Annotated in this window: 51 protein-coding genes (2 of these 51 cut by a window edge); 24 read left to right on the top strand and 27 right to left on the bottom strand. The window is 58.8% G+C overall.

Annotation, left to right across the window (positions count from 1 at the left end):
- The 7 genes from AC0L8G_RS13895 to AC0L8G_RS13865 form a co-directional block, all read right to left on the bottom strand.
- On the bottom strand, positions 1-1,358 hold the 5' portion of the coding sequence (locus AC0L8G_RS13895) for a hypothetical protein (protein WP_473384778.1). It extends 520 nt beyond the left edge of the window; only the first 1,358 of its 1,878 coding nucleotides appear in the window; the start codon lies at positions 1,356-1,358; the stop codon falls past the left edge of the window.
- Entirely contained in the window at positions 1,359-3,353 is a 1,995-nt protein-coding gene (locus AC0L8G_RS13890; RefSeq protein WP_473384777.1) for a heme-binding protein, read from the bottom strand.
- A gap of 169 nt (positions 3,354-3,522) precedes the next feature.
- The gene (gdhA, locus tag AC0L8G_RS13885; RefSeq protein WP_473388870.1) at positions 3,523-4,845 is read right to left on the bottom strand and encodes an NADP-specific glutamate dehydrogenase; all 1,323 of its coding nucleotides are present in this window, start codon (positions 4,843-4,845) and stop codon (positions 3,523-3,525) included.
- A gap of 277 nt (positions 4,846-5,122) precedes the next feature.
- On the bottom strand, positions 5,123-6,448 hold the full coding sequence (locus tag AC0L8G_RS13880) for a multiheme c-type cytochrome (protein WP_473384776.1): 1,326 nt from the start codon (positions 6,446-6,448) through the stop codon (positions 5,123-5,125).
- Positions 6,445-8,289, bottom strand: a complete 1,845-nt coding sequence (locus AC0L8G_RS13875) for a cytochrome c3 family protein (RefSeq protein WP_473384775.1) — start codon at positions 8,287-8,289, stop codon at positions 6,445-6,447. Before AC0L8G_RS13875 ends, AC0L8G_RS13880 begins: the two co-directional genes overlap by 4 nt.
- 7 nt (positions 8,290-8,296) lie before the next feature.
- Positions 8,297-9,169: a hypothetical protein gene (locus tag AC0L8G_RS13870; protein ID WP_473384774.1), complete on the bottom strand. Its 873-nt coding sequence runs from the start codon at positions 9,167-9,169 to the stop codon at positions 8,297-8,299.
- A 3-nt stretch (positions 9,170-9,172) separates the two neighbouring features.
- Complete coding sequence (locus AC0L8G_RS13865; protein WP_473384773.1) at positions 9,173-11,635, bottom strand: cyclic nucleotide-binding domain-containing protein; 2,463 nt, start codon at positions 11,633-11,635, stop codon at positions 9,173-9,175.
- 437 nt (positions 11,636-12,072) lie between these two features.
- Here AC0L8G_RS13865 and AC0L8G_RS13860 point away from each other — a divergent pair, with 437 nt between their 5' ends.
- From AC0L8G_RS13860 to AC0L8G_RS13830, 7 genes are all read left to right on the top strand, one after another.
- On the top strand, positions 12,073-12,465 hold the full coding sequence (locus tag AC0L8G_RS13860; protein ID WP_473384772.1) for a DUF3307 domain-containing protein: 393 nt from the start codon (positions 12,073-12,075) through the stop codon (positions 12,463-12,465).
- 214 nt (positions 12,466-12,679) lie between these two features.
- The gene (locus tag AC0L8G_RS13855; protein WP_473384771.1) at positions 12,680-14,071 is read left to right on the top strand and encodes a DUF2860 family protein; all 1,392 of its coding nucleotides are present in this window, start codon (positions 12,680-12,682) and stop codon (positions 14,069-14,071) included.
- A 9-nt stretch (positions 14,072-14,080) separates the two neighbouring features.
- Positions 14,081-14,752 (top strand): FecR domain-containing protein, encoded by a 672-nt coding sequence (locus tag AC0L8G_RS13850; RefSeq protein ID WP_473384770.1) that lies wholly within the window; start codon positions 14,081-14,083, stop codon positions 14,750-14,752.
- Complete coding sequence (locus AC0L8G_RS13845; RefSeq protein ID WP_473384769.1) at positions 14,706-16,511, top strand: hypothetical protein; 1,806 nt, start codon at positions 14,706-14,708, stop codon at positions 16,509-16,511. Before AC0L8G_RS13850 ends, AC0L8G_RS13845 begins: the two co-directional genes overlap by 47 nt.
- Positions 16,512-16,523: 12 nt before the next feature.
- A complete protein-coding gene (locus AC0L8G_RS13840; protein WP_473384768.1) occupies positions 16,524-18,767 on the top strand; it encodes a CHASE2 domain-containing protein in 2,244 nt (747 codons plus the stop codon).
- 740 nt (positions 18,768-19,507) lie between these two features.
- Positions 19,508-20,209 carry a Crp/Fnr family transcriptional regulator gene (locus AC0L8G_RS13835; protein WP_473384767.1) on the top strand — a complete coding sequence of 234 codons (702 nt, stop codon included), beginning with the start codon at positions 19,508-19,510 and terminating at the stop codon, positions 20,207-20,209.
- 16 nt (positions 20,210-20,225) lie between these two features.
- The gene (locus tag AC0L8G_RS13830) at positions 20,226-20,636 is read left to right on the top strand and encodes a SpoIIAA family protein (RefSeq protein ID WP_473384766.1); all 411 of its coding nucleotides are present in this window, start codon (positions 20,226-20,228) and stop codon (positions 20,634-20,636) included.
- Here the strand turns inward: AC0L8G_RS13830 and AC0L8G_RS13825 are convergent.
- A complete protein-coding gene (locus AC0L8G_RS13825) occupies positions 20,609-21,643 on the bottom strand; it encodes an ACP S-malonyltransferase (protein ID WP_473384765.1) in 1,035 nt (344 codons plus the stop codon). The genes AC0L8G_RS13830 and AC0L8G_RS13825 overlap by 28 nt on opposite strands.
- Before the next feature lie 150 nt (positions 21,644-21,793).
- Positions 21,794-24,007, bottom strand: coding sequence for a thiamine pyrophosphate-dependent enzyme (locus AC0L8G_RS13820; protein ID WP_473384764.1), 2,214 nt, complete (start codon positions 24,005-24,007; stop codon positions 21,794-21,796).
- Positions 24,008-24,126: 119 nt separating this feature from the next.
- Between AC0L8G_RS13820 and AC0L8G_RS13815 the strand changes: the two genes are divergently transcribed.
- From AC0L8G_RS13815 to AC0L8G_RS13805, 3 genes are all read left to right on the top strand, one after another.
- Complete coding sequence (locus AC0L8G_RS13815; RefSeq protein ID WP_473384763.1) at positions 24,127-24,747, top strand: nitroreductase family protein; 621 nt, start codon at positions 24,127-24,129, stop codon at positions 24,745-24,747.
- An 87-nt stretch (positions 24,748-24,834) separates the two neighbouring features.
- Positions 24,835-25,518, top strand: a complete 684-nt coding sequence (locus AC0L8G_RS13810; protein WP_473384762.1) for a YceI family protein — start codon at positions 24,835-24,837, stop codon at positions 25,516-25,518.
- A gap of 5 nt (positions 25,519-25,523) precedes the next feature.
- Positions 25,524-26,714 carry a cytochrome b/b6 domain-containing protein gene (locus AC0L8G_RS13805; RefSeq protein WP_473384761.1) on the top strand — a complete coding sequence of 397 codons (1,191 nt, stop codon included), beginning with the start codon at positions 25,524-25,526 and terminating at the stop codon, positions 26,712-26,714.
- Between the two features lie 6 nt (positions 26,715-26,720).
- Here AC0L8G_RS13805 and AC0L8G_RS13800 read toward each other — a convergent pair whose 3' ends face one another.
- From AC0L8G_RS13800 to AC0L8G_RS13775, 6 genes are all read right to left on the bottom strand, one after another.
- Positions 26,721-27,746 (bottom strand): alpha/beta hydrolase, encoded by a 1,026-nt coding sequence (locus AC0L8G_RS13800; RefSeq protein ID WP_473384760.1) that lies wholly within the window; start codon positions 27,744-27,746, stop codon positions 26,721-26,723.
- 3 nt (positions 27,747-27,749) lie between these two features.
- On the bottom strand, positions 27,750-28,535 hold the full coding sequence (locus tag AC0L8G_RS13795; protein WP_473384759.1) for a hypothetical protein: 786 nt from the start codon (positions 28,533-28,535) through the stop codon (positions 27,750-27,752).
- A gap of 207 nt (positions 28,536-28,742) precedes the next feature.
- Positions 28,743-30,596 (bottom strand): cobaltochelatase subunit CobT, encoded by a 1,854-nt coding sequence (cobT, locus tag AC0L8G_RS13790; RefSeq protein WP_473384758.1) that lies wholly within the window; start codon positions 30,594-30,596, stop codon positions 28,743-28,745.
- A complete protein-coding gene (locus tag AC0L8G_RS13785) occupies positions 30,593-32,182 on the bottom strand; it encodes a sensor histidine kinase (RefSeq protein WP_473384757.1) in 1,590 nt (529 codons plus the stop codon). Before AC0L8G_RS13785 ends, cobT begins: the two co-directional genes overlap by 4 nt.
- 463 nt (positions 32,183-32,645) lie before the next feature.
- On the bottom strand, positions 32,646-34,715 hold the full coding sequence (locus AC0L8G_RS13780; protein ID WP_473384756.1) for a M13 family metallopeptidase: 2,070 nt from the start codon (positions 34,713-34,715) through the stop codon (positions 32,646-32,648).
- 54 nt (positions 34,716-34,769) lie between these two features.
- Positions 34,770-34,961 carry a hypothetical protein gene (locus AC0L8G_RS13775; RefSeq protein ID WP_473384755.1) on the bottom strand — a complete coding sequence of 64 codons (192 nt, stop codon included), beginning with the start codon at positions 34,959-34,961 and terminating at the stop codon, positions 34,770-34,772.
- A 12-nt stretch (positions 34,962-34,973) separates the two neighbouring features.
- Here AC0L8G_RS13775 and AC0L8G_RS13770 point away from each other — a divergent pair, with 12 nt between their 5' ends.
- From AC0L8G_RS13770 to AC0L8G_RS13750, 5 genes are all read left to right on the top strand, one after another.
- Positions 34,974-35,501, top strand: a complete 528-nt coding sequence (locus tag AC0L8G_RS13770) for an adenine phosphoribosyltransferase (RefSeq protein WP_473384754.1) — start codon at positions 34,974-34,976, stop codon at positions 35,499-35,501.
- A gap of 35 nt (positions 35,502-35,536) precedes the next feature.
- Positions 35,537-36,097, top strand: a complete 561-nt coding sequence (locus AC0L8G_RS13765) for an NnrU family protein (protein ID WP_473384753.1) — start codon at positions 35,537-35,539, stop codon at positions 36,095-36,097.
- 17 nt (positions 36,098-36,114) lie between these two features.
- Positions 36,115-36,936 (top strand): substrate-binding periplasmic protein, encoded by an 822-nt coding sequence (locus tag AC0L8G_RS13760; RefSeq protein WP_473384752.1) that lies wholly within the window; start codon positions 36,115-36,117, stop codon positions 36,934-36,936.
- Positions 36,937-36,983: 47 nt separating this feature from the next.
- A complete protein-coding gene (locus AC0L8G_RS13755; RefSeq protein WP_473384751.1) occupies positions 36,984-37,769 on the top strand; it encodes a hypothetical protein in 786 nt (261 codons plus the stop codon).
- A 107-nt stretch (positions 37,770-37,876) separates the two neighbouring features.
- Entirely contained in the window at positions 37,877-38,668 is a 792-nt protein-coding gene (locus tag AC0L8G_RS13750; RefSeq protein WP_473384750.1) for a PRC-barrel domain-containing protein, read from the top strand.
- 75 nt (positions 38,669-38,743) lie between these two features.
- Here the strand turns inward: AC0L8G_RS13750 and AC0L8G_RS13745 are convergent, their stop codons facing one another.
- On the bottom strand, positions 38,744-39,673 hold the full coding sequence (locus AC0L8G_RS13745; protein WP_473384749.1) for a TauD/TfdA dioxygenase family protein: 930 nt from the start codon (positions 39,671-39,673) through the stop codon (positions 38,744-38,746).
- Between the two features lie 298 nt (positions 39,674-39,971).
- On the opposite strand from AC0L8G_RS13745, the gene AC0L8G_RS13740 reads away from it, so the two are divergent.
- The 3 genes from AC0L8G_RS13740 (at position 39,972) to AC0L8G_RS13730 (ending at position 41,848) form a co-directional block, all read left to right on the top strand.
- Positions 39,972-40,388, top strand: a complete 417-nt coding sequence (locus AC0L8G_RS13740; protein ID WP_473384748.1) for a disulfide bond formation protein B — start codon at positions 39,972-39,974, stop codon at positions 40,386-40,388.
- A gap of 115 nt (positions 40,389-40,503) precedes the next feature.
- Positions 40,504-40,848 carry a hypothetical protein gene (locus AC0L8G_RS13735; protein ID WP_473384747.1) on the top strand — a complete coding sequence of 115 codons (345 nt, stop codon included), beginning with the start codon at positions 40,504-40,506 and terminating at the stop codon, positions 40,846-40,848.
- Between the two features lie 343 nt (positions 40,849-41,191).
- Positions 41,192-41,848: a VPLPA-CTERM sorting domain-containing protein gene (locus AC0L8G_RS13730; protein ID WP_473384746.1), complete on the top strand. Its 657-nt coding sequence runs from the start codon at positions 41,192-41,194 to the stop codon at positions 41,846-41,848.
- Positions 41,849-41,917: 69 nt separating this feature from the next.
- Here the strand turns inward: AC0L8G_RS13730 and AC0L8G_RS13725 are convergent, their stop codons facing one another.
- The 5 genes from AC0L8G_RS13725 to uvrA all read right to left on the bottom strand — a co-directional run bounded on the left by AC0L8G_RS13725 (position 41,918) and on the right by uvrA (position 47,709).
- Positions 41,918-42,463: a flavodoxin domain-containing protein gene (locus AC0L8G_RS13725; protein ID WP_473384745.1), complete on the bottom strand. Its 546-nt coding sequence runs from the start codon at positions 42,461-42,463 to the stop codon at positions 41,918-41,920.
- Positions 42,464-42,550: 87 nt separating this feature from the next.
- Complete coding sequence (locus tag AC0L8G_RS13720) at positions 42,551-42,904, bottom strand: DUF2200 domain-containing protein (protein WP_473384744.1); 354 nt, start codon at positions 42,902-42,904, stop codon at positions 42,551-42,553.
- A 44-nt stretch (positions 42,905-42,948) separates the two neighbouring features.
- On the bottom strand, positions 42,949-43,239 hold the full coding sequence (locus AC0L8G_RS13715; RefSeq protein ID WP_473384743.1) for a GIY-YIG nuclease family protein: 291 nt from the start codon (positions 43,237-43,239) through the stop codon (positions 42,949-42,951).
- 642 nt (positions 43,240-43,881) lie between these two features.
- Positions 43,882-44,769: a hypothetical protein gene (locus AC0L8G_RS13710; RefSeq protein WP_473384742.1), complete on the bottom strand. Its 888-nt coding sequence runs from the start codon at positions 44,767-44,769 to the stop codon at positions 43,882-43,884.
- A gap of 9 nt (positions 44,770-44,778) precedes the next feature.
- Positions 44,779-47,709 (bottom strand): excinuclease ABC subunit UvrA, encoded by a 2,931-nt coding sequence (gene uvrA, locus AC0L8G_RS13705; RefSeq protein ID WP_473384741.1) that lies wholly within the window; start codon positions 47,707-47,709, stop codon positions 44,779-44,781.
- 235 nt (positions 47,710-47,944) lie between these two features.
- On the opposite strand from uvrA, the gene ssb reads away from it, so the two are divergent.
- The 3 genes from ssb (at position 47,945) to AC0L8G_RS13690 (ending at position 49,674) form a co-directional block, all read left to right on the top strand.
- Positions 47,945-48,409: a single-stranded DNA-binding protein gene (gene ssb, locus AC0L8G_RS13700; protein WP_473384740.1), complete on the top strand. Its 465-nt coding sequence runs from the start codon at positions 47,945-47,947 to the stop codon at positions 48,407-48,409.
- A 125-nt stretch (positions 48,410-48,534) separates the two neighbouring features.
- Positions 48,535-48,918, top strand: a complete 384-nt coding sequence (locus tag AC0L8G_RS13695) for a hypothetical protein (protein WP_473384739.1) — start codon at positions 48,535-48,537, stop codon at positions 48,916-48,918.
- A gap of 483 nt (positions 48,919-49,401) precedes the next feature.
- Positions 49,402-49,674 carry a hypothetical protein gene (locus AC0L8G_RS13690; RefSeq protein WP_473384738.1) on the top strand — a complete coding sequence of 91 codons (273 nt, stop codon included), beginning with the start codon at positions 49,402-49,404 and terminating at the stop codon, positions 49,672-49,674.
- On the opposite strand, the gene AC0L8G_RS13685 is transcribed toward AC0L8G_RS13690, so the two are convergent.
- Positions 49,675-50,658 (bottom strand): NAD-dependent epimerase/dehydratase family protein, encoded by a 984-nt coding sequence (locus AC0L8G_RS13685; RefSeq protein WP_473388869.1) that lies wholly within the window; start codon positions 50,656-50,658, stop codon positions 49,675-49,677.
- Positions 50,659-50,818: 160 nt separating this feature from the next.
- Between AC0L8G_RS13685 and AC0L8G_RS13680 the strand changes: the two genes are divergently transcribed.
- Positions 50,819-51,730, top strand: a complete 912-nt coding sequence (locus AC0L8G_RS13680) for a hypothetical protein (RefSeq protein ID WP_473384737.1) — start codon at positions 50,819-50,821, stop codon at positions 51,728-51,730.
- A 12-nt stretch (positions 51,731-51,742) separates the two neighbouring features.
- Here AC0L8G_RS13680 and AC0L8G_RS13675 read toward each other — a convergent pair whose 3' ends face one another.
- Both AC0L8G_RS13675 and AC0L8G_RS13670 read right to left on the bottom strand, forming a co-directional pair.
- Entirely contained in the window at positions 51,743-52,195 is a 453-nt protein-coding gene (locus AC0L8G_RS13675) for a group III truncated hemoglobin (protein ID WP_473384736.1), read from the bottom strand.
- Positions 52,195-52,635, bottom strand: a complete 441-nt coding sequence (locus AC0L8G_RS13670; RefSeq protein WP_473384735.1) for an RrF2 family transcriptional regulator — start codon at positions 52,633-52,635, stop codon at positions 52,195-52,197. Before AC0L8G_RS13670 ends, AC0L8G_RS13675 begins: the two co-directional genes overlap by 1 nt.
- A 92-nt stretch (positions 52,636-52,727) precedes the next feature.
- Here AC0L8G_RS13670 and AC0L8G_RS13665 point away from each other — a divergent pair, with 92 nt between their 5' ends.
- The gene (locus AC0L8G_RS13665; RefSeq protein ID WP_473384734.1) at positions 52,728-53,195 is read left to right on the top strand and encodes a hypothetical protein; all 468 of its coding nucleotides are present in this window, start codon (positions 52,728-52,730) and stop codon (positions 53,193-53,195) included.
- A 46-nt stretch (positions 53,196-53,241) separates the two neighbouring features.
- Here AC0L8G_RS13665 and AC0L8G_RS13660 read toward each other — a convergent pair whose 3' ends face one another.
- From AC0L8G_RS13660 to AC0L8G_RS13650, 3 genes are all read right to left on the bottom strand, one after another.
- Positions 53,242-54,312 carry a Kelch repeat-containing protein gene (locus tag AC0L8G_RS13660; protein WP_473384733.1) on the bottom strand — a complete coding sequence of 357 codons (1,071 nt, stop codon included), beginning with the start codon at positions 54,310-54,312 and terminating at the stop codon, positions 53,242-53,244.
- A 30-nt stretch (positions 54,313-54,342) separates the two neighbouring features.
- On the bottom strand, positions 54,343-54,918 hold the full coding sequence (locus AC0L8G_RS13655) for a superoxide dismutase family protein (protein WP_473384732.1): 576 nt from the start codon (positions 54,916-54,918) through the stop codon (positions 54,343-54,345).
- A gap of 82 nt (positions 54,919-55,000) precedes the next feature.
- Positions 55,001-56,428, bottom strand: a complete 1,428-nt coding sequence (locus AC0L8G_RS13650) for a VPLPA-CTERM sorting domain-containing protein (RefSeq protein ID WP_473384731.1) — start codon at positions 56,426-56,428, stop codon at positions 55,001-55,003.
- A 250-nt stretch (positions 56,429-56,678) separates the two neighbouring features.
- Here AC0L8G_RS13650 and gyrA point away from each other — a divergent pair, with 250 nt between their 5' ends.
- Positions 56,679-57,671, top strand: partial view of a DNA gyrase subunit A gene (gyrA, locus tag AC0L8G_RS13645; RefSeq protein WP_473384730.1) — the start only. The gene runs 1,704 nt beyond the window's last position; only the first 993 of its 2,697 coding nucleotides appear in the window; the start codon lies at positions 56,679-56,681; its stop codon lies beyond the right edge, outside the window.

The following is a 57,671-nucleotide window of genomic DNA, read 5'->3' as shown; positions in this document are numbered from 1 at the left end:
TCGCCGCTGGCGATCAGGCCGGAAAGCCGGAACCGCGCCCAGTCGCGATCATAGGAAGGTTCAATCGCTGCAAAGTAAGAACGGATTTTCGCCTTTTCGTCGGTGAAGATCGAATTGCGGTCTTCGCCGAGCGCGTAATAGGCGGATGCGGTCAGGTTGATGCGGCCAATACGGCCATCGGCGTTATAGCCGAGATAGACCACATCATAATCGCGGCCGCGCAAATTACCCAGTAGCGCCGGGCGCACGGGAAAGCCGTTTTTATCGATCTCAACTTCGTCGCCTTCGCGGTTCATATTGTACACCGCCGTCACCTGACTGGTCAGGCCGGGAAAGGGCAGGTCCTGGCGGTAGAGATTGGCGAGAAACACGAAGTCCTGTCGCGGCGCGCGCGTCACATCGTTAAGGCCGGAATTGGTGTCCTTCTCGATGCGCATGAAGGCGGCGAGATTGTATTGGAAGCGGTTATTGTCGCGATTGCCGAAGAAACGAATGCCGAGCTGGTTGTCCTGAAACAGGAAGCCGCGAAAGTCCGATGAAAAAGGTTGAATGCCGACACGCACGGAATCGAAATCATACCGGTCCGAGACATTGCGAATGTGATAGTCAACAAAAGCTTCCTGAAGGCCGATGAAACCGTCCTTGCGGTCGAGTTTTTCTGACGGCTCCACATAGAGGATGCGCTTTTCCTCGACGCGGGCGTAGTTGAAGTTGAAGACCGGCGTCAGGCGGAATTCCAGATCCTGCGGCTTGTATGCGGTTGATCCCTGGATCAGCGAGAAGCTGGCGATGAGGTTCTGGTTGAAGGCGAAGCTGTCGCTGTCGCCGAACACGTCAATATCGCCGGGGTCGGTTGTGGTCTGCACGCCGACCGGGATCGGAAATGATCGCGGTTCGATCACCGTGTCTGAAACAATGGCGGCGACGAAAAACCAGTCATCGCCGAAGATCGGCCGGTCGCCCTTGAGCGTGTTCTGATTATAGGGGTCCCATAGCCGCGTTTTAACGAGGCCGAGACTCTCCGCGAGGCGCCAGCGATCCGGCACAGCCGGGCCGCATTCGGTGAATTCGCGGCCCTCATCGCGGCAGTCCGGATAGTCGCCGAGCCGGGGCGGCGCGACCGCGCCGGGGTTCAGCGGCTCATCCTGCGCGAACAGGGGTGTGCTGATGAAAAGAGCAGCCACAAGAATTGCGAGTTTTTTGAAGAACCCCTCACCCAAATTTGTGTGGCAAATTTGACCTCTCCCAAGGGAGAGGTACGCATGCGGCATGCGCTGCGCCTCTACCTCTCCCTTGGGAGAGGTCGAAATCATTATATGATTTCGGGTGAGGGGGAAAATGCTGCGCCAAGAGATCATCTACTTCCCCTGACAGACATTTTGTTCATTCGACCCGACAAATGGATTGAACGGACAGTTGATATAGCGAAGCCGCACCGGCGCGCCATTGACGGAGATAACGATCTGGTCGGCGCGGATGGCTTCGGGCGCATTGTTGAGCGCGCCGTTCAAGCGTTCGCCCGCGCGATGCACGCCAAGGAAAGAGATCATGTCATCCTGGTCGATGCCGTCGCCGGAAACGCCGATGCCGCCAATCAATGTCGAGCCGCGATAGATCGGCACGGAGCCCGGAAAGATCTGAATGCCGTTTTGCAACCGGTTCTGCACGCCGCCAAGGGACGCAATATCGGGCAGGGCGGTGCAGCCATTCGCCGTGTCGGGCCCGAGCCCCAACACATGAACCACATGCTCAAGAATGTTATCGACGATCAGCGATGACTGAAGCCCCGTCGCAAAGGGACTCCATTCGGCGATCGAAAGCGAGAGCGGTCCCTGCGCCGTACCGACTTCGCCATCGGGGAAATAGGGGCGTGAAAGATTGCCGCCGGACCGGTCAGCAAAAGCATGTGTTCCTGTCAGCGCCGTCGGGTCGGGGATGAAATCGCGCACATCCTGAACGTAGCTTGCGACCGGTTTGGTGCTGTTGAACCCGGCGACAGATGGCCCCGTCGCGCCGGTGAGATCACCGGCGGCATAAGCGCCGGAAAAGAACGCAGCGGTGCGCGCTTTTTGCAGGCTGACATCCGTGCCGAAGATCGGCGCATCAGGTCCGCGAATAATGCCGAGGATTTGCCCGTTGGTGTCGACCACGGAAATTGAAACCTGCGCGCGTTCATTTAAAGGCTGGCGGATTTGCGCGCGCGCGGCGGTCATGACGCCATAGGCTTCTTCGAGCAACGCGGTGACTTCCGCAGCAGTGAGGGGCGAGGCGACGCTGGCGCTGTCTGTGCCGCCGCTCGCCGGGAAGCGGTTCACCCCGGCGCCGTCGCTCAACACATAGATATCACCATTTGAATATTCTGCGCCGGTCGCCGGGCGAATGCCTGAGCCTTCCGCGCCATAGGCGGTTCCCGCATAGACGCCGCCGCCGGTCGCGCCATCGAAGTAAGCCGTGACGTCTTGAAGGTCGCCCGCGACGCCGCCGGTTATGCTCGCAAAGGCGGGTGCGGATGCGGGCGTGCTGACCAGATCGTCGCCGTCATTATCGGTGAAGCGCAGCGCCGTGCCGTCAACGAAGATGCGGTTGGCGCGAATGTCGGCCGGTGCTTCAAATCCGGAGGACGCAGCCCAGGCGATGGCTTCTTCATCGCTGGCTTCGACATCGAGAATGTTCGGATCAAACCCGTAATCATCGTCAGTGATGATCCCGACGCCGCCAACCACGACGCCATCCTTATACAGAGGAAGCCCGCCGGGATCGGCCGCTAGGCCCAGCGGCGCGCGTTGCGGGCCAATGCCCGGCCCGCCCATGGCGAAACGCGATACGAAATCGGAGCAGGGGAGCTGTGAAAACTGCACGCCAAATAGGGGCCCGCTCTCCAGCCCGACCGTTGTCGGCGCCGGCGGGAAATGCTCCTGCACGATCTGGCTGGCGGTGCGCGTTGAGAATGCATTGCCGCCGGAGGAAAGATAGGCGCCGGTTACGGCTTTTGAAATTGCGGCGAGCGTTGCGGGAACTTCAACCCCTTGCAGGCTGGTGTCGGGCGTTCCTGCGGGACCTTCGCGCACAGTTGTTGTCGTGCGGGCGCCATTCATGACGAAGACGGCGAGTACATTGCCGACGCGATCGACAACCGCAATGGTGGCGGGCGCCGTCCGCGCGGTTGCTTCGCCGACCGCTTGCGCGATGATGGTTTCCACGTCGCTCGCGCTCAGGCTGCGAATGACCGGCTTGAACAATGGAGAAGACGCTGGGGGCGGCGGAGGCGGCGTTCCGGGCGCGGGCAGGGCGGTCTCATCCGCGCCGCCGCCGCAAGCCGCCAGCGCCAAGGCTGACACAGCGGCGAATAACATTTTCCCCCCACCCAAAACGGCGAGGCCGTTTTGACCTCCCCTCAAGGGGGAGGTGAGGTTGCTGCATGCACGTCGCCCAACCTCCCCCTTGAGGGGAGGTCGAAAGCGCGTGAGCGCTTTCGGGAGGGGGTGAAACTTATTTGGCGCGTCGAAGTTCATTCTAACTGCTCTAGATATACCCATAGCCGAGCATGGCGTCGGCGACGCGCGCGAAGCTCGAAATATTCGCGCCCGCCTGATAGTCGACGATTCCATTTCGGACCGGCGCATATTCAACGCATTGGTCGTGAATGGACCGCATGATGCGCTCAAGTTCCTGCTCCACCTGATCGCGGGTCCAGATCAGGCGCTGCGCATTTTGCGCCTGTTCAAGACCGGAACACCCAACGCCGCCGGCATTCGCCGCCTTGGCGGGGCCGAAGATGACGTTGGCGTCTTTCAGAACATGAATCGCTTGCGCGGTAAGCGGCATGTTCGCGCCTTCCGCGAGGCATTCGATGCCGTTCTTTACCATCACATGGGCCATGGCTTCATCGACTTCGTTCTGCGTCGCGCAAGGCAAGCCGACCTGACAGGGCACGGACCATGGCGATTTGCCGGCGTGATACGCAACGCCTTTGGCTTCCTGCGCCAGCACGGCGAGCGACTCGCGGCGGTTTTCTTTTACGTCCTGCAGGATCGCAAAGCTCTCCGGCGTGAAACCATTCGGCACATGAGCGAAGCCGCGGCTGTCGGATACGGTGACGACTTTCGCACCCATGCGCATGGCGCGCTGCACTGCATAGATTGCGACATTGCCGGAACCGGAAACGGCGACGGTTTTGCCCTTCATCGACTTCCCGTGCTTTTTCAGCATTTCTTCGGTGAAGACCACAACGCCGAAGCCGGTGGCTTCCTTGCGGATTTCGCTGCCGCCAAAGGACAGGCCTTTTCCGGTCAGGACGCCGCCAGTGTAATGGTTGGCGAGCTGTTTGTATTTGCCGAAAAGATAGCCGATCTCGCGCGCGCCGACGCCGATATCGCCGGCGGGCACGTCGACGCTCTCACCGATATGCCGGAAGAGTTCGCTCATCATCGCGTGACAGAAACGCATGATCTCGCGGTCGGAACGGCCTTTCGGATTGAAGTTCGATCCGCCCTTGCCGCCACCCATGGGCAGGCGCGTAAGCGTGTTCTTGAAAGTCTGCTCAAAGCCGAGAAACTTCAGGATCGAGACATTGACGCTGGGGTCGAAGCGAAGCCCGCCCTTATAGGGGCCCATGGAAGAGTTGAACTGCACCCGGTGGCCCTTATTGGCGTGGGGCACGCCCTGATCATCTTCCCAGACAATGCGGAAGGAAATGATCCGATCCGGCTCGGTCATGCGTTCGAGAATGCGCGCATCGCGATATTTCGGATGGTCGAGATAATACGGCATGACCGTTTCGACGAATTCGAACACCGCCTGATGGAATTCCGGCTCATGCGGATTGCGCCGCATCAGCCCGTCCATGAAGTCGTCGATGTCGCGCACGACGCTAGCCGCGCCGGCGCCGGCGACGGCGAAACGCTGCACCGGTTCGCTGGTCGCGCGGCGCAATTGCAGACTCATATCCTGCTGCGCCTTTACGATTGGCGCTGGCGCAGTCTGCGGTGCTTCACTCGCCGCATCGAAGGACTGCTTGTCTTTTTTCCGCCAGAACATCGTATCTTCTCCCCAAATCCCCGTCACCAATGCGGTCATCTTACGCCCGCATGCCGCGTTTTCCTATTTGTCCAAGGCGCTGCGACTAGCGCGCCATGGCGCCGATATCTGCGAGCGCGGCTTTGAACGCGCTCTGGTTGTATGCATAAGGGCTTTGCGCCTCGCGGCTGGCCTTTTCGATCGCTGTGCGCATCGCCGCATTGTCCTGGTTCATCGCCGCTGTCAGCCGCTGCACCGCAAACAAGGCCTGCTCTGCGGCGGCGTAATTTGTGTAGCGCTCGGCGAATTTCCCATCCGTCACTTCGATCAGCATGGCGCGCGCGGTCGCCGGGTTTGAAAGGTCCGCGCTGAGAATGCGCGCAGCCGCTTCGCCCGCGGTTTCCTGAAGCGTTTGCACGGCGTTTCGGAAATGCCCGCCGGAATGTTGTGACGCGGCGTGCAAGACGCGGCCCTCGCTGTCGAGGCGTTCGGCGAGCGCCGGGTCGATGACGCGCATCGCCGCCTGCAGCATGATCAGATTGGCGTCGTTCAAAATCGGCGCGCCGGGGCCGAGCGCCCGGCCGGGATTGGGCCGCCAGCTTAGCTGTCCGTCGCCTTCGGAAATCGGCTGGTGACAGGCGTGACAATCAAAGAACACAAGTTCCGGGAAGGCGCCTGCACTGCCGGTATTGTTGTCGAGCAGGAGATCAAGGGTGCGTTCAAGGCTCATGGCTTGTCCGACGGCCCAGACCTGCGCGCCAGGCGCGACTGTTTTGCGTGCGCGATAATCATCATCGACAACATGGTGCTGTTGAATGGTGGTGTAGAGATCGAGTTCGAATTTAAGACGCGGATGGCCGGCGCCCATGATGCGGTGATTGACGAACTGGTTTTCGTAGCTCGATCCGAGATGACAGCCCATGCACAACCGCGCGCGCGAGGCCGGGTCCTCGGTCGGATAAAGGCCGGCTTCGATATTGGCGTCATGGCCGGCGCCGATGCGGTGAAAGGCGAGCCATTTCTGCGCGCCGCCGTGACAGGCTTCGCAGCCGACGCCGTCTGAGATCTGGAAGCGGGCGGTCTTGTCCGCAGCGTTGTCTGCGTGACAGGCAAGGCATTCATCGGCTTTTTCCGCTGGGCCAACACCGAGATTGGCGGCGATGCGTTTGCCATGGGGCGTCAGCAGCACTTCATAGGCGCGCGAATGAGCGCCTTTTTCGCCGCGCGAAGCCCATTGGAAATATTCATTCTGGCCGACAACAGGCCCCGCGCCGACGCCGGTCACCTGATCTCCATGGCAGCCGGCGGTCGCGCAGCTGGCTACGCCCATATGGGTTAGCCCGTCATAAAGCGGCACGGGATGCGGCTGCGCATTTGCGGGCTGCGCCACGCACGCAAATAAAACCGCTAACGCTATGAAAACTCTGCTCATTGACGCCCCCCGCTCATCGCTGACCGCAACTCCCCAGTTCTGAGCAATGCAGGCTGCATCAGCGGCGTTTCCTCGCCCTCATCATGATAGGCGTGGCAGGTTAAGCAATCAGAAGCGATTGCGGTCCGTCCTTCGCTATCGTCATGGCAAGCCCGGCAGACAGTAATGGACGGCATCAGCACATCATCGGCGGAGGAAGATGTCTCGGCCCGGTGGCAAGTCTCGCATTTGACATTGCCGGTGGCGTGATCGGCGTGATTGAACCGCGCCATGGGCAGATATTGCGTCGTCAGGCGCACCGGAGTCAGCTCCGGCAGACCTTCGCGCGTCGCCGGGTCTGCATTGTCGTGGCATTTTCGGCAGACGCCTTCTTCGGAAAAAATGCGCCCGATCATCGCGTCGGTGTTTTCGCGCGCTTCGGCGAAAGCTTGCACGCGCAGTCTTTCGCGGCGGGCGCGCGCTTCGGCGCTAAGCTGGCGTTCGAGAATGCCCGATGATTGCTCGCCAAGCAGCAGGTTTGTCGCCTGAGCGAGATAGAAGTCTTCAAGCACGCCGCGCACTTCTTTCGGTTCGCCATGGGGCAGGGATCGCACCTGCGTTTCCGTGGCGGAAAAGGCGAGCGAGTGACAGTCGCTGCAATGGGTTTCCATCTCGATCGGTTTGATCAGCGCGCCGGCTGCATCGGCTTCGTGGCAGTCGGCGCAATCGAGCTTTTCACCATAGCGCGCGCGCAGATTGGCCGGCAGGGTTTCGAGCTTGCGGATCACTTCCTCATCTTTGAGATGCAGGTCATGAGGGAAGGTGAGGCCGTTATTTTCTTTCGGATGCTTCACCAATGTACTGCGCGTCATCGCCGAGGGATCCGCATGCGGGTCCTTTTGCGGATCGAGAATGATGGCGGGAGAGAATTCCGGATGGCGGCGGGCGAAGTCGGAGACATTCACCAGCGTCGTTTCGGTAAAGCGCTGATCGAGTTCCTTGTGGCAATCGACGCAGAGCTGTGAGTCCGATGGGGTCACGCCGGTTGGGCCGTTATGTTCAAAATGACAGGAGCCGCAGCGCCCTTCGGGTATGGAAAGACCATTGCGCAGCGCCGCCGTCACGATCCCCGCGCCTTTATGGTCCGGCAGCGCCGCCATCATGGAATGGGGATCGGCGTGATGGCGCATCTCTTCATGGCAGGTCAGGCAGGCGCTGTCGGTCACCCGCTCAAACGGTTTGACGTGACAGGAGCGGCAGTCTTCGGTGAGATTGGCATGCGATGACGCCATGGAGCCGGCGAGCCAGTTCTGGTTTGTCGCTTTGGCGAGTTGCGCGGCGACGCCGGGCGTTTCCGTTTGCTTTGCGCGAAAATGCAGGAAGACCGGGGTCGCGAGAAACAGCGCGATGATCACGGTCAGCAGCGCCCAGGCGGTTGCGCGCTTGTCCGGCGCATAGCCCTGCATGGAAAAGACTTGAAATTCGTCGCGCTTGTCGCGGATTTGCGTCGGCTCTTCCACCAATTCGATGGTGACAAGCATCTCGCCTTTATTGTCCGCCGGGCTGATTTGGATTTTGTAGGGGCCGATGCGAATGATCGATCCGTCTTTCAGGCCGATTTCACGGCGGCGCACCTGCGCGCCATCCACCCGCACCCGGTGATCGCCATTGGCGTCGATGCGCGCCTTGCTTGAAGAAAGCTGCGTCAACCTGGCGTGATACAGGCCGACCCGCAAATCGCCGAGAAACACATCGCAATCGGTGGCGCGCCCGAGCGACACCTCGCTCTTTTCATAGAGGGTCGGGCGGACCGTGATGCGGCCGCCGGGTCGTTTCTTGATGAACTCGATGCGAATGCTCATTCCCGCCTCACCAATAGAAAAAGACGGAAAGGATATGCGCGCTGAGCGCTGCTAGCAGCGCAATCGACAACGGCACATGGATGTAAAGCCAGAGCTGCAACAATGTCTTGTTGCGGATATGGCGGCGCGTGCGCAGCAGCAGCGCGGATTTTCTTTCAAGGATCGCGGTCACGGCCTCGAGCGGGCGGCGCATGTCAGCTTCCGCGCTCGCCGCCGCCTTGCGCAAACGCTTCGCCGCGCGGGTGGTGGCGCATTGGCGCTGGGCGTTGGCGATGGACTGGAACAGGCCGGGTTTCAGACGCGTCTTGCGGATCGCCCGCTTGACCTCCTCCACATATTTCTGATCGAGCGGTTGCGCCGCTTCGCGCAATTCGCGATTGAGCGCGCGGATCGCATCCAGCATGTCCTTTTGCGTTCGATGCGCGCGGTTGTCGCTCATTTTGCGCGGCACGGTGGCGTAATAATAGATGCCGACAAAGCCGGAGAGAATAACGATCACCATCAACCCATAGGCGAGGGTGTGGATGTTCAATCCAAACTGAAAACCGGTGTGCAGTGTTGCGAGCACGAGCAGCGATGAGCCGAGATAGACATGCGCGGATGTCCACGCCTTGAGCGACCAGTGACCGGAGGTCATGGCGCGCTTTCTGATGCCGAGCATCATCAGCCAGACAATGAGCAGCGCTGAAATCGTGCCGAGCGTGTAGCCGTACCAGGTGCCGCCATTGGGCCGGAGGCGCACATCGGCGATGGCGTAGACGATAATGGCGATCACGCTGACCAGCGCGGCGAGTTTCAAATAGCGATAGCGCTTGTGGCTTAAAAACCCCTCATGGGAGATCGGCAGGCCGCTGGCGCCAAGATGTTCGTTGCCGGCCATGATCTATCCTTTCCCGTCAGTGGCGAGGGAAAGATATTCATCGGGCGAAATGCGCTGCGCCGCGCCGGTGGGGCAAGCGCGCACGCAAGCCGGGCCGCCTTTAAGCCCCGAACACATGTCGCATTTAACCGCGAGCTTCGGCGGGGCTTCGCCTTTCTTGCGCTTCTTCGCAATCCAGTCCTTGTCCGGCTCGCCGGGCCCCGGTCCGCGGCCGAAAAACATCCAGGAGAACAAACCCGGTTTTTCCGGCGGCACAGACGCCATCTGAATGACGCCGTAGGGGCAATAGCGCTGACAATTGCCGCAGCCGATGCATTTTTCATCGATGAAGACTTCGCCATCCGGGCCGCGATGGATCGCGTCGGGCGGGCAGTCAGTCATGCAATGGGGATGCTCGCAATGGCGGCATGAGGTGGGCACATGGATATAGGCGTAGGAATTGCCGGCCTCGCGGTCGAGCCGGGAAATCCCTTCGTGAATATCGGCGCAGGCCTTTTCGCAATTGTCGCAGCCGACACACAAGGTTTCATCAATGACCAGCGCATCGGTCGCTTCGGACAGGCCTTCTTCTTCCAGCAGGAAACGCGCAATCGACGTGTGCATGTCGACAACGGAAGAAAAGCTTTCGCGCTTTGCCTCCACATAGTCATTGAGCTTGCGGCGCGACGCGACCAGCGCATCGACAGAGCGATAGAGGTCGGGGTTTTCGCCCAGCAAGCGCTCAAAGATTTCACCGGGCAGGCGCACCACCTCGGACTTGATCGCGGCGCGAACGGTTGCGGTGCGCAAGCCGTCATAGAACAGCGCCATCTCGCCCACATAATTGCCGGCCAGCACATAGGAAAGAAACACATCCTTGCCGCCAATGCGCTTTTCAACCACGGCGCTGCCGGAGCGGATGATGAAAATGTCGGTATTGCGCTGGCCTTCTTCGATCAGCGCGTCGCCAGCCTTGAGCGGGAGAATTTCCGCCGCGTCGAGAATTTCGTTGATTGCAGCTTTAGGCAGAAGCTGACCGAAAATCTGTCCGACCTGGCGCTCCGTCGAGATGCGGTCCATGCGCCGTTTCACGCCGGGCACGGATGCCATCAGTTTCAGCGTTGCATTGCGCGGAATCTCCAGCAGCATCGCGGGTTCGTCAGCGCGCACAGTGGCGGTGCGGCGGCGGCCCGAGATCAAGCCGAGCTCGCCGAAAATATTGCCCTTTTTGATCGGCACGGTGATTTTCGGATTGGCAGGGTCAACCTCGACCGCAACAGATCCGTCGATGATTGCAAAGATTGATGAGCCGGTATCGTTGCGATTGACGATCACTTCGCCGCGCTTTTTGAAATGGATATTCGACGACAGCAGGAATTCGCGCATTTGCAGCGCCGAGACATCCTGCAAGACATCCACTGTCGAGCGTATATGTTCGAGCCATTGATCGACGCTGCGCTTCACCGGCGCGTCGGCGAAAAGCTTTTCAAGCAGCGGCGTATCAGGCGGCTGCAGGTCTTTATTGCCGGCGATGAACTCGACCACGTCATGGCCCTGATTCATGCAATGCTTGATCAGCGGGAAGCCGGCGAGGGCCCCGATGACGTAAAGCCCCGGCACGGTGGTTTCATATTGCGGCGTCAGGACCGGAAAGGCTTCGCGGTCGGGGCCGGTGAATTGCACGCCCGCGGCTTCCACGAATTTGCGCGGCGGCGCGGCGCCGAGCCGCGCGATGATGCGATCACAGGCGAGACGCGCTTCGCCATCCTTGGTGTCGACGACCGCCATCCACGGGTTTTCACCGGAGCCGCCCGGTTCAAGCCTGATCAGCGAAGACTCGGTGATGAAATCGAGGCGGCCTTCATCGCGCGCCTTATAAAGTGTCTGGACATTCGCTTCCTTGGCGCGGGGAAATCCGTCAGAGCGCTGAAGCAGTGTAACGACGTTTCCCTGATCCGGATTGGCGACGCCCAGGGCGTTTTCAATCGCTGCGTCGCCGCCGCCAATGACGATGATGTTCTCATCATAATATTCTTTGGGATCGTCGAGCTGATACTGGACGAAGGGCTGGTCTGTGCCGGGGTTTCTCAGCTTGTTCGGATTGCCCTGCACGCCGACGGCGAGAACGATGAAGTCGGCGTTGACGGTTTCGCCGTCGGCGAGGCTGATTACAAAAGCGCCCTTCGACCCGGTGATCGCCGTGACTTCGGAATTTCGCCTGACATTGACCTTCAGGCTCTCGGCGTCTTCATCCCAGCGGTCGATAATGCTCTCGCGCGAACCCGCCTTGAACTCCACATCGGAGCGCAAGGGCAACTGGTCCGGCGTCGCCATGATGTATTTGCCGCGCTGATATTTGTAGATCGTGTCGGAAAGATGCGAGGCCTTTTCGAGCAGGACGTGAGAGACCCCGCGCGCCGCAGCACGGCCCGCAGCGCTCAGCCCGGCAGGGCCGGAGCCTACAATCGCGATCTTTACTCGCTCCAATTGTTAATCCCCGCTCACCCTCTCGCTAATTCATAACCAAAATCGCCGCGGCGATCCACCTTTTCATCCTGCGCAGAACCTTGTTTTGCGCCGCAAGCGGACGAATGCACTGCCGCAAGCGGACGATTGCAAAAACGGTGCAAATGGCTGTAGGGCGCGGTCCGGCGGCGCGCGGCTTTGGTGCGGCGCCGCATGGATAGCGCAAGAATTGTCGTTAACCGCAGCTTGCCTAAATACCGGAACTATGCGTACCTTTTCGCCCGCGGCGGCGGTTTTTCCACGATTTGCGCATTGGGTGTGCGCAGTGGACCAAGCGCGGCCGTATATCGGGGGCAAGGCGCGGGGCGAAGTCGCGCTGACTAAAAAACGAGTGCGATCCGCGCCATAGCTTCGCTGCGCTGCTTCAGGCTGCGCCCATCGCGGGGGAAACTATGATCATGAGCATGAGCGACATCCAGTTCGTTTTTGCAATGCTGGTTGTCTTTCAGTTCAAGCATTTTTTGGGCGATTACCTGCTTCAAACCGGCTGGATGGTGCGCGGCAAAGCCAAGTCTGGCCCCGGATTTATCTGGCCGCTCTCCGTGCATGTGGGCGTTCATGCGTTGACGACGCTGGCGATCGTTCTCGTCGTCAATCCGGGCCTGTGGTTCCTGGCGCTGTTCGATTTCGCGGTGCATTTCATGATGGACCGGATCAAATCAAGTCCGCGCATGCTGGGCCGCTTTACGAATATGAATAAACAATCCTTCTGGATTCCCTTTGGGATCGACCAGATGGTGCATCATCTCACCCATTATTTTATTATCTGGCAGTTGTTCATGAACCGCTGATTTCGGCGTTGCGACGGAAATTTTACAATAAATTCAGCGGGCGGACGGGTCAGAAAACGGTTGCGGCGCGATCAGCCGAAGCGCATAGTTACCGCAAGAACGGCGAGCAGCGTCCGACCGGGAGATTGGGCGCATTGCTTGCATGGTGGGGACATTGCCTTCAGTTATCATGCGCTGCAACATGCGCGTCTTCTGGGCTAATGGGGGACTTTTTATGACGTCTTGGTCGGCAATTCGCGCATCCGGTTCGCTGGCTGCGGCTGCGCTGTGCATGGTCGGGTCATCGCTGGCGCAGGAGCCCGAAGAGGGCGCGCGCGAAGCTGTTGAACAGGAGTTGCTGCAATCTCAGCGTGTGCAGCAGCAAGAAGACACGGCGCGCGCGATCTCTATTCCTTTCGAACAGATTCTGGCGGCGCCGGACAATATCCAGCTCAACATCGCCTATGCGCGCCAGCAGATCGCTGCGGGCGATTTGAAGGAAGGCGGCGCGACGCTCGAGCGGATCTTGTTGATGGATCCGAAGCTGCATGATGTGCGCGTTTTGTACGGATTGGTGCTCTACCGCCTCGGACTGTATGACCGCGCGCGCTATGAGCTGGAACTGGCGCTGGAGAGCGGGGAATTGCCTTCCGCGCTGGCGGCCGAAGCTGAGGCCTATCTGGGCCGGATTAAATATGAGCAGCGCCCGACGCGCGGCTCGCTGACGGTCACTGCGGGGATCGACTATGACAGCAACCGCGGTCAGGCGCCGTCGAGCGGTCAGTTGTTGTTTCTCGACCTGCCGCTGATGTCGAATCCGCGCGACGCCGACACCGGTTATGTGTTTTCCGCGCAAGGGCGCATTCAGCACGACCTTGGTTCGCAGGAAGGTCACATGCTGCACGCCGAGGCGAATTATTATCGCTCCGACAAAGTTGAATTCGATGAACTCGATTTAGACGCGACGACGCTCGCGGTCGGCGGCACCTATTATTCCGGCGACTGGTCCTTCACGCCGACATTGCGCGGCGGGTTTTACTGGCTTGGCGGTGAGGATTATCTCGCGACCTGGGGCGGTGAAATAGAAGCGGCCTATCGCTGGAATCCGAAAGTCACGTCTTACGGTTCGGTGCGCGTAGAAGATGAAGATTTCCGCGCAACCTCTAATTTCCTTTCCGCGCCATTGCGGTCTGGCATGCGTGTCGGCGGTCGCCTAGGCACGAAATGGAGGTTTACGCCGACCCAGGCGATTCAAGTCGAAGCGCGTTATGCGAACAAGGATGGCGCGGTCGATTTTGAGTCCTATGACCGTTACGGCGTCAATGTTCAGCATAGCTGGCTGCTCGGGCGCGGCGCCTATTCGCTGATCGGCGCCTGGGCTGAAAAATCGGAATATGACGGCAATGACCCGTTCATCAGCGCGACCGTGCGCGATGAGTGGCTCTATCGCGGCCGGGTGACGGTGGGCGCGCCGATCTCGTTCTTTATCCCGCGCGCGCCGGAGGCGGTGAAAGATCTCAACATCATCGCGCAATATGAATATGAATCCGTCGACTCCAACATTTTGAACTTTGACTACAAGGCGCATAAGGGCGCGCTGTTGTTGTCCAAACGCATTGCGTTTTAGGGGGCGATCATGAGCAAACGCATCACAATGTCCGCACTGAAAACCGCCGCCTCCGTCGCTATCCTGGCGCTGGCGCCGCTCGCCGCAGAAGCTGCGGAATGTTTCGACCGCGACACCAATGATCCGAAAGCCGGCAACGCCACTGCCGTGGTCGGTCCGGCCGTCGATGTTCAACGACTGACGCGCGAGACCGCATTCCGGCCGCGCAACGGCGCGGAGATGTTTACCGGCGACCGCGTGCGCACCGGCGACGAATCGCATTTGCAGCTCAAGCTTTGCGACTGGAGCACATACACCTTCTCGCCGAACAGCGAATCCGCGATCAACGAGTTTTTCGATAGTCAGGGCGCTGGGCGCCGCCGTCTTGTGAATTTTTTCCGCGGCGGCATGCGGTTTTCATCGGGGCGCGACACCGAGCCGGGATCGACCGAAGTCGAAATTCAGGAAACCGGCGTCACCATGGGCGTGCGCGGCACCAATGTGCTGATTGTCGAGATTGACGGCGAAACCTATGCGCTGCTCGAAGGGCCGGTTCGCGACAATAGCGGCCTGTCGCCGAAAGGCCTCGTGGAATTCTGGAATGATGCAAATCGCGATGCGATTCTCGCGGTGCTGAAGCGTCCGGGATCTCGCCGTGAAGATTGGTCCGAACGGTGTCTCCGAGCCATTCCGCGCGGATGATGAATTGCTTCGCAAGATTTATCAGGCGTTTGTGCCGGTGATCCCCGAGGGCGACGGATCGGCGCTCGAATATGCGGGCGATCCGCTGAACCAGTCCGGTCAGGGCGCGCAGGAAGGCGATGGCTCGCAGCAATTCGCCGCGAATAAACACGAACAGGATGACAGCGACACCGAGTACAAGCCGGAACAGCCCGGTGAGGATGATGATGGCGATGACATCGATCCGCCGCCACCACCACCGCCGCCCGTTGTCATTCCGGTTGGCGACATCCTGCCGCTCGATGTGCTTGACGATTTCGCCGCGGCGCAAGCCAACAATCCAGACGGCGTGCTGTTCGCACTCGCCCCGGCGCAAGTGGTGATCGATAATGGCGGCGCGCAGACGACGGAAAATGGCGTCGTCCTGTTCCAGATTCATGTAGACTGGGCGTCGCGCACTGTTGCGCCCGAAGCGCTGGCGAGTTTCGTCAGATTTGATTTCACCGTCACCGACCCGAACGATCTTTCTCAGCGGAATTTTTCCGGTCCGTTTTTTGGCGGCGTAATTGACGACAACTATTTTGAGGCGCTGCTTGCTAGCGCTGGGTTGCCTTTCGCCAGCGGTGAAAACGATCTCGCTGTCTATCTGGCGCCGACCTACACGCTGACCATTCGTCAGGGTGCAGGCGACACGGTGACCGCCGACGTCAATGTTGATTACAGCGATGTCGATACCGGCCAGAATGTGTCCTACGCCTTCACCGGCGGCGCGGACGATCTGGTGTTTGCGCAAGGCGAGGGGGAACTCGCCTATTTCACCCGCCAGCTCGGATTCACGCTGACCGTGGCCGAACTTAGCGGCCTGAGCTCCAGCGGCACCACCTTGATGAGCGGGTCATCCACAAATGTGCTTTCGACATTGGGGACGCCGACCGAACTCACGGGCACGACCTTTGCGCAACTCGAAGTCAATTTCGACACGCGTACCGTGGGCGGCGGCTCGTCCTTCATTGCGGTCGCAGCTGCGGCGGACGCCGCCATTGGCGGTCAGGACACCGTGCAATATGTCGCGCTTGACCAGGGGGCGTCGTTTGACAGCGGCCTGTTCGGGCTCGCCTTTTACACGCTTGCCTCGATGAGTTCAGATCCCAACGCGCTGAAAGGCCAGGCGCTCATCGACACCGGCGATGGCCTGGATGCAAATCTGGCGACAATCATCGCGGACGGCTCGGGAAATCATCTTTACACCGATAATAATATTTTCCAGTTCTCCAATTATAATCCGCTGTCGACGATTGCGGATATCGACGCTGCGGCGGGCGCGCTTGGCGCCGGCACTTTTCACTTTGATGCGACGGTCGGCGGGCGCGGTTTCCCCGGCTATGCGCAGATCACCCGTGCTGATCAGGCGTTTTTCTCTGGCGACGCTCAGGCTTCGATCGACATTAATTTCGCCAATCGCATGATCGGCGGCGGCAACTCCTACGTTTCCGTCAACATTGATGACTCCTTTTCCAGCTACACTTTCTCTTTCACGGAATTGTTGAGCGCTGTCAGCTTCGATGAAGCTGCTGGCGGCGTCGGCGTCTTTGGGTTCGGCGCGGATGATTTTAGCGGCACGAATATGCAAAACGCGTTGTTCCTGCTCCGTGACGGCGATTCTGGAGATCCGGCGGAAGTGGCGGACATGTTCTTTAACTTCACCGATGGCGCAGGCGGCGAGGGCGAGGGCCGTATTGACTTTATGGACCGGCAGACCGGCGCCACGCCAGACCTGTAAGGGAGCGTTGCGATGCGGCGCCATCATTTCGGACCGCGTATAGCGGGACTGATCGGTGCGATGCTGGCGCTTGCGCTGGTGTTTCAGCAGCCGGCGCTGGTCAATATCGCGCGTGACCGTCTGTTCGATCAGTTTCAACGTTTGGCGCCGCGCGCTTATGATTCCGATCCGGTGCGGGTGGTTGAAATCGACGATGACGCGCTTGAAAAATACGGCCAATGGCCGTGGCCGCGCCATCGTTTCGCAACCATTGTCGACAGGCTGAATGAAGCCGGCGCCGCGGCGATTGTCTTCGACGTCATCCTGGCCGAACCGGACCGCACGAGCCCCGGCAATGTGGCGCAGAGCTGGCTCGATGCGCCGGTGCTGGCGCCGATCATCGCTGAACTTGGGGCGACGGATCTGGCGGCGGTCGATCATGACCGGCGGCTGGCGCAGTCGCTTGCCGCTGCGCCGACAGTAATGCATTTGACGGCGCGCGCTGGCGCCTCGGACGGGCCTTGCCCGCCATCGCTCGGCGAATCCCGCGTGCAGGGCATGCCGGCGAGCGATCTGGCGCGCGTTGCGCCAAGCTTCCGTCAGGTGGTGCCGCCGCTGCAGATTTTTAGAGAAGCGGCGAGCGGCGAAGGGTTTGCGCGCGCAGGTCTCGCTGATGATGCGATTGTGCGGTCGGTGCCGTTGATCGCGCTCGCCTGCGACGGAACGGAAGTTTATCCAAGCCTGACGCTGGAAGCGATCCGGGTCGCCGCGCCGCGGCTTGATCCGCAATATGCAATCCCGCAATTCACGCAAGCCGCCGCGAATGGCCAATGCCGCGCTCATGTGACCGGCATTGCGCGCCAGTCAGTGTCGGAAGTGGTGATGTGCCGCCTGCGCTTTCCCACCACGGATGATGGCCAGCTCTGGGTGCATTATTCACCGGCATATAGCGTCCTGAAACGGCGATTGTCGGTTGTAGATATCCTTGAAGGCGACGCCGCGTCAATTGCCGAGGCGGTGAAGGGGCGCATTGTGATGATCGGCGCCTCGGCGGAAGGATTGCGCGATGTGCTGGTCACGCCGCTCGGCGATGAGCGCCCGGGCGTGCATATTCATGCGGAAGTGATTGAACAGGCGCTGGCCGGCAAAACGCTTTTCCGCGCATGGGATTTGATGCGGCCGATCGAGATCGGCCTCGCCGCCATCGTATCATTGCTGCTGTTGTTGTTCCTGCCGCGCATGTCGGCGGCGGCGGGCTTTGGCATCTGGTTTGTGCTCAGCGCGGCGGTGCTGGGCGGCGCCTTTTACGCCTTTAAATCCTCCGGCCTGTTGATCGATCCGGTGACGCCGGGGCTGGTGCTGACGGCGGCGTTTGTTCCGGCCTTTGTCGTCATGTTCCAGCAGGAGCAAATGGCGCGGCGCTTCATTCGCGGCGCCTTTGGAAAATTCCTGTCGCCGCTTTTGCTTGAACGTCTTGAGCGCGATCCGGCCCTGTTGAAGCTCGAAGGGGAACAGCGCGAGATCACCGCCTTCTTCTCGGATATTCGCGGCTTCACCACGATCTCCGAACAATTGACGCCGCAACAAGTGACGTCGATGCTCAACCAGTATTTCACGCCGATGACGCGCATCGTTGTCGATCATAAAGGCCTCGTCGACAAATATATGGGCGACGGTCTCGCGGCGATGTGGAACGCGCCGGTCGATGTGAACAATCACCCGGCGGAGGCGGCGCGCGCGGCCCTCGACATGTTGAAGTCGCTTGAAAAGCTGAATGACGGATGGCGCGCCAACAAGTCCCTGCCGGTGCCGGAAATCAAAATCGGCATCGGGCTGCACACCGCCGAAGCGCGGGTCGGCAATTTCGGCTCCGAAGACAAGCTCGAATATTCCATGCTGGGCGACATGGTGAACCTCACCTCGCGGCTGGAATCGCTGACCAAGCAATATGGCGTGCCGATCATCATCTCGGCCCAGACCCGCGAACGCATCGCCGATTTCGCCGCCGTGCCCCTAGGCGCCTTTGTGGTGAAGGGGCGCACAGACCCGACGGTGATCTTCGCCCTGGTCGGCGATGAGGGCCTGGCTGCGCGCCCTGAATTCCAGCAATTCCGCAAAGCCTTCGAATCGGGGGTGATTTCGCTGGAAGAGGGCGACAGCTACGCCGCGCTGGAGCATTTCGGCGCCTGCCAGCAGGGCGAAACCTTCGGTCTGGACGGGGCGATCGCGTTTTTTGTCTCCAAGGCCGAGGCGCTGCGTCACCAGGGCGACGCCTAACTATCTGAAAAAACTGATAAAAAATACAGGTTTCATTCTTTATTAAGGATGTGCCTCAACCTGTGACGCCCATCACAGCGCCAGATCAGGCGCGCTCCTATTCTTCAAACATCGGCGGTCGGGAGAGACCGGAGATGAGAAACAGGAGAGTAAATCATGGGCGTCATCGAAATCATCCTCGTCGGTTTCATCGGCATCAACGCAGCCCTCGGCCTTTCCAGCCTTATCACGGTCCGCCGCTGATCCCGCAACGCTGAGCCCCGCGTTGCGCCACCGAAGCAGGGGGAGATGCGGCGCGCCTTTGGGGGAAGGTGCGCCGCAGCTGCCGGGGGAAATGAAGCAAAAACAGTAAGTTAGGAGATTTAACGAAAACCGCCAGCGCCTGTGACGGCCATCACATCGGAAAATCCAGCGCGCCTCTATCTTTCAATCATCGGCGGTCGGCAGAGACCGGAACAAAGACACAGGAGAAGCATCATGGGCGTCATCGAAATCATCCTCGTCGGTTTCATCGGCATCAACGCAGTCCTTGGCGCTTCCAGCCTGATCACGGTCCGCCGCTAGGCCACACAGAACCCCAGAGGTCAGGACATCGCCCCGTCCCGGCCTCATCCTGAGAGCGGCGCGTCCTTCGGGGGAGGGACGCGCCGTCCTTATTTCCGCCAACCGCTTCGCAAGCGCGACAAATTCCTGTTTCTTCTGTAGGCTGTCAGCAGCGCAACGGGAGAGGGCGCGACCCCATGAGAGGCGCAGCCGCAGGACTGATCTGGGAGCTGAAACGGCATCCTTTTTTCGAGGCTTTGTCTGACGACAAGTTGCAGGGCCTGCTCGACTGCGCCCAGTCCGTGGTGTTCGCCGGCCGCAAGCAGATATTCGCCCAGGGCGATGACAGCGACTGCCTTTATATCCTGCTGTCCGGCCGGGTGAAAATCTCAAGCTTTTCCGACGCCGGCAAAGAAACCGTGCTCGCTTTCATGGGCGAAAACGAAGTGCTCGGCGAGATGGGCGTGTTTGACGGCGGCCCGCGTTCGGCATCCGCCAGCGCCTTGCAGGAAACCCGCGCGCTCAGGCTCTATCGCCGCGACGTGCTCGATTTTCTCGATCGCAATCACGGCGTCGCGCTGCAAATCATTTCGGCGCTATGCAAACGCATCCGCCACACGAATTTCCTGCTCGAAGACATCGCCACCTTGCCGGCGGGTCCGCGTCTTGCGCGCGCGCTCTTACGCCTCGGCGAACATTATGGGCACACGGATGAAGATGGCGCGCTGCATATCGACATGAAGCTGAGCCAGGGCAATCTCGGCGCCCATGCGGGGCTGATGCGTGAAAACGTCAACCGGCAATTGAAAATCTGGGAAGGCGAAGGCCTGATCCGCCAGGCTGGCGGCGTCATCATCCTCACCTCGCCGGATACGCTGAAACATATCGGCGACGAGTAATTCGGGCGGCGCATCCATGATCAATATTCGCATCGATGACCGCCACGCCTATGTGGAGCTGGAGGTGTTCGGCAGTTATCAGCTCGACCGCATGGGGGAGTTGCTGGACGCGATGCGCGGACTCTCTGAGCGCCATGGACGGTTCAGCGAGTTGGAAATTCATCACGGCAAGCCCGACAATATGTGGGCGGCGATGATGAAGATCTCATCGCTTGGTAAAACGCCCGATGATCTGGCGTTCATGCAGAAGATGCGCAGATATGCGCTCGTCTCCGATAATCCGCCGCTGATCTATCGCCTGTTTTCAGCATTCGCCCGCAATGGGACAATGGAAATGCGGATTTTCCCGATGCATGAACGCGATCACGCGCGGCAATGGATTGAAGGCACGGCTGACGATTACGCGCCGGCCGCCAGCGCGCGCTGATCATCGCGGCCCATGGCGATGAGGAACGGGTCCTGCTTTTGCAGTGCTGAAAATTCCGCTTTTGATGTCAGGCCTTTCCAGCGATGGCGGATCAGTTCTTGTGCAATCGGCGCGCCGAGCGTTGAACCCGGCCCCGCGAGGATCAGCTTGTCCGGGGCGAATTCCTTCACCGCGACTTCGACGGATTTGGAAAAGTCATAAGTCTCAACAATTTGATGGCCAAAAGTGTAGTCATAGAGCGCGACGAGATCCGACGCATGGGGCGACCAGATGGCGCCGCGCCCGTCAATCATCGGCGTTTTCGGCGTCTCAAACATATCGGCGGGAAGCGTCTCGAACGCCGCGTCTGAAACATGTGAGAGCAGCGGCGTGTGAAAAGCGGCGTGCCGCGCCAGCCGGAACGGATAACGCCCTTCGGCTTTCGGCAGAGATTTTTCCATCGCCGCCATGCCTGCTTCGTCGCCGGCGAGCACCGCCATGCCGCCGAGCCGGATCGACAAATATGCCTCACCGGCAGTGCGGCCCGCATGCACCGCTTCGCCAATGGCCTTTTCATGGGCGCGGCTTTCGCGCCAGTTTTCATCAACAAACGGATAGATCAGTTGGCCGCCGGTCCCTTGCGCTTCCATCAGCGCGCCCATCGTATCAACCAGGCGGATTGCGTTTGCGGGCGCCACGGCGCCGGCGCCGGCGAGCGTTAAATACCAGCCAAGAGAATTCCCGCAGACCGCGACGATGTCATATTTGTCGCGATCGATGGCGGCGAAATCGGCCAGCGCACAGGTATAGATCAGCGCCGAAGCGTTAACGCTGGAGGCGTGTTTGCCCGCGGAATAGCTCTTGGCGTTGTCGAGCGCGGAAACGGTCTCACGCGATTGCGCTGCGCGCCAATCATCGACGCCTTTGATGAAAGCGGATTTGTCGGCGTGATGGCGCGTCAGATAGCCAAGCTCGTCCTTGCCATAGGTGCCCCGGCCCGGAAAAATAACGACAGCGGTTTGTTTCATTTCAATGTTGCAACCTTTTCATTGCGCGCCAAGCTCTAAATCCGCTCACCCCGACGCAAGTCGGGGCCTAGCTAAAAAGATAATGGCGGGCGAAGCCCGGCTTTTTATGGTGACTGGGTCCCGGCTTTCGCCGGGATGAGCGGAGAAATCTCATTCCGCCGCCTTCTTCGCCGTCTTGCCGGTCAGCGACAGCGCGGCGTTCACAATATCGGCTTCGCTCACCAGCACTTCATTGGCGGCCGGCCCGAGGGGAATGAAAGTGTCGACCCCGTTGAGGCGCGAAAGATTGTAGGTCAGCCCGCGATCAGCAAATTGCGCGATGAGCTCCTCGGCGGGCGATCCGGATTTGCGGCATTCATCGACGATGAGCACGTTTTTCACCTTGCCGATGGCGTCGATCACCGCATCCATCGGGAGCGGGGACAGCCAGCGCAAATCGATGACGCGCGCCTTGACGCCTTGCTCTTTCAAACTCGCGGCGGCGCGCTGCGAAAGATAGGCGCCATTGCCATAGGTGAGAATAGCGAGGTCCTTGCCGTCGCCGATCATGTTGACGCTGCCGAAATCCGCCTTGCCTTCGATGTGGTCAAACACCGAAGTCATCAGCCCGTCGCCATCCGCATGCAGGTCTTTCACCGGGTAAAGCGCGATCGGTTCGAGGAACACGACGACGCGCCCTTCATCGCGCGCCAGCCGGAAAGCTTCGCGCATCATTTTGACGGCTTCGGCGCCGGAGGAGGGGCAAGCGAGAATGAGGCTCGGAATGTCGCGGAACACGGTGACGGAATTGTCATTGTGGAAATGTCCGCCAAAGCCCTTTTGATATCCGAGCCCGGCAATGCGCACCACCATCGGGTTCTGGTACTGGCCTTTTGAGAAGAAAGAGAGCGAGGCCGCTTCCCCGCGCAACTGGTCTTCCGCGTTATGGACATAAGCGAGAAACTGGATTTCCGGCACGGGGATATAGCCATTATGGCCGAGGCCAATCGCCATGCCGAGAATGGATTGCTCATCGAGAATGGTGTCGAAAACGCGGGCCGGGCCGAATTTCGGTTGCAGGCGGGTGGTTGCGCCATAAACGCCGCCCTTCTTCGCCACGTCCTCGCCGAACACCACCACATTGGCGTCGCGTTCCATCTGTTCGGCAAGCGCCAGCGAAATGAGCCGCGACATATGCTGTGGTTCTGATTTGGCGCGGGACTCATCAGGCGCGGTCGGCGTCAGCTTGCCGGGGCGCAGGGCGCGGCGCGTGCGCAGCGGCGGCGACAGCGATGCAGTGACCTCGGCGGCGCTGGTCAGCTTCGGCCGTGTCGTCGCTTCCTCCATGGCCCGGCGCACCCGCCCGCCAATATCCGTGTAAAGAGCATTTATGTCTTCCAGCGACATGGCGCCTGCCTCCACAAGGCGGCGCGCGCTATGCAGCAACGGGTCCTGATCGGCTTCCTTGTCGATTTCCGCGCGTTCGCGATAGCCGGTCTCGATGTCGGAGCCCGCATGACCCATCAGCCGAACCGTGCGCAGATGCAGGAAGACGGGCGCGCGCGCCCCGCGGGCGCAACGCTCGGCGGCCCGTGCGGCGCGCATGGCGTCCACCACATCGCGGGCGTCGCCGGAGATATAGCGCAACCCGGCCCGCGCCCCGTAATTGGCGGCGATCCATCCTTCCGGCGTGCGCACCGAAATGCCGATGCCGTTATCCTCGCAGACAAAGACCAGCGGCAGCGGCAGGCCGCGATAGCCCGTATGGGCTGCGGCGTTGATTGCGCCGACCGCGGTTGAATGGTTCGCGGACGCATCGCCAAACGAACACAAGACAACGCTGTCGCGCGGCAGCTCCGGATCGGGCCGTTTATGGGTGCGCGACAGGGCGATGGAGAAGGCGGCGCCCATGGCTTTCGGCAGATGCGAGGCGATGGTCGAGGTTTGCGGCGGAATGAAAAGCGGCTTTGAGCCGATCACCTTGTGCCGGCCGCCGGAGATCGGATCTTCCGATGAGGCGACGAAGGACAGCGCCATGTTCCAGATCGGCGTCTCACCGGCGAGTTTGGCGGCGCGCTCAATGTAAAAAGCGCCGGAGCGGTAATGCAGGAACGCCAGATCATCGACGCGGAAAGCGCGTGCGACGGCGGCGTTGCCTTCATGACCCGACGATCCGATGGAATAAAAGCCGCGCTTTTCCGCGCCGAGGCGGCGCGCCTCGAGATCGAGACGGCGGCTGGTCAACTGGCTTTCAAACAGCGCCGCAAGATCGCGCGCCGTGATGCCTGCATCGTCGAGGCTGGCCTCAGAGACGGGCGCGGGCAGGCGTCCTGCCGCAAGCCGGGTTAGAAAGCCGTCATTCGAAGCGGCGATTGCACCCGCCATAAATCCTATTTCCCGCCCGTATTTCAGTCATTTCCGGCCCCGCCCTTGTGGCCGGGCGGCGGCTGCGTTTATCTCCTAACAGGCGCAAAAATTTTGCCAAGTGGGCGAGAGGCGACAGAATGACCTTAGTGGTGAGTTATCCGGAACTGGGCGATGAATTGCCGCCCGCGCATAAGAGCGATCAAATGCTGGATGCGCTGCGGCGCCGGCGCTCCTGTCCGGCGGATTTTCTCACCGAGCCGGGGCCGGATGCGGCGACCCTGCAGGATATATTGACCATTTCGGCGCGGGTGCCCGATCATCGCCGCGTGGTTCCTTTTCGGTTCGTGGTGTTTCAGGGCGAGGCCCGGGCGCGGTTCGGCGCGGCGCTGAAGAAAGCCTTTCTGAAAAACGAGCCGGAGGCGGACCCGGCCAAAGCCGCCTTTGAAGAGAATCGTTTCCTGCGCGCGCCGAGCGTCATCGCCGTCATTTCGAAAACCGAGCCCAATCACCGGACGCCGGAATGGGAGCAAGTGCTCAGCGCCGGGGCGGTCTGCCAGAACATGCTGCTCGCGGCCTCCGCCCATGGCTTTGCGGCGCAATGGCTCACCGAATGGTACGCCTATGACGAAACCGCACTGTCTGCGCTTGGCCTTGCGATTGGCGAAAAAGTCGCCGGCTATGTCTATATTGGAACCGCTAAAGAAGACCCGAAGGAGCGGGGCCGGCCGGATATGGCCTCGATCATCTCCTATTATTAAGCGCCGATCACGCCAGTGTGACGGGCGAATGGCGAAATCGCGCTATAAGTAACCGCGAACCGGATGAATGAGAGAAGGAATGCGATCATGAATTTCAAAACAGTTGCTTTCGCTGGCGTGGCGGCTCTGGCCCTCGCGTCTTGCGGACAGAGCGCGTCGGTGGACGCGACAACCGAAGCCGCCGCTGCGCCGGGCGAATCCGCCAGCGCGCAAGCCGACGCGGACGCCGTGAAATCGGACGCCATCTCCGGCGTCTACACCACGGAAAGCGGGCACCGCTACATCACATTTTCCTATCTTCATCAGGGCCTGTCCCGTCCGTGGCTTCGCTGGCGCGACTGGGATGGCGAGCTGACCTGGGATGCGGACGCGCCGGAAGCATCTTCCGTCAATGTGACCATCAATGTGGCGTCCATCGATAGCGGCGTTGACGTGTTCGACGGCCATTTGACCAGCGATCAGTGGTTCGATGCGGCTCAATATCCCGAGATCACCTTTGTCAGCACGGCCGTTGAAAAGACCGGCGCCAATACCGGCAAAATCACCGGCGATTTGACGATCAAAGGTCAGACCAAGCCGGTCACCCTCGATGCGGTGTTCAACAAAGGCGCGTATGATGAGCGCGGCAATCAGTACAAGCTCGGCTTTTCGGGCAAGACGACAGTGAAGCGGTCCGATTTCGGCGTTGACGCCTATGTGCCTTATGTGGGCGACGAGGTGGATGTGGTCATCGAAACTGAATGGGTCATGCCCGCTCCTGCAAGCGAGTAAGACCGGTGAGCGGGGAGCGTTACACGCCGGTCGCCGCAATCCTCCACTGGACGATTGCGGCGCTGATCATCGGTCAGATCGCCGGCGGGCTTTTCATGCACAATCTGCCGAACAGTTCGGCGATCAAATTCGATCTTTATCAGTTGCATAAGAGCTTCGGTTTGTCGGTGCTGGCCTTGTCGCTTGTCCGGCTCGGCTGGCGCATCACCCACAAAGCGCCGCCGCTTCCCGCCCATATGCCGGACTGGCAAAAAATCGTGGCGCGCGTCACCCATTGGGCGTTTTACGCGCTGATGATCCTGACGCCGCTTGCCGGCTGGGCGATTGTATCGGTATCGCCGACGGACATTCCCACCAAACTGTTCGGCTTTATCCCGGTGCCGCATCTGCCGTTTTTCGGCGGCGTCGCTGACCGCGAAGCGGCCGAACACATGTTCGAGGAACGTCATGAAATGCTGGCTTTCATGATCATCGGCTTGCTGGCGCTGCATGCGGGCGCGGCGCTGAAACATCATTTTGTCGACAAGGATAGCGTGCTGATGAGCATGATCCCCGACGGCAAACGCCTTCTGGTCGGCATTGGCGGAATTTTCGCGGTGCTGTTCGCGGGCGTTCTCGTCTATGTCCTTTCGCCATCGCCGACGGCGCAGGCGCTTCCCGCCCACAACGCCGGGGCGCAAAGCCATGACGGCGCGGGCGGCGGTTGGGCGGTCGATTACGGCGCCAGCAGCCTGAAATTCACCGGGTCTGAAAGCGGAAAAAGCTTTGAAGGCGCGTTCGGCAATTTCAATGCAATCATCGAGTTTGATCCCGATGATCTTGCGGGCTCTTCCATCGAGGTCACGGTGATGACCGCATCCGCCAGCACAGGCGACAGTCTGCGCGATTCAAACCTGCCGGGATCGCAATGGTTTGATGTGAAGGCCCATCCGGAAGCGGTTTTCAAGTCCACGGCGATCCGCGCCGCCGGCGACGCCTATGAAGCGGACGGCCTTTTGTCGATCAAGGATTTCGAAAAGCCGGTGACCCTTGGCTTTACGCTGAATATTGACGGCGATGACGCGCTGGCGAAAGGCGACGTGGATCTCGTCCGCACCGATTTCGGATTGGGTGAGAACGCGGCCTGGCTTGATGATGAAGGCGTCGCGCTGGAAGTGCGCGTCGAGTTTGAAATTCAGGCCACAAAGAAAGACTAAGCCGCCTTACGTTTTTGGAGCCGGCGTCTCACAATTCTCGCATGACTTTGTCGGAGGCCAGTCGTGGCGGCTGTCCTCCGCCGATGCGGCTTTGAGATAGTGAAGCATTTTTTTTCGTTTTTGCGTCCAGCCGTTCTTTTCGACAGCTTTTTTTCCTTCAGTCCATGGCCAGGGAAGATAGTCGCCATGGTCAATTGCATCGCCATCGGGAATAGACCGCCACTCGGTTTTGCGGCAAGCTGGCGAATCTTTCGCCAATTTCGGACCTGTGCGCCCGAGGGCTGAGCGGAACGTTTTTTGATGACGCCATAACGCTGCTTCTGCAAGATCGCCGACCGGAAACGCCCATTTCAGAACTCTGTCTTTGCGTGAGCTCACAATGCTGATCTGGCGCAGGTTCTCAACAACTGGCTTATAGCGAGGGCGGTCGAGCACATCATTGTCATCGGCGGCGGCCATGAAGATTGCGCTGTCAAATTCGGGTCTTCGTTCCGCCTCGGGACTTTCCAGAGTCTGAAGCATTGTTTCGAGCGCGACGCGGACGCCGAAGCTGTGGGTCAGGAATGAGACACGGTCTATCTGAAAATCCTGGTGCGTCAGGAATTGTGAAAAGTAGCGCCCTGCAATCCGCGCATCGTCAAATTCAAATGAATAATTGATGCCGGGAATGTACCAGTCGCCAGGCCACAACACTGGAACGATTAGCGCGCCAACCGATAATGCCGGATCAAACTTGACTAACCCTTCAGAGAGCAATTCCTGCGTAAGGGCGCCGGAGCCCATAAAGCCGCGGTCTCGATTGACATTGAAACCGTGAATAACGAAGCGGATATCTGCTTGATGGAATATTTGCGCCCACTCGGATTCGGGAACGATATCTATGCCGCGTTTTTTGTATCGCGACCAGAAATCGGGCTTCGTCCACTCAAACACCGAACCGACATCGCGCGCGCGGAAGACCAGAGGCGTGGTTACCGGTCCTGCTCGTTTTCGTGTGAAGTCCCGGAAGCTGAGGAAATAGATGTCAGTCATCGCCTAGGCCTTCGCGGAGCCGATTGTGCTCCACGACTTTAAGGCGTTTGTCAGCGCGCTTGAAAGGTCTTTTGCGATCGGCGCAAGCGGCACTGCTACAGCGCCGATAAAGAAGGCGAGAAACCAGGAATATCCGGCTTCCGAAGTTAGTTTTCCACTGTCACTTAACTTTACGCCCGCATTAAACGACATCGAGAGCGCAATCGCGGTGGCGCCTGCAATACACTGAGCGACGGTGATATAGCGCTGCTCTGCAGCGTTGAAAGCGGCGTCGATACGAGTGTCAAGCGCAACGCTGAAACGGCCGATCAGGGCGATCGCTTGATCGTCTTCTGCGTCTGGATCAGGACTGCCTTCCTGCCCCTGTTGCTTCAAGGCGTTCGCCATGCGTGCGGCGGTTTCACCGTCGACGCCCCAGAAACCTTTAATTAGAGTCAGTATCTCTTCCCGTCCCATAAATGGCAGGGCCAAGCGCACGCCTTGCTGGATCGTCGCTGGTGCGCGCCCCTTGGCGCGTCCGCTGCGATACTGCTGCGCAATCATGTTGTGATAATCATTGCCATAGGAAAAGCGGAGAGCGCTATCGAGCGGGGATATCGCGCTGTAGACCTTTTTCAACCCGACGAAAGGCAGGCCAAAAGGAGCGTGGTCCTTTTTTTTGCGCGGGGGAAAGTAAATGAACTTCGTGAATGCATCAGTAACGCCAACGGCGGCAGCGCCAAAAGCGCCGATTGCGCCGAGCGCAGTCATCCATTTTTCCCATTCGAGCAAAAAGAAATCATCTGACATGACGCACCCCCCAATGGGTCGTGAAATGCAGCAGAAACTCCCGGCCGAGCGTCAATGCCCGGCCCCGGAGAAGGTGTATTTACGCAATTAAAGTAATACAGAAATATAGAGTCATGACCTTACTATAGAAACAGAAAAGGTCAACAACATGAATTGTGAGTTATTGCGAAATGGGCGGCGCTATATTCGAGCGCCAGACAAAGGCCCTCAGGCCGCCCGGCCGCGGCGGCCCTTGCGCTCCGGCGGGGCGTCCTCATCGAACAGCTCTGCGAGCTTGTCGATGATGGCGCCGCCAAGCTGGTCCACATCGACAATGGTCAGCGCGCGCCGGTAATAGCGCGTCACATCATGGCCGATGCCGATGGCGAGCAGTTCCACCGGCGATTTGTTTTCAATATAGGCGATCACTTCGCGCAGATGGCGTTCCAGATAGGCGCCGCCATTCGCCGAGGAGGTGGTGTCGTCAACCGGCGCGCCATCGGAAATCACCATCATGATGCGGCGCGATTCCGGCCGGCCGAGCAGGCGCTGATGCGCCCATAACAAAGCCTCGCCGTCGATGTTCTCTTTCAGCAGGCCTTCTTTCATCATCAGGCCGAGGGCGTTGCGCGCGCGCCGCCATGGCGCGTCTGCGGATTTGTAAACTACATGGCGCAGATCATTGAGGCGGCCCGGCTTGGCGGGGCGCCCGTCCGCGACCCATTTTTCGCGGGACTGTCCGCCTTTCCAGGCGCGGGTGGTGAAGCCGAGAATTTCAACCTTGACGCCGCAACGCTCCAGCGTGCGCGCAAGAATGTCGGCGCAGATCGCGGCGATGGTGATCGGCCGGCCGCGCATCGAACCGGAATTGTCGATCAGCAAGGTCACCACCGTATCGCGGAAATCCTGTTCCTGCTCCATCTTGTAGGAAAGCGGCTGCATCGGATCGACAATGATCCGCGCGAGACGGGCCGCATCAAGCACGCCTTCATCGAGATCGAACATCCAGCTGCGGTTTTGCTGCGCCATCAATTTGCGTTGCAGCTTGTTGGCGAGGCGCGCCACGACCGCATGAAGATTTTCAAGCTGGCGGTCGAGCGAGCGGCGCAAGCGCAACAGCTCTTCCGCATCGCAAAGCTCCACCGCCTCGGCGATTTCATCGAACTCGGTCGTATAGGCGCCGTAAATCTCGCCCGTGTCGCCCTCGAACTGCGTGCGCAAGGAAGAGACTTTGGCGTTTTCGCTTGCGCCGTCATCATCATCCATGGAGCTTTCCATGTCCTGATCGGACATGTCGCTGTCGCTGGTTTCGGAATCGCCGGAACCGGGATCGTCGGGCATTTCGTCGGCGCCGGTTTCATCGTCGCCTTCATTGTCGTCGTCGTCTGACTCGTCATTGGCGTCGTCGCCGCGCTGTTGGTCGTCGCTTTGCTCATCGCCGCGGTCATCATCCTCCAGATCGAGATCGCGGATGAAGTCGCGGGCGAGCGCGGCGAAGGCTTCCTGACTGTCGAGGGAGGCGGCGTCAGCGAGTGCGTCGAGCGAGGCGCCGGCGCGCGTCTCCAGGTCTTCGCGCCAGGTGTTCATGATGCCGGTGGCGGCGGCGGGCGCGGTCCGGCCGGTCAGCCTTTCGCGCAGCAATAGCGCGGCGACATCGGCCATGGGCATGGCGTCGGTGACGGACTGCCGGTCATAGCCTTTGTCGAGAATGATTTTTTCAAGCGAGGCGGCGAGATTGTCGCCGACGCCTTTCATCGCCAATGCGCCGATGGCCTCGCAGCGGGCGTTCTCCAATGCGGTGAACACTGCGCGCGCCTCTGCGCCCTTTGGCGCGAGCCGGGCATGGGCGTCGCCGTCATGATGGGCGAGACGCAGCGCAGCGGCGTCGCTTTCGCCCCGCGCAATGGCGGCGGAGGCTGGATCGAGCACCCGCGCCGGGAGCGGGATGCGGGCGGTGTTTCCCTGCACGGCTGCATGCTCGCCGCCAAATGCAACCTCGACATCGCGCTGGGCGGAGAGCGCCCGCGTCGAATGCAGGAGGGCGCGCTTGAAGGCCTCGCGGATCTGTTCCTTGTCCATCATGGGGCCGTTATAGGGCCCCGAACCGTCCCGTCCAAGAGGTCACGTCGTCCCGTCCGGATCAGGAGGCCAGCGCCTCGATCCGGGCGGCCAGGGGCAGGGAGAATTTGATGTGACAGCCCGATCCGGATCTCGTTTTCGACCCAGATCCTGCCACCCATCAGTTCTATGGATTTGCGGCAAATCGCCAGGGAAAGCCCGCTTTCATCCTGCTCGGCTTCCACATTTAAGCTCTCGACCGGCATGTGCAGGTGATGCGCGCTGGCCGTGGAGGCGCCATTATTTTCGTATTTCACGCCGGCGACGATGCGCTTGCCGTCATCGGTGCAGGTGAACTGGATATGGCGGTTTTCTGTTGGGCCGAGCGAATGGCTGGCGTGCAATATCAGATTGCGGAAAACATTCGTCAGGCTGTGCGGATCCGCTTGAACTTCCGGCGCGCGGGCGAAGCGGAAGTCAAACCGGCAATCGGCTTCGGTAAGGCCGGACAAATCAATCCCCGCTTCCATGCATTCGCGCGGCGAGACCGGCTGCAGGGACAGTTCGCCGATCGGCAGGCGGGACATGTACAGCACGTCCTTCACCAGAACGCCCATTTTCCGTGCGGATCGCGAGATAGTCTTGAGGCCGTTGCGAGCGGACTGGGTGTCCGCTGCGTCAATGGCGCCCTCCAGCTCACCGGTTTGTTCGATGATGCGTTCCAGCGGCAGTTGCAGATCGCGCGAGGCGATGCGCGAGAAATGCGCCAGCTCAAGATTCTGGCGGCGGATTTCCTCTTTCTGCAAGCGCATGGTCGTCACGTCATGCATGGTCGCGACGGCGCCGATCAGTTGTTTCTTGTCATTATAGATCGCGGAAGCATTCACGCTGAGCAGGCGCTTTTGTGTGCCGGGCAGGGCGATGGTGAGTTTTGCGTCGGTGACAATTTCGCCGCGCAAGGCGCGATAGAGCGGCATTTTTTCTTCCGGCAAGGGCGTAACGCCGTCGGCTTCGAACACATGATATGTTGTTTGCCATTCCGAAGAAGGAAGCGGCTTGATATCCAGACCGAGAAAGTCACGCGCCGCGCGGTTGGAGACGGACAACCGTCCGCTCGCATCGGCGGCGATGATGCCGTCATCGAGCGTTTCCATGACCGTTGACAGAAACTCTTTCTGTTCGGAAAGCTCTCTTGTTTGCGTTCTTAATTTCTGATTGGCGGCGTCCAGCGCGTTTACCGTGCGCGCCACCAGCGATTCATACATCAGCACCAGCGCGGTGATCGCGCAGCAGGAGATCATCGCCGCTGAAATAAAGAGCAAGCGCAATGCTTCGGGCTGATGCGGCGATGGCGGGGCGATGCCCGCCGCTGCGACATATCCGCAAAAGACGAGGGTGACGCCGGTTAGCGCCAGCATGGCGAAGCCGGCGTTTCTGCCAAGCAGAATTGAGCCGAAAAGCGGCATCAGCACAAAGAACAAAAATGTCGGCGCCGGCGCGCCGCCATTAAAAAAAGCGGAAATGGTTATGGTGACGAAGGCTGTCGCGAGCAGAATACAAGAGGCGAGCGTATGAAGTCCGGTGAGGCGGTACAGGGCAGGCGCGGACACAAAAAAGGCTAGCGCTATCAATCCAGCCATCCTGGCTGGCGTGAGGCCGGGTTCAGCCGCCTGCATCAGCAGCGTCTGCGCTATATCGACCGCGATAAAAAGAAACGAGATAATATAAAGTGCGGCTGAACGGTAGGTTTTGTAAGCATACTCTGTACGGAAGACAGGGGACGTTTTACGCATTGGTTTTACTGCTCTTCTTTACTGCCAGACTAAATCTCCCCGTATTCTCCATTTTTTCTGGAAATTGGTTAACAATAAATGTTGGAAACCATACGGCTTGTGCTGAAAAGTGAAAAATTTCAGTATTTTTTCCGGGGTTTGCGTGGAACCTTTTGCGCACCATGGTTCGTTAATCTGTTCTTGGCGCCTGGCCGGATCGAATTCGCACGGGTGTGACTGAGGCGAACAAAAAAAGCCCCGCATTAGCGGGGCCTTTTTCGACTTTATACTGGCGAAAGACTTACCAGATTTGCACCCGATCTTCCGGCGCCAGATAGAGATCGTCCTCTTCGGTGACGTTGAACGCGTCGTACCAGGCGTCCATGTTTCTGACGACGCCATTGGTGCGGTATTGCGCCGGAGAATGCGGGTCGGTGGCGACCTGATTTTTGAGCGCTTCCTCGCGGTTGAGGCGCTTCCAGACTTGCGCCCAGGAGAGGAAGAAGCGCTGGTCACCCGTATAGCCGTCAATGACCGGCGCCTCCTCGCCATTCAGCGATAGTTTGTAGGCCTCATAAGCCATGGCGAGGCCGCCAATATCGCCGATATTTTCGCCCATGGTGAGTTCCGGATTGACGAAGAAACCGGGGACCGGTTCATAGGCTGCATATTGCGCGCCGAGCTTGTCGGTCAGCACTTTGAAGTTGTTCGCGTCTTCTTCCGTCCACCAGTCGCGCAACACGCCGTCGCCATCGGATTTGCGGCCCTGATCATCGAAGCCATGGCCGATTTCATGGCCGATGACTGCGCCGATACCGCCATAATTGACGGCCGGGTCTGCATTGGGATCGAAGAAAGGCGCCTGCAGGATCGCCGCCGGGAAGACAATCTCGTTGCGCGACGAGCTGTAATAGGCGTTCACCCGTTGCGGGGTCATGCCCCATTCAGATTTGTCGACCGGGCCGCCAAGACGCGAGATCGACCAATTCCACCCAAATTCACCGGCGCGTTTTGCATTCGTAAACGCGCTTCCTTCGACGACAGCGAGATCGGAATAATCGCGCCATTTGTCAGGATAGCCGATTTTCGGCGTGAATTTTTCAAGTTTGGCGTGCGCCTGAACTTTCGTCGCTTCACTCATCCAGGACAGTTCGGAAATGCGTCCCTTAAGGGCGGTGCGCAGATTGGCGACGAGCTGTTGCATCTGGGCTTTCGATTCCGGCGGGAAATAACGCTCAACGTAAACTTCGCCGACCGCTTCGCCCATCGCTTCGTTCACCGCTGCGACGCCGCGCTTCCAGCGTTCGCGCTGCTTCGGCGTGCCGCGCAGTTCGGTGCCGAAAAAGGCGAAGCTGGCGTCATCAAGCGCAGTCGGCAGCACGGAGGAATGATTGTTAAGCTCGTGGAACTTCAAATAGGCTTTCCACGTCGCCACCGGCGTATCCGCAAAGATCTTTGCCAGCGATTGAATGGCGTCATCCTCGCGCACGACAAACTCTGTCTGATCGCCAATGCCAGCTTGCGTAAACACGATTTCCCACGGAATTTCCGGAGCGAAAGCTTTCAGTTCATCAAGGGTCTTGAGATTATAGGTAAGGTCGCGATTGCGGCGCTTTGCCGGCTCCCAATGGACTTCCGCCATGCGCTTTTCGAGATCGAAAATCGCCTGCGCCTTGGACGCGGCGTCTTCCACATCGGCCAGCATCAACGCCTGATTGATATAGGCAACATATTTCGGGCGCTTGTCGGCGAATTTTTCATCGAGATAATAATCGCGGTTCGGCAGGCCCAGTCCGGCTTGCGTCAGATAGGTGATGTAACGGTCGGTCTGTTTTGCGTCGACCGAAACGAAAACGCCAATCGGCGTGGCGGCGCCAAAAGCCGCATCGCCCATCAGGCGCGCGACATCGTCATGAGTTTCAAGCGCGTCGATTTTCGCAAAGTCTTCGGCGATGACCGAAAAGCCTTTTTCGTTGATCGCATCCGTATCAACAAAGGCGGCGTAAAAGGCGCCGATTTTCTGTTCCAGCGAACCTTCAGGCGCGGCGCCGGCGGCGGCGTCTTCGATGATCGATTTCACGCGCTCTTCTGAACGTTCGAACAATACGGTGAAGGAACCATAGCTGGAATATTCTTCGGGGATTTCGAAGCTGTCGAGCCACTTGCCGTTCACATAGCGAAAGAAGTCATCGCCAGGGTCGACTTCGGTGTCGATGGCGTCGGTCTCAATGCCAAAGGAGCCAAGCTCCGGCTTTGCTGCGACTCTGGCTGTTTCGGATTTTTTGGCGTCAGCGCCATGAGTTTCGCCGCCTTGTTGGCCGCAGGCGGCAAGTGCGAATACGGCTACGCCGCACAATAGAAGTCTGTTCACGATTAAGCTCCTCGCGTGAAGTCCGGTGATCGAGTGATCGAATAGTTTTGCTATCTATTGAGTGTCGCGAAACTGGTCTTGAGGCAAGCCCGGCGGGGTGAGGCGAAGGAAATCAACGGTAAAGTGAAGATTCTTCATCTTGCGCGGCAGCGCCGGGCCGGGCAGGCGGGCGGCGATTGCTGCGGCGCCGCATGATTTCTTGCCGAGACCGCCGGATTCCGCCATGGTGCCGCCCCGGAACAGCAAGAAGGACGCCCCATGGATCTCAAATCCGTCATCCGGACCATCCCCGATTATCCCAAACCGGGGATCATGTTCCGCGACATCACCACCTTGCTGACCGATGCAAGGGGCTTCCGCAAGGCGGTCGACGAGCTGGTCCAGCCGCTGGCGGGGCAGAAAATCGACAAGGTGGCGGGGATTGAGGCGCGCGGCTTTATTCTGGGCGGGGCGATCGCGCACCAGCTTTCCGTCGGCTTCGTGCCGATCCGCAAAAAGGGCAAGCTCCCCTACAAGACCATCGCCCAGTCCTATGAGCTGGAATATGGCGTCGACGAGGTCGAAATCCATGTGGACGCCATCGACAAGGGCGACCGGATTTTGCTGGTGGACGACCTGATCGCCACCGGCGGCACGGCGGGCGCGGCGATCAAGCTGATTGAACGCGCGGGCGGGGAAGTCATGCTATGCTCCTTCGTGGTCGACCTGCCGGATCTCGGCGGTGCCGACAAGTTGCGGGCGTTAGGGAAAAAAGTGACGGCGCTTGTGGAATATGAGGGCGAATAGCCCCAGCCTGCGCTGTCCGAACACAGGAAGCGCACATGACTCTATTTCTTCTCGGCTTGATCATCTTTTTCGGCGCGCATCTGTTTAGCGGCCTGGCGCGGGGCCCGCGCGCGGCGCTGATCGCGAAGCTCGGGGCAATGCCCTATAAGGGGCTTTATTCGCTGGTCTCGCTCGCCGGCTTCATCCTGATCATCATCGGATGGAAGAGCGCGGATGCGAGCATTCTCTATACGACCCCCGCATGGACGCGCCACATCACCTATCTGCTGGTGCTGCTCGCATTCATCTTGCTGGCGGCGGCTTATCTGCCGGCGGGCAAGATCGCCGAAAAGGCCCAGCACCCGATGCTGGCGGGCGTCAAGTTGTGGGCGTTCGGGCATTTGCTGGTGAATGGCGATGTACGTTCGGTTCTCCTGTTCGGATGCTTTCTCGCTTTTGGCGTCATTGATCGGATAGCAGTGAAAAAGCGCGGTGAGACCGGACGCGCCGCCGGGCCTGTCATGAACGATGTGGCGGCGGTGGCTGTTGGGGTCATCGCATGGGCCGGCGTCGCTTTTGTGGGGCACCGTTACATCGCCGGCGTCGCATTATTTTAGATAAAGGAAGCACATTTGTGTTGAAGAAATCGATTTTGGCGCTCGCCGCCTTGAGCCTCGCGGGGACGGCCGCCGCCGCCGACCTTAACGACATCAAAGAGCGCGGGACCTTGCGCGTCGCCGTCGCCGCCCTGTCGCCTTTTGTGATCAAGGCGGGGGACGGAACGCTGTCGGGTTTCGAAATCGATTCCACCACCGGCCTCGCCGAGCGGCTGGGCGTGGAAGTGGTTTATGTCGAGAAAACCTTCTGCGATCTCGCCGAGGCGGTGCTGTCGGGTGAAGCCGACATTGTCGCGTCCGGTTATTCCAACATGCCGGAACGGCGGCGCCTGCTCGACTTTTCGCTGCCCTATCACGATACGGAATATTTTCTGGTCGTCGCCAAGGACAAAGCGAAAAAAGCCAAGACCCTGCGCGGGGTGAACCGCAGGGATATCGCCGTCGGATTTCAGCATGGCGGCGTTTCCGGCATGGTGGCGAATGGCGAATTTCCCGGCTCAAACCTGAAAGGCTTCAGTTCCTTTCGGGAGATCATGAGCGCGCTGGATGAGGGGGCGGTGGATGGCGCGGTGTTGTTCGATCCTTATCTCGACATGGCGAAGGATCTGAAAAGCCGCAAATTCGTCATCCCTCATGAATTCGCGCTAACCCGCACGATTGAAGCCTTCGCCATGGATCAAAACAGCGAGGAGCTGCGTCAGGCGCTCAATGAATGGGTGATCGAACGTGATCTCGCCGGCTATTGGGATGAGCTGGAAGACAAGTGGTTCTCCGACGCCTATGCGATCGCCTCCGCGCCGCCGCCTTACGCCTGCGCCGCCGCCGCACAGGTGCAGTGAGGCGGCGCTTGTTATTTTCGTGATGGCAAGCCGAGGGGAGAGGCAGCGTGTATTCTGACAATCTTCTTCATGGGGTCGGGGTAGAGGCGCTCGGCTTTATTACGACCAAGCGCGCTATCATCCTGCGTTATGCAGCTACTCTCTGTGCTGTAGAAACGGTCTTGTGGATAGTAGTTCCGCCTGCCGGCGCCTTATTGATTTCCGCACTGGCGGTCTTCTTAGGCGGGGCTTTTGCTGTGTCGCTGCATCGACGAATTCTTTCAGATGAAACAGGTTTTCCGCCTGAGATCGACCTAAGATTGTTGATATTTATCGGTGTGGCAATAGTGCAAGCTATCGTGATTGGAGGCCTTGTCGGCGCTGTGAGTGGCGTAATTATGTTGTCTTTTCTTTTGATAAAGTCATCTGTGCTTCCTGCTCTCATTGCGATCATCTTGTGCGCGCTGGTTCTGGCGGGAGGGCTCTGGTTCGTGGCGAAAACCATCTTGTTCTTTCCACATGTTGCTGTGACCCAGGCGCGGGCGTTCAGACTATCGACTGTGTGGGAAATGAGCCGCGGACTTGTCAGGCCGATTATGTTGCGACTGATCATGTTCGCGGTCGTGGCCATTGGCTTGAGCCTCATATTGAATTTCATATCGCCTGAGGCTTTTGACCAGTCTTCGATGTCAGACCGCTTTGTGGCGTCCCCGATTTATTTTGTTTATTCGCTTGCAGCCTATTTGATTGGCGCCCCGTTTATCGCCTTGGCGAGCTTTATCTATCAGCGTGCGTTGGGTGATTTGCAACGGCAATCCCTAGAGCCCAAGCCTGATTGGCTAGAAAGCTCGTAAGCATTCGTCACCACCACCCCCAACCTTTCCAATCTTCAATGATCGGCGTGGAACGAAGTCCCGCGCCGCTTGTTAACGACATATCTGATTGGAAAGGAAGGTTTGTTATGAACAAGCTACTATTATCAGTCGCCGCCTGCGCCATGCTGGCGCCGTTCGGCGCGATTGCGAATGAAGCACCGAAAACGCAGGACGCGAAAATTGAAGCCAAGGCGGCCGTTAAAGCGGGCGCTGTCGCCTTCATGCCCGCCGCCTCGTTCAGCGCCAAAGAGTTGTTGGGCGAAGGCGTTGACGGCGCCAATGGCGACCGCATCGCCCGTGTCGACGACATTGTCATCGACGCCAATGGCCGCGCGCAGGATGTGATTGTCCTGTCCGGCGGATTCTTCGGCCTAGGCGGCAAGCGCGGCGCGCTTGACTTCCGCGCAGTCGATATCGCCATCAACAGCGATTACGAGCCCGATGTCAGCGTGTCTTTGAACGATGAAGGCATCAAGGCGGTCGCGGAATATGTGACCAACGAGGTGAATGATTACAGCCTCGCATCGGAACTGTTGGGCGCGGAAGCTGACCTGATGCCCGGCGGCGACGAGACAGAAAATGTCGTGGTCAATGACATCATCATCAACCCGGAAGGCGATGTTGATTATCTGATCGTTCAGAAATCGGCGATCGGACCGATCGGCGCCGGCGACAAATATGCGGTCGCGTTCAACAAGCTCAAAATAGAGCAGGGCGATGGCGGCCTCATCCTGGCCATGACCGAAGCCGAACTCGACAGCGCGCCGAAATTCAATACGGAGCGCACGGATATCGCAAAAGCCTGGGATAAAACCAAGGAAAGCGTGAAAGACGCCGCCGACAAGGCTGGCGAAAAGATTGACGACGCCGCCCACTAGCCCTTCCGGCAGGCGTCTCAATAAAGACCGGCGGCGCGCACCCCGCCGGTCTTTTTATGCGTGCGTGTTCCGGGATTAGGCCGGCGCTTCGCCGGCGATGGTCGTGCGGTACAGCTCGCGGCGATGGCCGTCATAATCGTTGAACGCCTGATGGATCGAAATCCGGTTGTCCCACACGGCGAGGGTTTTCGGCGCCCATCTGAGGCGGCAGGTGAAGGCCGGCTGCGTCATATGTTTTGACAGATAGCCGAGCAGGGCGTCCGCCTCCGGTTCGCTCATCCCCTCAATGCCGATTGAATAAGACGGATCGCAGTAAAGCGCTTTTTCGCCCGAACCCGGATGGGTGCGGATCAGCGGGTGGTAATTGCCTTTGACCTTGCGGATGACCGGTTCGGGCAGGTCCTTCATGCCAACGCCTTTCAATTTGGCGAGCTTGCCCACCGGCGTGTCGTCCGCTTCGCCATGCTCCATAGAGCTTTCAAAGGCGCGCTTCATCGACATATGCACGCGCAGGCGAGAAAGAATGTCCTTCATCGTCTCTGACAGCGTTTCATAGGCAAGCACCGTGTTCGCCCAGATCGTGTCGCCGCCATAGGGCGGAATCTCGACGCCATAGAGCAGGGCGATCGCCGGCGGGTTGACGAGGAACGGCCCGTCCGAATGCCAGCCCGAGCCGAAAATATGCGCGCCCTTGGCGCTTGCTTCACGTACCAGCGGCTGAATGTTCAAATGCCCCGGTATGCCATCCGTATACGCATCTTCCGCCCACTCGCCGAAGCGCAGGGAAAACTCCTCATGCTGCGGATGGGTCAGCTCGACATCGCGGAAATAGATCATCTTGTGATGGAATAGTGCGTCTTCGATCTCGGCGAATTGTTCGTCAGACATATTGGCGAAATCTGCGCCGCGAATTTCCGCGCCCATGGCGGCGGCGAGCGGATGCGCTGTTATCGTCTTATAGGCGCGCGCATGATTGTCGAATTTGCCGGTAGGGTGAATGAGCATCTGCGTCTTCCTTGTCGTCGCCGGTCGTGATTGCGAGGCATTCTCGCCGGAATTGGCGCGCGCGCAATGCGGCATGGAGAACCGGAAGGCGTGCCAGAGAGAGGCGCAGCCTGCTTAAACCACCGTTAAACTCCCCGTTATGCTCCCCGTTCTGCTCATTGTCAGGCGCTAACGCCGTCATGACAAATGCTGTGAAGCGTATTTAAGTGATATGCCCAATAACTATAAGTTGGGCGTGAATATGGATGACGCTGACGCAGGCGGATATATCTTTGCTTCTTACGGGAGAAAAAAGCCAATGAACAAACTGACGGCGCTCGCGGGAAAAGCCCTGCTCAATCGTTATCTAGTGGGCGGGTTCGTGCTCGTCATCGTCGCCTTGACGCTTACGGTCGACATTATGGGGCTGGTTCATCCGTGCCCCTATTGCCGGACGCAACGGGCCGCGCTCGGCATTCTCTCGCTCATTCTTCTCCTGAAAGGGGACCGCACCTTGTTCTGGCGTTTCGTCGCCATGCTCGCCGGCGTCTATGGTCTCATTGTCGGCGTCATGCAGAACTTCAACCACGTCAAAAAGATCAACAAGGGAGAGTTCGACTGGGCGGCGCTGACCTTTGATCATCCATGGATCCTCTCCGGGCTTGCGGTCACTGCGCTGGTCTGGCTGCTCTTCCTTATCTTCGACCTGCCGAAACTTTCAGCGCCTGCTCGCTAGCCGGCCTCCAACAGGACAGGCCGCGGCGGCGAAGAATTGCGGCGGCGCGGGGCTTGGGCTAGTTTCGCCGGACAGGGGACGCGCGGGGCCGTCCTCTCCAAGGGGCGAAAAAACGATGAATGAGGCGTTGAAGTTTTCGATCATGGGCGAAGACGACAATCTTTACGATGTGACGATTGAGCGAGACTCCAATAATCTCGGCAATTTGCAGGCCATGTGTTCATGCAAGCAGGCCGCCGAAAACGACATCTGCGCTCATCGCTTTGCGATCCTGGAAGGCGATATGTCCAAGGTCGCGTCGAACAGCCTCGGTGACGCGCAGACGCTGCGCGAATGGATCAAAGGGTCTGACATCGAAGTGGCGATGCAAAATCTTTCAAAGGCCAAGACCGAATTGCTCCTCGCCCATGAAAAAGTCGCCCAGTGCCGCAAAATGCTCGTCCGCCGCATGCTGGATTAGGCGCGTGCAACGCAACAAATCAATCGGACATTGAGGCCGGGCCTCTGGTCGCCTGTGATTGCGGAGCTCGCCGGTCTCGTCATTGTCTGTACTTATCGAGCCATCCCAAGAACAAATAATCCGTCAACAGATTGTGTTGAGCGCAAGACAAGACGGATTGTTTTATTTTAGCCCGCTATTTAGGGCGCTCATCATCTTTTTTGCTTAGCGATAATGTGGCGACTCAAAGCCCTTCTACCTCAGGGTGTAAATCGCCCTTTATCGTTCTCAATTGCTTGATGTGCGCGGTGATATCCCGTCTAACGAATCCACGGGTAAAATTTGATTGAAGTTGAGAGAGAATATGAGAGTTTACAAACTGGCTTTGGCGGCGCTTGTCGCTGCAATGACTTGCGTGCCTATGTCCACGGCGTCGGCGGCGACACTGACCGTGCTCGCTGCGGAATGCGCCATTGACGTCCCAACTGTAATTCCGGGGCTCCCGCCGGCGCCGCTGGAATGCGGATCCCCTGGAAATGAATTTGCTACTAATGTGACCATGAACGCGATAAGCTCTGACTATTATGAGCTCGGGCTTGCGATTGTGCCTGTCGGCCCCGTCCCGTTGTTTGGCGGAGTAATGGCGCTTGCCTTTGATGCGCCTTTTACGGGTACGCTGACCTTTGTCGACGCGCTTTCGTTCCTTGCGCCCCAGGCTATGGAAGTATCTGTCAACAATATATTGGACTTCTTTTCGAGCACCGTTGTCGGCCAGGTCGACAATCTCGGAAATGCTGTCGTTACGATCAACACGCCGGTCCAGTTTCTGTTCCTTGCTGACATATCTGCTCGGGAATTCAGCGCAAGCTATCCGGTAACCAGCAGTTATCGGTTAAGCTCCATTCTCCTTACGCCGTCGTCTTCGTCGACTTCCGAAGTTCCGCTTCCTGCGGCCTTCCCGCTGTTCCTCGCGGGGCTCGCCGGTTTCGGCGCCGCAATCCGCAAGCGTAAAGCTGCGTAAACCAGACAGGCAGTTTGTCCGGACCGGAATCCCTGATCGTTTCGCGATCAGGGATTTTTTGTGCTTGCCTTACGCCGCCTGTTTCGCGCGCGCGGCGAAGCCGTCGCAAAAGACATTGAGTGCATCCCAGTCGGTGTACTCAATATCTTCGCCGGTTGAGACATCCATACCGTGATCTTTGGCGATGCGCTTCATGATCCAGGTTTTGAAGAAATCATATTTGGTGAACATCAGCGCGCCGGCGACATGTTGGGTCACGGCCGGACGCCAGCCGGTTTTGGCGAGGAATTTCTCAACGCATTCGCCGGCGCCGTCTTTTTCTTCCGGTTCGCCCAGCGCGGAGAGCGACACCGCGCAAAAGGCGGTCGGCATGGCGTTCAACCGCTCCGCATTATGCTTGGCGAAATGGGCGAGGGCGTTCTGGAAAACATGCACATGCAGCGAGCCGGCGAGAATGGCGGCGTCGGCATGGGTCAAGATTTCCGCTGACGGCTTGTCCGCCGCATCGAACAGATTGACCGACCAGCCAAGACTGTCAAAGCGGTCGGCGATCGCCTTGGCGATCTTGCGGGTGTGGCCTTCGGTGGTGGCGTAAATAACGGCAATGGCGGGCATGGGCGGGCGCTCCTGATTGCTGCGATGCGATGATAGCGCAGGGCGCGCGCGCCGGCGTTGATGCAGGTCAAAAGAGGCGGCGGCGCGCTATGGCTGGCGCAGGATTTTCTCCATCGCCTTGCCCTTCGCCAGTTCGTCGATCAGCTTGTCGAGATAGCGGATCTCGCGCATCAGCGGCTCCTCGACCTCTTCAACGCGCACGCCGCAGACGACGCCCTTGATGAGCGCGCGGTCGGGATTGAGCTTCGGCGCCTTCGCAAAGAAGGTCTCGAAATCGGTTTTCTTCTTGATCTCCGCGTCGAGCCCCTTTTGCGTGTAGCCCGTCAGCCAGCGGATGATCTCATCGACCTCTTCCTTTGTGCGGTCTTTCTTCTCCGCCTTCGCCACATAGGCGGGATAAACACTGGCGAAGGCCATGGAATAGATGCGGTGCTTGGTCATGGGGTGATTTTAGCGTGTTGGCCGTGTGGCGGCAATGCGGGAGATTAAGCGTTCAGCGTTTCGTAAAGATCGTCCCATTCGGGGTTCGCCTTTTCGATCAGTTCCAGCTTCCAGGCGCGCTTCCACTCCTTGATCCGCCGTTCGCGCAGGAAGGCCTCTTCGCGCGTATCGCAGGTTTCGAACCAGACAAGCCTGTCGATGCCGTATTTCGAGGTGAAGCCTTTGATGATCTTGTTCTTGTGCTCCCAGACGCGCTTCGCGAGATCGTCTGTAGACCCGGTATAGGGCGTTCCGTTGCGCCTGCTCGCCAAGATATAAACATAGAAATAGTTCATCGGGTTCGGCCTGGCTGATTAAGTGCAAGCCTATCCCCCGCTCATCCCGGCGAAAGCCGGGACCCAGAAATTCCAGTATTTCAGCCAAGTGAAAGAATTTGGCTAGAGAGCAGACCTCTCAACCCGCTCTCCCCGACATAAGTCGGGGTCCAGACTTTCCGGCATATCCGTGAGGGTATGCTTTCAGAGCCAGAACTGGACTCTCCATCCGCTGACTCCGGCGAAAGCCGGGACCCAAACTTTGCTGCCATTCCGTAAACGCCGCTATTTCAGATCGAGCGATGAACTCTCAACCCGCTCTCCCCGACGAAAGTCGGGGTCCAGTCAAACATAAAAACCCGGGCTCCGCCCGTCATTGTTTCTTTAGCTGGGTCCCGGCTTTCGCCGGGATGAGCGGGGGAGGGGCGGAATTTTGCGGTCTAACTTCCGGCGTATCGCCACGGTTTAACCGTGGCGTCCATCACCCGGCCTTCATCCTGAGGAGCAAAAATCCTTCGCCCTTCGAGACGCACGCATAAATGCGCGCCCTCAGGATGAAGGATTTTTTGCGTCTCGAAGGATGGGTAGTAGGGATAGCTCATAATCTGGCAGCAGTCGGTTTTGTTTTCGTCTAGTTTATAACGGCTTCATTCTGAACGGTTACTAGTCTTCAGCTTGTTCATTCAGCTCAAGCCAGTCGTATTGGGCTTCCATTCTTTTTTCACGAATATCTTCTAGGACTTCTTGCAAACACTCTTTGCAAACCTCAAAATCGTCATCTTCATATTCCCAGTAACCATAATCGTTATAGACTACATTATACCCTTCCTCGGTTCCGGTATCCAATTCGTTATAGAAAGAAACCATTTCCCACGAAAAAACGGTGCTCTTACAGCGTGTGCATTCGCGCATATAGTCGGAAAATAGACAGGTATAGCAAGAATAGATTTCATCAAGCGTTATGAATGTATCTTGATTACATGACGGGCAAGCAAGAACTGAGTGGTCAGGTATACCTTCGGCAGCAATCCTTTCTCTGGCGCGCTGAACTAACTCTTGCAGCAATTTCTTTATAGCTATGAGACCAGTATATTTCTCATTGCTAAGTAGATCTCTCATCTTGGTATCAAGATAGCGCCATTGAAATTCACTAACAAATGCAAAGATTTCAAAAAATTTTGCGGCGGCTTGTTCTTTATTGAGTTCAAATTCTGAATGAATGACGTTGTTACGAATTTCAATCGCATGCCTTAGTTTTGTTTTGTCTGCGCCTGAAAAAATGATACCAGCGATTAAAGGGTTTTCTAGCCTTGAAATGCATGTGCTTATTGTTGCTGAGTTTTTAGGCCTATCGATATTTTCAAATATTAGAATTGGGTGGTGGTATTGCAGTAATGCCTTCAGCCCTAACTCTAAGGATTGAACAAGATTAATGATTGCCAATGGCCACTGTTTGTAGTCGGCTTGCGCAGCAATGGCCTTGCTGACCGCCTCTTTTAGAAAAAAGTGACTGTTTTCCTTCAGGCTAAGTTTTATTTGTGTCCGAACCATATTTTGAAACTAAGCCACCCGTCTCTTCACCGCCTTTTTCTTGCTCTTCGCCGCCGCTGATTTTGCGCGGGAGACTGAGCCAGAAGAACTCTTCTTTTTCAACAGCGGCTTCAAAAACCTTCCCGTATAGCTCGCGGCGACTTGCGCCACCTCTTCGGGCGTGCCGCTCGCCACGACTTCGCCGCCGCCATCGCCGCCTTCCGGGCCCATATCGATGATCCAGTCCGCCTGTTTGATCACATCGAGATTATGTTCGATGACGACGACGGTGTTGCCGCCATCGGTCAGCTCCTGGATCACTTCCATCAGCTTCCGGACATCTTCAAAGTGCAGGCCCGTCGTCGGCTCGTCCAATATATAAAGAGTGCGGCCGGTGGCGCGCTTGGACAATTCCTTTGACAGCTTCACCCGCTGGGCCTCGCCGCCCGACAGCGTCGTCGCCTGCTGGCCGATTTTCACGTAAGACAAGCCGACGCGGTTCAAGGTCTCCATCTTCTCGCGGATCGAGGGGACGGCCTTGAAGAAGTCGGCGCCTTCCTCGACCGTCATGTCGAGCACGTCGGCGATGGACTTGCCCTTGAACTTCACTTCCAGGGTCTCGCGGTTATAGCGCTTGCCCTTGCAGACATCGCAGGTGACATAAACATCGGGCAGGAAGTGCATCTCGATCTTGATGACGCCGTCGCCCTGACACGCCTCGCAGCGCCCGCCCTTCACGTTGAACGAAAACCGCCCGGGCTTGTAGCCGCGCGCTTTCGATTCCGGCAGGCCGGCGAACCAGTCGCGGATCGGCGTGAAGGCGCCGGTATATGTCGCCGGGTTCGAACGCGGGGTGCGGCCGATGGGCGACTGATCGATATCGATCACCTTGTCGAAATGTTCGAGGCCGGTGATCTTGTCATGCTCGGCCGGCGCGTCCTTGCTGTTATAAAGACGGCGCGAGGCGGCCTTGTATAATGTCTCGATGACGAGGGTCGACTTGCCGCCGCCCGACACGCCGGTGACGCAGGTGAGCAGGCCCACCGGCACTTCCGCCGTGACGTTTTTGAGATTGTTCTCTTTCGCGCCGGTGATCTTGATGGTTTTCTTCTTCACGAAGGGGCGCCGCTCGGCGGGAACGGGAACTTCGCGCCGCCCGGCGAGGTAATCGCCGGTGAGCGAAGTTTTCGCATTCATGATGTCCTTGACCGAACCCTGCGCGACGATCTCTCCCCCGTGAATGCCGGCGCCGGGGCCGATATCCACCACATAATCGGCGGCGCGGATCGCTTCCTCGTCATGTTCGACGACGATCACCGAATTGCCGAGATTTTTGAGCCGCTGCAATGTTTCGAGCAGGCGTTCATTGTCGCGCTGATGCAAGCCGATGGAAGGCTCGTCCAACACATAAAGAACGCCGGTGAGGCCGGAACCGATCTGCGAGGCGAGGCGGATGCGCTGGCTTTCGCCCCCCGACAGGGTTCCCGATGCGCGCGACAGGGTGAGATAATCGAGCCCGACATTATTCAGGAAGGACAGGCGCTCGCGGATCTCCTTCAAGACGCGGACGGCGATTTCCTTTTCCTTCTTGTTCAGCTTGCCTTCCAGCGCGTCGAACCAGGCGCCCGCCGCCTTGATCGAAAAGGCCGTCGCTTCGGAGATCGACAGCTTGTCGATCTTCACCGCCAGCGCTTCCGGTTTGAGGCGCAAGCCGTTGCACGCCTCGCAATGGGTGACCGACTGGAAGCGCGACATCTCCTCGCGCACCCAATTGCTGTCGGTTTCGCGCCAGCGCCGCTCAAGATTGGGGATCACCCCTTCAAACGGTTTGACGGTCTCGAATTTGCGCGCGCCGTCCGCATAGATGAATTTGATCTCTTCTTCGCCGGTGCCGTAGAGCACAATATCTTGCGCTTCTTCGTCCAGCTCGTCCCAAGGCACGGTGACCTTGAACTTATAGTGCCGGGCCAGCGCTTGCAGGGTCTGCGCATAATAAGGAGAGGTGCCCTTGGCCCAGGGCGCAATCGCGCCGCCATTCAAGGCGAGCGATCCGTCCGGCACCACCAGTTCTTCATCGAAGATCATTTCCGTGCCGAGCCCGTCGCAGGAGGGGCAGGCGCCGGCGGGCGCGTTGAAGGAGAAGAGCCGCGGTTCGATCTCGTCAATCGTGAAACCGGAGACCGGGCAGGCGAATTTCGCGGAGAAAATGCTGCGTTGCGGCGCGCCTTTATCGTCTTTCTTGTCGGCAGACTCCGTAATGGCGATGCCGTCAGCCAGTTCCAGCGCGGTTTCAAAGCTTTCGGCGAGGCGCGATTCAAGCCCAGCTTTGATGACGACGCGGTCGACCACGACTTCAATATCGTGTTTCAGCTTCTTGTTGAGCTTGGGGACATCGGCGATTTCATAATACTCGCCATCGACCTTCACCCGTTGAAAGCCTTTCTTCTGCAGCTCGGCGAATTCCTTGCGATATTCGCCCTTGCGGGCGCGAATGATCGGCGCGAGCAGATAAAACCGCGCGCCGTCGCCTTCCGCCATCAACCGGTCGACCATTTCGGTGACGGTTTGCGAAGAAATCGGTTCGCCGGTCGCCGGTGAATAGGGAACGCCGATGCGCGCCCATAACAGACGCATATAGTCGTAGATCTCGGTGACCGTGCCGACCGTGGAGCGCGGATTGCGCGATGTGGTCTTCTGTTCGATGGAAATCGCCGGGGACAGACCGTCTATCTGATCCACATCCGGCTTTTGCATCATCTCCAGGAACTGGCGCGCATAAGCGGACAGACTTTCCACATAGCGGCGCTGGCCTTCGGCGTAGATCGTATCGAAGGCGAGGGATGACTTTCCCGAACCGGAAAGCCCGGTCATGACGATGAGCTGGTCGCGCGGCACTTCCAGCGTGATATTCTTCAGATTGTGTTCGCGCGCGCCAGCGACGCGGATCGTTTTCAGGCTCATGGATGCTTTCTCGCGGGAGGGGACGTCTCTTTATATAGAGGAGCGTTGTGGAAACTCTGGGTCTGGCGTTTGTATATATCGACGTTGACACCAAGAACAAGGTGTGAACATTTTGAAAAAGAACATGGTGTTTTCCCAGTCATCGCCAGAGCTGTTGCGGTGGGGAGAACCATTTATTGAGCGCACCGCGAATCCGCGCGATTAGCTCAGCAACGACAGATTTCAGGAGAGTTTCATGGCAGGCAGCGTCAACAAAGTCATTTTGATCGGTAATCTCGGCGCCGATCCGGAAGTACGTAAATTTCAGAACGGCGGCTCTGTCTGCAACCTGCGAATTGCAACTTCCGAGAACTGGAAAGACAAAAACACCGGCGAACGTCGCGAGAAAACCGAATGGCATACGGTTGCGATCTTTTCCGAAGGCCTTGTTCGTGTTGCAGAGCAATATTTGAAGAAAGGCTCGAAGGTTTACATCGAGGGCCAGCTGCAAACGCGTAAATGGCAGGACCAAAGCGGCAATGATCGCTATTCGACCGAAGTTGTGCTGCAAGGTTTCAACGGTACGCTCGTCATGCTCGATGGAAGAAGCGGCGGCGGAAGTGTTGATCGCGAATCAAATCGCAGCGGGGGCGGAATGTCCGAACGAGGAGCGTCTTCAGGCGGACAATCTTATGAAATGGACGACGACATTCCGTTTTAAACGTCGAAACGAATCAAAAAATGCAAAAAAATGCGAATGCGCGCGTTCAACGTTGCGCATATGCAATACTTTTTTAGAAAATTAAGTTATGTTTTCGCTTTCGACGCTTGATTCGGAGGTGAACCATGGCTGTCAAAAGAAAAACGACAAAGAAGAAAGCGGCAAAAAAAACCGCGAAGAGAAAAACTGTAAAGCGTAAAACGACGAAGAAAAAAGCACCAGCCAAGCGCAAGGCAACGAAGCGCAAAGCGGTGAAGCGGAAAACAACCGCGAAGAAAGCCACGAAACGTAAGGCGACAAAACGCAAAACGGTGAAGAAAAAAGCCGTTAAGCGGAAAACCGCCAAGCGCAAGACGGCGAAGAAAGCCACGAAGCGCAAAGCGACCAAGCGCAAAACGGCTAAGAAAGCCACGAAGCGCAAAACAACCAAGAAAAAAGCGACCAAGCGCAAAGCCGCCAAGAAAAAGGCTCCTGCTAAGCGCCGCGTGAAACGCCGGAAAAAGGCGTAAGCTGGTTTTTAAAGGCATAAGCGCTTGAAATTTCAGCGCTTTTGACTTGCCGCTCGCGCCAAGTGTTTTGAAGCACGACAATGCGCATTTAGAGAGGCTTTTCATCGGGCCGGCGTAAAGCAGTAACGGGCCGATGACATGCGGGGGCGCTCCGCAAACAGAATACCGAGTGCAAGCAAGCATTCGAGAACATCAGAATTTAGCTGCTCGTCATGATGACTTAGGCAGTTAGCATTCGTTCAAAGCCCCGGCGCTTATAATCGCCGGGGCTTTATTTTTGCGCTTTGTTACGGCGCCGTTCCGGTGTTTTCAGGCTTTCCATCGCCGATCCGCCAGGCGAAACGACAATTCATGGCGCATTCGCCGGCAAAAGTTTCCCACATGTTAACGCCGGAGGCGTCGATTGTGGTTTGCGCTTCGTGCTTTGCGCCGTCTTTTCGCCAGACTTATGATGTTTGCTCATCTGATCGGGGAGAGATCCGTATGAAACGAACACGCCTTCGCCCAAACATTCGCCCGCATCTTCGCATTGCAACATGTTTCGCGCTTGTCGCTGCATCCGCTTGCGCAACCCAGCCTGTCGTTCATCAATGGACGGCGCAAGGCTATCTGACGCCGGGGCCGACAGGCGAGCCCGACATAATCGGCGTTTATGACAATGAAGCGGACTGCATCGCGGCGGGTGAACACTGGACGACCCAGCAAGTGGTTGGCAATCCGGTTTACGCCGATTGCCTGCCGGTTGATCACGACTGATCAGTCTTCGACGGGAAACGGACCGTCCGTAAACACCTGGTCGTGATATCCCTTTTTGCCGATTTCGTCCTTTAGGGCGCTGAACGGGCTTTGATCCTGCTTCAGGCGCTCAAGCGCGGCGGCGAAATCGATCGCCGGCGCCCATCCGAGTTCCTTGCGCGCCAGGTCATTCACATAAACCCGGTCCAGCGTATCGAACATGCGCCAGCCGCGCCGGGCGAATTCTTCTTCATAAGGGACGTAGCGCTTCAGGACGGCGGGCGCGTTACGCCCGAGTTCGTCTAGATCGTCTTCGGTGAAGGGTGTTGTCGCGCTGATGATGTAGCGCCCGAAACCGATCTCGCCCGCGCGTTCCAGCGCACACATATGCGCCGACACCACATCGGCGATATCGGCCCGGCGATAGAGCAATTCGTTCACTTTGGCATTGAGGTCGTCAAACCCGCTGCGAATGGCGGCGTTGTCGTCATCTTCGGGAAAGAAACGCGATGTGCGCAGGACCAGGCAAGGCAGCTTGTGTTTCTTGTGGATCAGCGCGCAAAGATGTTCCGCCGCGATCTTGGTGACGCCGTAAATGTTTTTCGGGATCGGCGTGAGCTGTTCGGTGACCAGCACGGCCGGCGCGCCGGCAGGCGGGCGCATCGCATCGCCAAAAGTGCTGGTGGTGCTGGTGAAGATGAACCCCTCGACGCCTTCACGCGCGGCGGCTTCGAGCAGGTTCAGCGTGCCGGTGATGTTCACCTCGACAAATTGCTGATTGGAATGGGTCACCACATGGGGTTTGTGCAGGGTCGCGGCGTGAATGACCGCACTGGCGCCTTTCATGACGCGGGCGACAAAGTCCGGGTCGGCAATATCGCCTTGATGGGTGGTGAAGGGGCCGTCTTTAACATCGACGCCGGTAAAGGGGCGCGCCTGTGTTTCTAGGCTGCGGCAGAGCGCTTCGCCAAGATGGCCTGAGGAGCCGGTGACGAGAATGGTCATGGGCGGGGTTTTGCCGCGCGCCTGCGGCGCAGTCAATCCCGCGGCCCGCCAATCCATACGCGCGATTCCGTGATCTTCGTGATTAGTCAAATCCGCCTGCCTGTAGTAGGACCGATAGCGCACCACCTGTTATCCGGATGCTGTCTTAGGGGAGAGGCATATGAGGAGATTGTTTTCAGGGCTGGCCATGCTTGTTGTAGCCGCCGGGGCTCAGACGCCCGCCCATGCTGAAAGCCTGTTGCAAAAGCTGAAAGGCGCCGCCGACAACCATTCGTTTAACGACACGCATTTCGCCATGCGCTCTTGCGAGATCACGGCGGACCGAACGGCGATCTGCATATTGTCGGTGTCCAACCAGTATCGCGACAAGAAAATAGAAGTCACCCGCAACATCACCATACAGGATGATCGCGGCAATGATTACGCTGTCACCTCTGGCGGGTTCGGAACGGTTTCAAATCGTCCGCAATGGGACCAGATCGCGGTTGCGGATACATCCTATCAGCTCACGGTCATCGCGCCGAACCTGTCGAGCCAGGCGACCGCCGTGCGCGCGGTTGTGTTTCCCCGTTTGCTGGTGCGTTCGCCGCAAGGCCAGACGCTGGGCTATCGCGATCAGGTGATTTTCTCCAAGCCGCCGATGCTCGCCAGCGCTGCATCGGTTGAAGCAACGGCGCCCGCCGCGCCTGTGGCGCCATCGCCGTCGCCGAAACCGGTCAAGGCCAAGGCCGCGCCGAAAGCTGAAACGCCTTTCACCAATAGCGATCTTTGGATTGTTGTCGGCTATTGGGATTATGACGCCGTGGATGGCCAGTTTCTGCCCGCCAACGGTCTGGTGTTGCGCAATCTGCCGGGCGGCAATCTGGGCGTGCAATGGAGCGCGCATCTGGAGCTGAAAAATCATGCTGCGCTGCCGCCGCGCGCGCGCAATCTGTGGCCGGTGACTATCAATCCGGCGCAACGGAAAGTCTGCGCCAACTACCCGGACTATCCGACCTATCCGGCGAAAATCGACCTGCCGGGCGAGGCGGCGGATGGCGAATATCTCGTGTCGAATTGCAACGCCGGCTAGGCGTCGGGCGGGTCAGTTCCCGGATCGGGGCGCGGTGCGAAGCTCAGGCAAGCCGAACATCGCCAGCTTCAGGCTTTCGGCGATACGCCCGGCGCGTTCTGAAAAGAACATGGCGGCCTCCGGCGTCGGCGCGGTGTCGGCCAGCGTGTCGCGAAAAAGCGACAGCCACATATTGAAATGCTCGGGCTGAACCGTCGTCAGCGCCACATGTTTTGGAACCGGCCGCCCGGAATAGCGGCCGCTATTTAAGGCGACGGAAGACCAGAAATCTTTCATGCGGGCGAGATGCGGACCCCAATCGCTGATTTTTTCCGCGAAGATCGGCCCGAGTTCGGGATGCGCGCGAATGCGGTCGTAAAACGTATCCACCAGCGTCGAGATATAGGCTTCGTTGATCTTCATCGCCGCCGCGGCGTCTTGAATCTCTTTGCGGCGCTCAAGCGCCGAACGGTTTTGCGTGGTCATTACGCGGCGTCCTGTTCCAGCAGAAAACGAAGCTTTGAATTGCGCCGCACAAGGTGATCGAGCGTGTAGCCGTCAAGCACATTTAAAAACGCCGAGACAGCCTCCTTCAACACCGATTTCAGTTTGCAGGCGGGGGTGATGAGACATTCCCCGGCGCCGTTTTCGAAACATTCGACAATGGCGAAATCGGGTTCCATGGCGCGCACGATGGCGCCGAGATTAATCTGATCAGCGGGGCGGGCGAGTTTTAAACCGCCCGAACGCCCGCGCAAGGTTTCGACAAAACCTTCCTGTCCCAGATGATGCGCGACTTTCATGAGATGGTTTTTCGAAATCCCGTAGCGCGCCGCGATATCTGCGATGGTGCAATGGCGGTCGGGATTGACCGCGAGATGCATCATCACTCTGAGCGCGAAATCTGTTTGAACATTGAGCCGCATAGGCACTCCTAAAAGATGCATATCATATATTGCAAATATGCCGGCATGGCAATAGATAAGATGCATATAATATACATCTAAAGGAGCAAGCCATGACGATATTGGCGAAACTGCATGATCACGAACCGCTGCAAGCGCCGCCGGAAAGGCGGGCCGGGGTCCGGGAGAAGCGGGACTTCGAGGTCATAGAGGGCGCGCCCGCGCTGAAGCCCAATAGCAGCGTACATCGGGCGGTGTTCGCGGCGCTGGCGATGATTTACGCCGCGCTGCTGGCGGTTTTCTGGCTGACATTTCAGGGCGCCGCAGAAGCGCTTTTCATGGTGGCGATCAGCGCTGTGTATCTCGCCGCTTATGTCGGCACGCCTTATATGTTGAGCCGCGTGGGCGGACATATCGATCCGGTTCAGGATAAAACCCTGGATGTGTTTCTTCGCGAGCCTTTCGAAACCTGGACCGGCATTGTGGCCGGTTGGGAGGCGGCGCTGCAGATTTTGCTCATCCCGGCGGCTGTCCTGATCGCGGGCGCGGGTATGGGCGTGATCATCGCCATTGCGCGATAAGCCTTGCGTGAAGTCAGTCGCGAAGCAGGGTCTAAGACAGGCCGGCTTATATCTCGAATTTGTCGAGGGCGTTGGAAGTCTCGTCGCCGCTTGGTTTGGCTGCGCCGCCGAGCACATAAATCGCATCGCCAAGGGTGACGGCGCCTAATCCGTGGCGGCGCCGGGGCATGGCGGCGACGGCGCGCCATTTATCCGTGTCCGGGTCATATTCCCAGGCTTCGGCGAAGACGCCGCCGGGGGAGGGTGTGAAATATTCGCCGCCAAAGGCGTAGATCTTGCCGTTCAGCACCGCAGCGGCGAGCCCGCCCTGCGCCTTGGGCATCGGCCGCGCCATTTCCCAGCGATCGGAAAGCGGGTCATAGACTTCGACGACATTGGAGTTGCCGTCGCTGACCGTGCGGCCGCCTATGACGTAAAGGACGCCATTCACCACCGCGCCGGCGGATGAGTTGCGCGGCGTCGGCAAGGGCGCCAGCGCGCGCCAGCGATTATCGCCGGCATCATAATACCAGTGCTCATCCGTATCGATATGATCGGACCATTCGGCGTTGCGGCTGCCCGAGGGCGAGCGCCCGCCCGCCACATGGATGAAGCCGTTAAGGGACTGGCACACGCTCTCCGCCTGCGGATGGGGCAGCGGGGCCATGGCGTTCCAGTCGCCGTTAAGCGCGGTCAGGCGCCAGTTATTGGCGCGCATTTGCCAGCCGCCATTGCGGTCGCGGGCGAAGCCGCCGACGCCGTATAAAAAGCCGTTATTATTGACCAGCGCGATATGGTGGCGCGGTTCGGGCAGGGGCGTCGCAAGGCCCCAGGCGTCATAGGCCGGATCGTAAAACGTGACTTTGCCGGTGACGTTGAAGGCGCCGTCCGGCGTCAGGCCGCCCGCATTGACGATCAGGTCGAGCGGCTTGGGCTTCGGCGATGTTCCGGGGTCGGATGATTTGCGGAAGGGCGCGGGATAAATCTCCTGCACCGGGAACGGCATGTTGGAAAGCGGCGTCCATGCGCCCATGGGCCCGTCTTTTTTGGCGAAGGCGGGCGCGCTTGCGTGAAACAAGGCGCCGGCGCCAAGGGCGGTTCCCCCGGCCAGCACCAGCCGTCTGTCGATCTGTTTCATATTTTCCCCCTACGCCACCAAAATCTTCGCCTAGCCCCCGAGATGCACGGCCGCACAGGCGACGCGCGCGCCTGCGCCGCCAATCGGCTGTGTGATGTGATCGTCGGCGTTTGTATGCACGACCACAGCGAAGCCATCCGCATCGGCGAGCGGTCCGCCGCTGTCGAGCGATATCGCGCCGTTGAAAATTTCCGCGACGCCAACGCCGTCTGCGCCCGCATGGATATTCGGCATGTCGGCGGCTTCATAGCCGTTCGGATTGAGCAGGCCGTGTTCATTGCCGGCCGGATTGATGTGCGAGCCGGAGGCTTTGAAGCCGTTAGCGCCGTCGCTGCAATCGCCGATCTGATGCAGATGTATGCCGTGCCAGCCTTCGCCTAGACCGCTGAGCGAGATGCGCATCAACACGCCGCCGCCGGGCGCGCCGGTAAAGCCGATCTCGCCTGTTTTATTGCCTTCTGCGTCGACAAAGTCCGCGACGGTCGAGCCCCAATCCGCAAGAGGGGGCGCCGCTTCAGTGGCGACGGCGCCGTCAGAATTGCTGCAAGCGGCGAGCAATGCGGCGGAACCAATGGAAATAGCTAGAAAATTCTTCGCTGAGATCACGCGTCACCTCGTCTGGCTGACGGTGATCCTAGCTTAATTTTCGGCCCGAAGAAACCAAGCGCTTCTTGAGGCTGGGGGCGCGCTACCGGGCTTTGCGGCGCCGGCTGGCCGCGCCGAACAGGCCAATCCCGCCCGCGAACAGCCAGAGCGCTGCGGGCAGCGGCACTTCCGAGGCGAGGTCGGAGATCGCGAATTTTCCGTCCGTGAACGAAAAGAACTCGAAATTGGTGAAGAGCAACTCGCTGAGCGAGCCGTCGCCATTGCGGAAGGTCAGGGTCGAAGCGAGCGAGGCGAGGGTCAGGGAGACCAGATCGCCCGAGGCGACGGCGTCAAAGGCGATGACGTCATGATCGCCTGCGCTGCCGTCAAACAGGTTGCCGCCGCCGACCAGCGCCATTTGCGGACCCGTCAAGGTCAGCACATCGGCGCCGTCGCCAAGATCGGCGACGCCGTTGATGATCCCGCTGCCGAGCAGGATGAGGGCGTCGTCGCCTTCTTCAAGAAACAGCGCCGTGCCGCCCGTGCCGGTGATGGTTCCCGCATTGGTGATGAACTGGCGCGCATTGTTGTCCGGGTCCACATTGACGCCGATGACGCCGCTGATCAGGCCGCCAGCCTGATTGTTGATGGTGGAGATTGATGCCGGGTCGACGCCGGCGTCGAAATCAACACCGTCTTCGACGCCTTCGGCGATGATCACGCCGGAATTGACGATGGTTCCGGTGTCGATGTCGACGCCGTCATTGGCGACCGAACGGATCGTGCCGGTATTGGTGATGTCTGCATTGAGGCCGGTCTGGAAGGCGTCGTCATTGGCTTCAAGCGTGCCGTTATTGATCAAGGTGATGTTGTTTCCGCCGGTGACGCCTTCGCTAGTGCCGCTGGTGGAAAGCGCCGAAATCAGGCCGTCATTGGTGATCGTCGCATTGTCGTCGGTGATCTGCACGCCGTCATCGCCGCCGCGTATCGTGGCGCCGAGCTTGTTGTTGATGATCGCCCCATCGCCGGCGCGGATGCCGTCGCTTGACGTGCCGATGATCTCGCCGAAATTATCGATGATGACGCTTGTCGCAATTTCCGCTTCAACGCCGCGGTCGCCGCCGGTGATGGTGGAGCCGACGCCGTTAAAGACAACATTATTCGCGCCCTCAAGCTGAACGCCGTTATCATCGCCGCTGATCGACGCGCCGGCGAAATTGTTCACCGCGCTGCCCGCGCCTTCGAGTTGGATGCCCTCATCATCGCCGATAAGGGCGCCGTTATTATTGACCGTGTTGTTGTCGCCATCGAGATTGAAAGCGTCGCCGCTGGCATTTGAGACCGTGACGCCCGAATTGACGTTGACGGTGACATTGTCGCTGCCATCGGAAAGCCCGTCATTGTCGTCGGCGGCGCAGCTGACGACATCGCCATTGCCCGGATTGTCGGGAAGGCATTCCGCCAGCGCCGCGCTTGTGGAAAAAGTCAGCGCACTCAATGCGGCTGTGATGAAAAGCGTCGATTTTCGCATCAAAAGTCCCCCAAAACTGACTAAAAATCAGTCTTAAGGGCGCTTTTGGCCGGCGCAAGCGCCGCGCCGCCAAGCGGCGAAAATTTCATATAATCGTCGTAAACGCGTGGCCTTGGCGGGCCCCCGATGCTATGGCAGAACCACTCTTTTCCAGCTGATTCCAAAAGGTTCCCAAGTGGCCGAAGATGATGGCGATATCCCGGGTGATATTCCGGAAGATCCAGAACAGACACCGCCCCAAGACCCTCGCATGACGCAGAGCGAAGGCGCGACGATTTCCATCGAAGACGAGATGCGCAAGTCGTATCTCGACTATGCGATGAGCGTCATCGTCAGCCGCGCGATTCCCGATGCGCGCGACGGGTTGAAGCCGGTGCACCGGCGCATCCTGTGGTCGATGCACGAAAACGGCTATACGTGGAACAAGGCTTATCGCAAGTCGGCGCGCGTCGTCGGTGATGTGATCGGTAAATATCACCCCCATGGCGACCAGTCGATTTACGACGCGCTTGTGCGTATGGCGCAGGATTTCGCCATGCGCCTGCCGCTGATCGACGGGCAGGGCAATTTCGGCTCGATTGACGGCGATCCCCCCGCCGCGATGCGTTACACCGAATGCCGGATGGGCAAAGTGTCGAGTGCGCTGCTCGACGATATCGAAAAAGACACGGTCGCCTATCAGGACAACTATGACGGGTCCGAACAGGAACCGGTTGTCCTGCCGGCGAAGTTCCCGAACCTGCTGGTCAACGGCTCCGGCGGCATCGCCGTCGGCATGGCGACAAACATCCCGCCGCACAATCTCGGCGAAGTCGTCACCGCCACGATCGGCATGATCGAGAACCCGGATATCTCCGATGAGGAGTTGATCGAAATTGTTCCGGGTCCTGATTTTCCGACCGGCGGCATCATTCTCGGCCGCTCCGGGTCGAAGGCCGGTTTGCTGCTCGGCCGCGGCTCCGTGGTTATGCGCGGCTGCGCCAATATCGAAGAAATCCGCAAGGACCGCTACGCCATCATCATCACCGAAATTCCCTATCAGGTGAACAAGGCGATGATGGTGCAGCGTATCGCCGATCTGGTGCGCGAGAAAAAGATCGAAGGCATCGCGGATATTCGCGACGAGTCGAGCCGTCAGGGCATTCGCGTCGTGATTGAGCTGCGCCGCGATGCGACGCCGGATGTGGTGTTGAACCAGCTTTACCGGCACTCGCAACTACAGACGAGTTTCGGCGTCAACATG

Source organism: Hyphococcus sp. D3-15, from assembly GCF_055809375.1.
The sequence above is the reverse complement of the archived record's forward strand: the minus strand, read 5'-3'. Positions and strand labels throughout refer to the sequence as shown.

Coding starts and splice junctions, on each gene's coding strand:
- AC0L8G_RS13855 (WP_473384771.1), top strand. CDS start 12,680: ATGACGTCTTGGTCGGCAATTCGCGCATCCGGTTCGCTGGCTGCGGCT.
- AC0L8G_RS13830 (WP_473384766.1), top strand. CDS start 20,226: ATGATCAATATTCGCATCGATGACCGCCACGCCTATGTGGAGCTGGAG.
- AC0L8G_RS13710 (WP_473384742.1), bottom strand. CDS start 44,769: ATGGTTCGGACACAAATAAAACTTAGCCTGAAGGAAAACAGTCACTTT.
- ssb (WP_473384740.1), top strand. CDS start 47,945: ATGGCAGGCAGCGTCAACAAAGTCATTTTGATCGGTAATCTCGGCGCC.
- cobT (WP_473384758.1), bottom strand. CDS start 30,596: ATGATGGACAAGGAACAGATCCGCGAGGCCTTCAAGCGCGCCCTCCTG.
- AC0L8G_RS13650 (WP_473384731.1), bottom strand. CDS start 56,428: ATGCGAAAATCGACGCTTTTCATCACAGCCGCATTGAGTGCGCTGACT.
- AC0L8G_RS13675 (WP_473384736.1), bottom strand. CDS start 52,195: ATGACCACGCAAAACCGTTCGGCGCTTGAGCGCCGCAAAGAGATTCAA.
- AC0L8G_RS13660 (WP_473384733.1), bottom strand. CDS start 54,312: ATGAAACAGATCGACAGACGGCTGGTGCTGGCCGGGGGAACCGCCCTT.
- AC0L8G_RS13750 (WP_473384750.1), top strand. CDS start 37,877: ATGAACAAGCTACTATTATCAGTCGCCGCCTGCGCCATGCTGGCGCCG.
- AC0L8G_RS13860 (WP_473384772.1), top strand. CDS start 12,073: ATGAGCATGAGCGACATCCAGTTCGTTTTTGCAATGCTGGTTGTCTTT.
- AC0L8G_RS13800 (WP_473384760.1), bottom strand. CDS start 27,746: ATGACTGACATCTATTTCCTCAGCTTCCGGGACTTCACACGAAAACGA.
- uvrA (WP_473384741.1), bottom strand. CDS start 47,709: ATGAGCCTGAAAACGATCCGCGTCGCTGGCGCGCGCGAACACAATCTG.
- AC0L8G_RS13695 (WP_473384739.1), top strand. CDS start 48,535: ATGGCTGTCAAAAGAAAAACGACAAAGAAGAAAGCGGCAAAAAAAACC.
- AC0L8G_RS13875 (WP_473384775.1), bottom strand. CDS start 8,289: ATGAGCATTCGCATCGAGTTCATCAAGAAACGACCCGGCGGCCGCATC.
- AC0L8G_RS13690 (WP_473384738.1), top strand. CDS start 49,402: ATGAAACGAACACGCCTTCGCCCAAACATTCGCCCGCATCTTCGCATT.
- AC0L8G_RS13670 (WP_473384735.1), bottom strand. CDS start 52,635: ATGCGGCTCAATGTTCAAACAGATTTCGCGCTCAGAGTGATGATGCAT.
- AC0L8G_RS13890 (WP_473384777.1), bottom strand. CDS start 3,353: ATGTTATTCGCCGCTGTGTCAGCCTTGGCGCTGGCGGCTTGCGGCGGC.
- AC0L8G_RS13820 (WP_473384764.1), bottom strand. CDS start 24,007: ATGGCGGGTGCAATCGCCGCTTCGAATGACGGCTTTCTAACCCGGCTT.
- AC0L8G_RS13835 (WP_473384767.1), top strand. CDS start 19,508: ATGAGAGGCGCAGCCGCAGGACTGATCTGGGAGCTGAAACGGCATCCT.
- AC0L8G_RS13740 (WP_473384748.1), top strand. CDS start 39,972: ATGAACAAACTGACGGCGCTCGCGGGAAAAGCCCTGCTCAATCGTTAT.
- AC0L8G_RS13765 (WP_473384753.1), top strand. CDS start 35,537: ATGACTCTATTTCTTCTCGGCTTGATCATCTTTTTCGGCGCGCATCTG.
- AC0L8G_RS13685 (WP_473388869.1), bottom strand. CDS start 50,658: ATGACCATTCTCGTCACCGGCTCCTCAGGCCATCTTGGCGAAGCGCTC.
- AC0L8G_RS13770 (WP_473384754.1), top strand. CDS start 34,974: ATGGATCTCAAATCCGTCATCCGGACCATCCCCGATTATCCCAAACCG.
- AC0L8G_RS13720 (WP_473384744.1), bottom strand. CDS start 42,904: ATGACCAAGCACCGCATCTATTCCATGGCCTTCGCCAGTGTTTATCCC.
- AC0L8G_RS13735 (WP_473384747.1), top strand. CDS start 40,504: ATGAATGAGGCGTTGAAGTTTTCGATCATGGGCGAAGACGACAATCTT.
- AC0L8G_RS13815 (WP_473384763.1), top strand. CDS start 24,127: ATGACCTTAGTGGTGAGTTATCCGGAACTGGGCGATGAATTGCCGCCC.
- AC0L8G_RS13825 (WP_473384765.1), bottom strand. CDS start 21,643: ATGAAACAAACCGCTGTCGTTATTTTTCCGGGCCGGGGCACCTATGGC.
- gdhA (WP_473388870.1), bottom strand. CDS start 4,845: ATGGACGGGCTGATGCGGCGCAATCCGCATGAGCCGGAATTCCATCAG.
- AC0L8G_RS13870 (WP_473384774.1), bottom strand. CDS start 9,169: ATGGCCGGCAACGAACATCTTGGCGCCAGCGGCCTGCCGATCTCCCAT.
- AC0L8G_RS13730 (WP_473384746.1), top strand. CDS start 41,192: ATGAGAGTTTACAAACTGGCTTTGGCGGCGCTTGTCGCTGCAATGACT.
- AC0L8G_RS13810 (WP_473384762.1), top strand. CDS start 24,835: ATGAATTTCAAAACAGTTGCTTTCGCTGGCGTGGCGGCTCTGGCCCTC.
- AC0L8G_RS13745 (WP_473384749.1), bottom strand. CDS start 39,673: ATGCTCATTCACCCTACCGGCAAATTCGACAATCATGCGCGCGCCTAT.
- AC0L8G_RS13850 (WP_473384770.1), top strand. CDS start 14,081: ATGAGCAAACGCATCACAATGTCCGCACTGAAAACCGCCGCCTCCGTC.
- AC0L8G_RS13680 (WP_473384737.1), top strand. CDS start 50,819: ATGAGGAGATTGTTTTCAGGGCTGGCCATGCTTGTTGTAGCCGCCGGG.
- AC0L8G_RS13840 (WP_473384768.1), top strand. CDS start 16,524: ATGCGGCGCCATCATTTCGGACCGCGTATAGCGGGACTGATCGGTGCG.
- AC0L8G_RS13715 (WP_473384743.1), bottom strand. CDS start 43,239: ATGAACTATTTCTATGTTTATATCTTGGCGAGCAGGCGCAACGGAACG.
- AC0L8G_RS13725 (WP_473384745.1), bottom strand. CDS start 42,463: ATGCCCGCCATTGCCGTTATTTACGCCACCACCGAAGGCCACACCCGC.
- AC0L8G_RS13795 (WP_473384759.1), bottom strand. CDS start 28,535: ATGTCAGATGATTTCTTTTTGCTCGAATGGGAAAAATGGATGACTGCG.
- AC0L8G_RS13665 (WP_473384734.1), top strand. CDS start 52,728: ATGACGATATTGGCGAAACTGCATGATCACGAACCGCTGCAAGCGCCG.
- AC0L8G_RS13880 (WP_473384776.1), bottom strand. CDS start 6,448: ATGAGCAGAGTTTTCATAGCGTTAGCGGTTTTATTTGCGTGCGTGGCG.